We start from the raw sequence: 57671 nt of genomic DNA, 5'->3' as shown, positions 1-57671 counted from the left end.
CCGGCCCCGGCTACCGTACCCCCTAAAATTTCCCCGATATTGGCCCCTTGTCGGATGGTTTCGGTTCGACTAACCACTCTTGAGGTCGCATTGAAAGGATACCGTTGACCATCAACAATGATTTCACGGGCAAAGAATTGAGATCCACCTCGAACCGGTCGAATTTCGCCATTTACGTCACTACCAGCCGGAATTAAGACGTTGCGGTTACTATCACGGATGGTGGCTGCGGTTTGTAGGGTGATAGGTAAGGTTTCTTCCGGACTGACTAAAATTCTTTCCCCGTTTTGAAATTGCATCGGAATACGGGTTCCGGCGGGAATGGTAACGCTAGTATTACCATAATTCATACTAGGTGAAGAAGGTTGAGAGGGCCGCGGTAATAATTGGGCAGTTGCCGGTTTGAAGCTGAAAAATGGCGATAATGCGGTAATTCCCATTAATAAGGCGATCGCACTAGCCATTCCTGATTTACCATAGTTTAAGTTCAACATAATACACCCTCAATATTAGAAGTCACCAAGTCAGAAGTCAGAAGTCAGAAATTTTGTTAAGACAACACTGAATTCGTCCTTGATTTGATCATAGGACAGGATTTACTAGGATGTCAGTCCCATCTTTTTAAATAAAGTTCCTTGATGAAGTGGAAAAAAAGGGAAGTTAGCAAAATCGATTCTTTTAGCTAACTATAAATTAGTAACCAAACACCTTGAGACTGTTGTACCGTTAACTTCAAGGACTATTTGAGTTAAGATAGCAAAGAATAGTGTTAATGAGAGTAATATTAATGAGTCATTCTGTTTTAACTAATATTCTCGAACAATTAGACTCTCTTAGTTTAGATGAAAAAGAAATTTTATCTAAGCATTTAGCCTCTTTAAAAGATGAAAATCAAGCACTTAGTTATCTTAGCAAGTTAAAGATGATTCAGTCTAAAAAAACAGATATTCTAGAAGTTTCTAAAAATTATGGTACATCAAATTTTCGTTACTTTATAGGAGATAATCAGGTAATTTTTATTGTAGATTTAGCTAAGAATAGAAGTTTATTAGATTTAGGAGGTTTATTGGAAAATTTGCGGGAATTATTAGGTCTTGATGTGGTTGTATTTACTGAAAAGATGATCAAAGAACAGTATCGAGAGTTGATTTTTAATAATACAGTGAAGTTATGAGAGAGGATAAAATACGCTTACAAGATATTCTCGATGCTATTGAACAAATAGAAACATATATAAAAGAAGGAAAAGAAACTTTTTATCATAGTAAACTGCTACAAAGTGGTGTCTTATACCAGTTGATTATTATTGGAGAAGCAGCTGGAGATATTGATATCTCTTTTAGAAATCAATATCCTAATATACCTTGGAAAAAGATCATTGGAATGCGAAGTATTTTAGCCCATCAATATTTTAGAATAGATTTAGATGTAGTTTGGTCAACTGTTAGTGAACATTTGCCTTCTTTAAAGAAAACAGTCCAAGAAATGTTAGGTGACTTATCCTAATTACTGGTTTAATCTTTATAATTTATCTTATTAATTAATAACAACTTTTGGCTTGAGAAGGTAATGATTATCAGTCAAAACTATTTGACTCATTCCTAAGAATTCTCCTGCTTTATTATACACTTGAATTACATCTGAAGAAGTCACTTTATTGACAGAATCGATAACAATTTTTTGACCCTGACACCAGCGTTTACCTTCTTCTACAGAAAGAGTAATTTGAGGTAAATGGTTAAGAAATAATTCGGGTTTAAGTAAGGAGAAAGTTCCTTGTTGAGTTTGTTTTTCTAAGTCTTCTAATGTCATCGTTTCTGATAGTATCATGCCACAACTTTTAGTTCTGGTTAACCCAGCTAAGGTTCCCCCCACTCCCAATTTTTCCCCCATATCTCTGGCGATCGCCCGAATATAAGTCCCTGGTCCACATTCAATATTCACCACTAATTCGGGAAATTCCCCTGCTTCCCAGTCTAAAAGGTCTATTTTGTCAACCCTAACGGTTCTTACAGGAACTTCCACCGTTTCCCCTTTCCTCGCTAACTCATACAACCGTTTCCCATCTCGTTGAATGGCACTATACATAGGAGGAATTTGTGCAATTTCCCCTAAAAACTGGCTGAATAACGGTGTAATTTGCTCTATACTTAAATTAGGAACCGGTTGACGTTTTATTACCTCTCCTTCAAGATCATCCGTTGTGGTTTGGACACCAAAGCGAATTATGGCTTGATACGCCTTATTTTCAGGCAAAAAGGGCAATAAACGAGTGGCTTTACCCACTGCGATCGGTAAAACCCCCGTGGCGGCTGGATCAAGAGTTCCTCCATGTCCTACCTTTTTCATCTTTAAGCATCGTCTGACTTTAGCAACGCAGTCATGAGACGTAAACCCGGATGGTTTATTCAATGCAATAAATCCAAACATAGACTAACTTATAAGTGATAACTGACCAAGGTTTTGCTATCATAAAACTTAAAGAATAGTAAAGTTTTATTAAGAACCTTGACTGCTAACTTGAAACCTTATCATAAAACCACTTTAGCCCATCAATGGCACGCCTTGGATATTGTTTGGCAAGGAGATGAAGACGTTGTTAAGCGTGGACTTCCCCATGATATGCTATCCCCTGCGTGGCAAATATTATTACTCGGTGATGGTTCTCCTACCCGTCATTTACAATTGTTAACCACTGAAAAAACAGAAGTCGATCTCATTGATATGTCTCCCATTGGGGACGAAGATGATGGGGCCCCCCCTCAAATAGAAATCGTTCCCGAACCCCGTTTAAGACGACAGGTATGGTTAAGAACAGCATCCGGACAACGATTAGCTTATGCAACCTCTTGGTGGGATGCGAACCATGTGGATGAGTATCTACAAAACCGTTCTTTGCCTATTTGGGAAAGTTTATCACGGTTACATACAGAATTATATCGGGATATTCAAGGGATTTATTATGGTCATTCTCCTGCATTAGAAGAAGCCTTTCAAGAAAAAGGTCCCTTTTGGGGTAGACATTATTTATTTTGGCACGATCGCAAACCATTAACTTTAATTTATGAAGTCTTTTCTCCCTATTTAAGTAAATATTTAGGCCCGATATCACTACAAAAACAACAATATTAAAGCTAATGGGATAAGAAGGAATCAGGAAAAATCCTGACTCCTGTACAGACGTTGCAGGCAACGTCTCTACTCCTTCTTTAAGCTACCCCCAAATAATCACGCTTACCCACTTCTACCCCACAATGGCGGAGAATATCATAAGCTGTGGTGACGTGGAAATAAACATTAGGTAGGACAAAATACAACAAAAATGATTGTCCATCAAAGGTTAAAGTTTCTGAGCCAACGGGTAGTTCAATTGTTTTCTTTTCTGTGCCGTCTATTTGTTCTGGGGTTAAGGTTTCTAAATAAGCAACTGTGTCTTTTAGTCGGGTAATGAGTTCGGGAAAAGTTGTTTCCTTATCTTCCATTGCTGGTGCTTCAACTCCAGCAAGTCTGGCGGCGCCCCGTCTCGCGATATCTGAGGCTATCTGTACTTGTTTAGAGAGGGGAAACATATCAGGATAAAGACGAAACCCTATCAACACTTGAGGCTCAATTTTTTTCGCTTCAGCATAGGCTGCCCCTTTTTCTAAAATCCCCACTAAACTATTTAAACTGCGGATCATGGGTGGAATGGCCGCTTGATACATTGAAAGTGTCATTGTTTGCTCTAAGCTCAATGATTTCTAGTGTACAATTTCTAGGAACAAAGCTCAGAAAAATGAGTAAAATAAATTGATTTAGGGAGTGATTAAAGGAATGATGTCAAAATTATTAGGATTAACTACAGTGAGCTTTATTAGTGTTTCTAGTAGTATGATAATAACGTCAGGGGTGAATGCCCAACAAGCTTTATATTTAGCGTATCCTCCCAAAAATCATCAAACCACGGCTGACCAAATTTTCTTAATTGGAACCGCTTCCCCTCAAGGAAATGTTACTGTAAACGGACAAACCATACAGCGCAGTAATCAGGGACATTTTGCCCCATCTTTTCCTTTGAAATTAGGGGTTAATCGCTTCGTTTTACGTCATAATAATAAAACCATTAATGTCACTGTTACTCGCAATTCTGTTACTCCGAATATTCCTCAAGGGGGTGGGTTTGCTGATAATTCTTTAAGTCCTAATCAATCCATTTCTGTATTGCCTAATACCCCCGTTTGTTTTAGTGCGATCGCTTCTCCAAATGCCCAAGTTTCTGTTAACATTGCTAATCAAACTATTCCCTTATTACCCCAACCTGATTTAGTCGAATTGCCTGCGAATTCTGCTATTTTAACGGATTCTAATGAACCAATTATTAAATCAATTACTTCTTATCAAGGCTGTAAAAAATTTAATACAATTGGTAACTTGGGAAAGCCTAATTTTCAATTACAATTAAAGAATAAAACCATTGCCCAAAGAGGAGAAGGAACTGTTGATATTCTTAATCCAAATCAATTAAAAATTGTTGAAATTGTTAGCGATGCTGGTGTTGCTAGAACGGGACCAAGTACCAATCATTCCCGTTTAACTCCTCTACCGAAAGGAACTATTGTATCAGTTATTGGTCAAGAAGGGGAATGGTTACACCTTGATTATGGTGCCTGGATCAAAGAAAATGAAACAACAATCATCCCTAATTTATCTTCTGCAAAAGCAACCATTAGAAGCGCAAAGTTTGAAAAAAATAATGAAGAAACTAAAGTGATTTTTCCTCTGACGTTACCGGTTCCTGTTTCTATTAATCAAATGGGCAATAAAGTGACATTAACCCTATATAATACCACCGCAGAAACCGATACCATACGTTTAGAATATGATCCCTTGATTAAAAGTTTTTATTGGCAGCAAGTTAGCCCAGATAAAATTGAATATTACTTTGAATTAAATCCAGACCAACAATGGGGATATGACCTAAACTATGAAGGGACAAATTTAGTTTTTACTCTACGTCATCCTCCAAAGATTGAAAGTCAAAATAGTCAGCCTTTGAACAATATTAAAATTCTTTTAGATCCCGGTCATGGGGGTGATGAATGGGGAGCAAAAGGACCGAATGGGTATCCTGAAAAATCCGTTAATTTAGTGGTTTCTCAGTTATTAAAACAAGAATTGTTAAAGCGTGGGGCAACGGTTTATATGACCAGAGAAACAGATAAAGATGTTTCTTTACAAGACCGAGTTACGATGATTAATAAGATAAAACCTGACATAGCCTTATCCATTCATTATAACGCTTTACCTGATAATGGAGACGCTATTAATACCGCAGGAATTGGGATGTTTTGGTATCATCCCCAAGCAGAAGATTTATCAAAATTTTTGCATGATTATTTAGTCGAAAAAGCGAACCGTCCCTCCTATGGAGTCTTCTGGAATAACTTAGCTTTAACTCGTCCCCATACAAGTCCTTCGGTATTATTAGAATTAGGGTTTATGATTAATCCAACAGAATTTGAATGGATAACAAATGCACAACAACAAAAAAATTTAGCCACCATTTTAGCTAATGGAATCACAGAATGGTTTAGTCAAATTCAATGATTATTATTATAAAAAACTTATGTAGGGGCGTAATAATATTCTTGTAGGGGCTTAATATTATTAAGCCCCTACCTATAACTGGGTTAAATTTAGTAAAGTTGATATACTAAAGATAGACTTACTGCTTACCTAATCCTTAAAACATGAATAGAGTTGATTATCTTCGTATTAGTCTCATTGATCGCTGTAACTTTCGCTGTCAATATTGTATGCCAGAAGGGGCAGAATTAGACTATATTTTACGTCAAGAGTTACTCACTCATGAAGAAATTATCACCCTACTAAAAGAAGTATTTATCCCTCTAGGTTTTTCTAAATTTCGCTTAACAGGAGGAGAACCTTTATTACGGCCGGGTATCGTTGATTTAGTTCAAGATATTGCTGCATTACCAGCAACAGAAGACCTATCTATGACAACCAATGGCTTTTTATTATCGTCTTTAGCTGAAGACTTATATAAAGCCGGATTAAAGCGTATTAATATAAGTTTAGATTCCTTAAATCCAGACACCTTTCAAACAATTATTGGACATAAAAAAGCCAATATGTGGCAACAAACCTGGTTAGGGATTCAAACAGCGTATCAAGTGGGTTTTAATCCCTTAAAATTGAATGTGGTTGTAATTCCTGGGGTTAATGAATCCGAAATTGAAGCCTTAGCAGAACTGAGTATTAATAAAAATTGGCACATTCGTTTTATTGAATTTATGCCCATTGGAAACCCTAAATTATTTAGCACTCGCGCTTGGGTTCCTTCTGAAGAAATTAGAGAAAAAATAAGACAAAAATGGGGGTTAATGGAAAGTAATATTAAAGGCAATGGTCCGGCGGATGTATTTAAAATTCCGGGGGCAAAAGGGACTCTCGGTTTTATTAGTCAAATGTCAGAATGTTTCTGCGATCGCTGTAATAGAATGCGTCTATCGGCCGATGGTTGGTTACGGCCTTGTTTACTCAATGAAACCGGACAAATTGACTTAAAAACCTTATTAAGAACTGGCGTTAAAACAACAGATATTAAAGAAAAAGTTGCTCACTTATTAGCCATTAAACCAGACATCAATTATAAACAAAGAGACTCAGGCAATGACACAGGAATTTATCAACGTACCATGTCACAAATTGGAGGATAAAATAACAAAGTAGTTTAAAATAAAAGAGTGGATTTCGACGATAACTTAAAGAAAAAAGATCATGACACAACCCTTAATTTCTCATGCTTTAGGGCTACATATGCACCAGCCACCGGGGAATCTTAAACTATTAATTGATCATCATGAATCAGACGCAGAATTAATTATACGGTGTTACGAAAGAGCAGTGAGATATGCTCAGCAATTTAAAGATGTAGGGAACATTCACGTCGGTTTTTCAGGAATTTTATTAGAACAGTTTCTTGATCCTGAAATGATTGACCGTTATCGAAAATTTATCGATATTCCGGCCATGTTAGAGAGTTATCGCAACGCTCAAAACGTAGAATTAATCGGCATGGGATATTATCATCCTGTTTTTCCTCTCATTCCTCAAGAAGACTGGAAAGAGCATTTAATTCGGGGTCGTCAGATCATTGAAGAGGTCTTTGGCCGCGCCCCGAAAGGGTTTTGGCCCCCTGAAATGGCCTTTTGTATGGAAATGATTCCTGCGATCGCAGATGCAGGGTATGAATATGTGATCGTTGATGGGGTCCATGTGCAACCGGATAACGACGGTCCAGTGGACATTTATCAGCCCTACAAAGCCACCTATGAAGGCTCAACCATCACCGTTATTCCCCGTGAACGAGATGTGTCTAACGCCCAAGAAAGTGGGATGGATGCCATCTGGTTTACCCAAGAAGTACAACATAAAGTTAAAAGTTCCCCCAACCCCGAACAACCGCGCTTAGTTACCACCTGGTCCGATGGAGAAAACGGGGGATGGTTCCGCCAAATGTCCGAAGAATCTGCGTTTTACGGTCATTTTTGGAGTCCCTTAATCAACAAAATTAAGAATGGAGAGGTTCCTATCCGTTCCGTTTCCCTATCTGAATATATTAAGGAACATCCCCCCACAGAGTCTGCTTTTGTGCGGACTGGCGCCTGGAATGTGGGGACAACCTCTGGCTTTGATTTTAGTCAATGGGCAGGATCTGAGCAACAAAAAGAAGGGGCCGAAGCCATTCGTCAAGTTAGTCAACGGTATTGGCAGTTATTAGAGTCAGAAGAACAATTATCCGAAGAAGACAAAAAAACCCTTAAAGAGGCTAGGGAATTGATTTTAGAAGGAGAAACCAGTTGTTTTCTATTTTGGGGGGATGACTGGGTTCCTAAACTTTATGAAAGAACAGAACCTGCATTCAATCTTCTTAATCAATTACAAGAATCATCCGGTGGTAATATTTGAAGTGTCCATTCACTCAGAAGATTGAAAGATGACTCAAGAACAAGGACAAAGCCGAGATTTTCACGGCCGTCGCCAAAAAGCTCAAGACGTGCGTAAATGCACCGCTCAAGCAGCTTTTAGCGCCTTTCAAACCGAAGAACCTGAAACCAACGGGGATCGAAAACGTTTCGAGAATACCTCTCTTGAGGTTAATAAATGTAACATGGATTTGTTCGGGTTTGCTTCATTTACCAAAACCTTAAAACACAATGACATTGGTTTAGTTGAACGTGATTCTTTCGCGTCCCTTTTAAGGGCGATCGCTCAAGGGACTCAACAAGAATTTGAAAAGGTTATTTTAGGGGGCCAAAAACGCTTACTGGTTAACCCTCTCAATGCCTACTCGTTCCAACTCATTGGCGATGACTCCCAAGGGGCCCGGATGGCAGCAGCCCCGGCCTTCGGCAGTCGTAATATTGCGGTTGATATGGTAGAACGCTACTGGATGGCCTTATGTCGGGACGTGCGCTTTGATCAATATGAAAAAAGCCCATTAATTCAAGAAGCTTGCGACGATCTCAATCAGATCGGGTTTGCCGATGAGTTTGGCTTTGAAGTCACCCCAAAAACCATTTTCCGTGGCCCTTATGAAGGATGCAATGTCGGTCCCCATGTTTCTCAATTTTTACTGAAAGACTTTAATTTCGGTAATCAACCCATCCGTCAACTGTCTCTCTACCCCAGGGAAGGACTGGATTATATGACTGATTTTGATAGTTGGAAATTAGTCAATAATGGAGATATTAATCCCACTGGTTTCGATATTCTCGACGGAACACGCTACCTTACCACCTTACGGGATGCCGGTCAGTGGGTTCATATAGATTTTCCCCATCAATCGAGTCTTTGGGCAACGATTATCTTATTAGGAGAAATGGCTATGACATCTAAAGCTATTCCCTATTCTCAATCCCCTCGAGACGAGAAGCCGATTACAAAGTCTGTCCCCTTTGGTAGTCTCGGTGGACCCGATATCACGGTCAATAGTGCCTTAGCCGCCGTGTATGGGCTGAAACACGCCTGGTTCCAAAAGTGGTGTGTCCATCTGCGTTTACGTCCAGAAGTGTATGCACAACGCTTAGAGTTGTTCCGACGGGGTATTTTAGGTCAGCCTTTTGATACTACCTTTAATCAATTATTTGACAAGGGGGCAGAGGTTTTCCAGAAAACTCAGGTACTCGATCGCATCTGTGAACACAACGCCCTACAAAATATCAAGTTTTCCAGGGGAGACAAAGAGGGGACTTGGTTATTACCCATGGCCTTTCCTGAAGGATCGCCGGCACACCCTGCCTATCCAGGGGGACACTCGGCATTTATCGCCGCCGGTGCCACCATCGCTAAAGCCTTTTTTAAAGATGATCCCATTGCTAGTCCTGTGGTTCCTACGGCCGATGGTCAAGGGTTGACTGCCTATACAGGAGGCGACACTTTAACGGTTCACGGGGAACTCAATAAGCTCATTGCTAATGTCACCCTTTTCCGAGATGGTGCCGGGATGCACTGGCGCACCGATGGCACCACCTCTGGATGTCCAGGAACCAGTGTGGCCACCGGTGGTAACCTCTTAGGAGAAAAGATGGCCATCAGTATGTTACGAGACATTAAAGAGACTTATCGTGAAGAGGTAGGGACTTTTTGTTTTAAAGGCATTACTGGAGAGATGAGAGAGATTTAACTCACATTTTCTTCCCTGTTTCCTAACCGTCCCCTTCGGGCAACGTTACGACAAAGAATCAAGACAACGGGGGTCTAATAATGTGGATTTTTCGGGATCTCTGGGAAACCAAAAAGCGGTTTTTTTACACACTTCTACTAACATTAACATCACCGGAACTTCAATTAAAACCCCCACCACTGTTGCCAACGCTGCCCCCGAATTTAACCCAAATAACATGACAGCAGTGGCGATCGCAACTTCAAAATGATTACTGGCACCAATTAAGGCCGCTGGGGCTGCATCTTCATAAGTTAAATTAAGTTTTAATCCCGCAACATAGGCAATTAAAAAGATAAAGTTGGTTTGGATAAATAAGGGAACGGCTATTAAGAGAATGTGCAGAGGATTATTAACGATTAATTCTCCTTTGAAAGCAAATAATAAGACTAAGGTGACTAATAAAGCACCCACCGAAATAGGACTAAGATAATGTAAAAATTTTCTTTCAAACCATTCTCGACCTTTGTGTTTAAATATCCAATAACGGCTATAGATTCCCACTGCTAAAGGTAAGCCAACATAAATTAAAACAGACAAAACAATGGTTTGCCAAGGCACGACTAAATTATTAGCAGAAAGTAGCCATTTTCCTAATGGTGCATAGAGAAATAACATGGCTAACGAGTTAACCGCAACCATGACTAAAGTATGACCTTGATTACTATAGGAAAGATAGCCCCACATCAGTACCATAGCGGTACAAGGGGCAATTCCTAATAAAATACAACCGGCAATATAAGAATTAGCTAAGGTGGTTTCTGAACCGCGAATGATCTCCGTCGCGCTCAAAAGGGGAGCAAATAAATAACCTAAAAAAAATTGAGCAAACACTACCATTGTAAAGGGTTTAATTAACCAGTTAATCACCAAGGTTAAAATAACCGGTTTCGGGGTTTTTGCAGCTTGAACCGCTTGGGAAAAATCAATTTTGACCATGATGGGATACATCATGAAAAATAAGCAAATGGCAATGGGAATGGAGACATTATAGAGACTCATCGCGTCTAATGTCTCGGCAATATTTGGAAAGGTTCTGCCTAAGACAATACCGATAATAATACAAATAAATACCCACAGGGTGAGGTATTTTTCAAAAATATTGAGACTTCCCCCTGCTTTGACAGCGTTGGGGTTGATGCGATTGGTCATTTTACATATCAAAAAAACTTGATATATAAACAATACATCAAAAAAACTTGATATGTCAAGCTTCAAAAATTACGAAGTCAAGACTGAATTTTGTTGCTATTTGTTACTAACTGTTAACTGACCACCGATAACTGGTCACTGCTAACTGCTAACTGTTCACTGTATTATCGAGTTTTGAGATTATAGGACAAATAAGCCATCCGTTTAACTTCTCGACGGCCACGGGCAACCGAGTCTAAAATTAAGCCACAGGTAAAACTTAAGAAGGCCAACAACATAATAGAAGCAGCTAGAATGGCTGTGGGGAATCTAGGCACTAATCCTATGTTTAAATAAGTCATAAAGATTGGCAACCCGAAACCTAAAGAAAGTAGGGCTAAGAAGACAGAAATAAGACCAAAAAATAGAAAAGGACGCACTTCTTTGAACAGTAAAACTGCCGTTCCTAGCACTCGCCAACCATCGGTAAAAGTTTTCAGTTTACTTTCCGACCCCGGAGGACGAGAACCATAGAGAATATACTCTTCAGCGAAAGGAATTTTAAGTTCTAGGGTATGTACGGTTAATTCTGTTTCGATTTCAAAGCCACTGGAAATGGCAGGAAAAGACTTAACAAAACGACGAGAAAAGATGCGATAACCTGAGAGCATATCTTTGAGTTGTGCGCCAAATAAGAACTTGACCACCCCTGTTAAAAAAAGATTACCACTGCGATGGCCTAAACGATAAGCTTGTTTATCATGGGCTGCAGAACGACGGGCCCCGACAACCATATCTAGATTCTCGTTTAAGAGTTTATCGACTAAGTGGCCGATGGCATCAACTTCATAGGTATTATCCCCATCCACTAAGATGTAAATATCTGCATCAATATCAGCAAACATCCGTCGCACTACGTTACCTTTGCCCGGTTGGGGTTCGTAGCGCACAATAGCCCCTGCATTTTTGGCTTGGGCTACGGTGTCATCCGTAGAACGGTTATCATAAACATAAATGTCAGCCTCAGGTAATTTCTTTTGAAACTGTTGAACGACCTGAGCAATGGTTAATCCTTCATTGCGACAGGGTATTAACACCGCCAAGCGATAACGAGTCCGATTGATGGTTGAAGATGCGGGTTGATGGTCTAACATTTTTATATAAAAAAATCTTATGTTTATTTTGACTTTTGGGGTGGTTTAAAGTTCCGTTTTAAGGTTTCCACTAACTCAACTTCATTAGGACGCATTTTAGCCCATTTTTCTCTATCGGCGCGAATCTTAATTAAATGTTTATCAATGTTTTCTGGGGTCATTAAAACGCCGAAATCTTGGGGAACTTGGTCAACCTCATGGGATAAAATGCGATTTAGGACAAAATCGCCGATTTTAGGAGTATAGTGAGAGTTATCAACATAGTTACTCATAACTGGTTGAATGGGTTCAGTTGTTATGGAATTATAGCCAGAAAAATCCCAAACGGGGGTAACTTCTACCATTTTTCGTTTCCATTGTTCGTAAGTATCCCATCTATCGGTAACTCGTAAAGTTTCCCATTGGGTTGCGTGGGCTGGAGAAATAAAGACAATTAAATTAATGTTATGCTGACGACAAAATTCAACAATTTTTTTGAAATCATTTAAGCGAGCCTCAGATAATTTATATTGAGGATGAAAACCAAAATATTGTTGAATGGTATTTCTAAATCTCCAGGGTGCATTACCGTCGTTGGGGTCATGATAAGGGTAAGGGAAAAAACCATTATCTCCATAAGTTAAAGCTTTCTGATTTTCTGTTTCTGTTAAATTTTCTGTGATGGTGTTTTTACTGGCAATAATAGCATCTTGAGAAAAAAGCGTATTAATTAAGTCTGTGGGGATAATATGGGTTTTGCTTAAACGTTTTTCGACAAAAGAGTCTTGCAGTTTATAATAATCATTAAACATATAATGATCAAGTCCCATAATAACCGTTTTTAAGTTAGGTTGATTAACATAAGTATGCTCTAGATATCGTAAAATTTCATAGGTATTAGACCCATCAATGCCTAAATTATAAGGGTTCATCTCTTTCGGTAAAGCTGGATGATTTGGGTTTAATCCTTGTTTAACTCTCGAAGAACCAATGAGAATAATTTCGGGTTTAATGTTAATAACATCAATAGTTTTATAGAGTCGATCTTGCTCTATTTTTTCTGGTTTTCTCAACTTCAAATCAACAGGATTATTATGACGAAAAATATCATAGGGGTCAATCAAAAAATTGCCTAAACTGATTCCAGTAATACCTAATAATAAAGTTCCAAAAAATAAGTAATTAAAAGAAGTGGCTTTCTGCACATGATTAGTTAGTTTTGATTTTTTTTTATGAAAAGTTATTTCTCGATTGAAGTTAAGCATAGTTGTAAATTGGATTAAAATTGAAAATACAGAAATTCAGAAACACGATTTAAGGATAATAAACAATAGGTTGCTAATATACCCAAAACAAAAGCCCAAGGTAGTTTAAATTGTATTTTGTGAGCAATTTCTTGACTATTGGGTAATTTTAACGCTCCTACTGTTAATATAAATAAAACCACAAAACTTAAGAACTTACTATTATAAAAACTCGGTAAATAAGTAAACTTATCCCAAGACTCAAGTTGAAATCCAAACATAGTTAAAAAGCCTATTTTACCTCGGACTGTTCCTGGTAAAACAATGCCTTTCATTCCTATCATAGCCTGAATCATTTCCATAGCATCGGATAAACTTTGAGCGCGAAACATTACCCAACCAACAATAACAGCTAAAAAAGTTATCATCCAACCTAACCATGAAGGAAGAGAAATATTTAATTTTCGCCAACCATGATTAATGGATAAATATAAACCATGTAACCCTCCCCAAATAACAAATGTCCACCCGGCACCGTGCCATAACCCTCCTAATAACATGGTCATAATTAGATTAGCATATCGTCGAATTTCACCGCGACGACTTCCCCCCAACGGAATATATAAATAGTCCCTTAAAAAGTTAGATAAGGTAATGTGCCAACGTCGCCAAAAATCACTAATTGATGTCGCTTTATAAGGAGAATTAAAGTTAATCGGTAAGACAATATTAAACATATAACCTAACCCAATGGCCATATCAGAATAACCCGAAAAATCAAAATATAATTGTAAAGTGTAACTAATTGCACCTACCCAAGCATCAATAAAAGTTAAAGAGCTTGTATTATTAAATATAGTGGCCACCCAAGGGGATAACGTATCAGCGATAATGACTTTTTTAGAGAGTCCAAGGGTAAAGAAGATTAACCCTAACGAAAAGGTTTTAGAAGAGAAAACTTTATTTTTTAAAGAACGCAGTTGTGGTATTAATTCATCATGGCGAAGAATAGGTCCTGCAATTAATTGAGGAAAGAATAGAATAAATAAACCATAAGTAGGTAAATTATAATTTTCTTTTTTTAACTCTCCCCGATAAGCATCAACTAAATAAGCAATTTGAGTAAAGGTATAAAAAGAAATTCCTAAAGGAAGAATCAAACCTTCTATTCTAAAGTTGCTAGAAAATAGAGCATTAAGAGAACTGAGAAAAAAGTTAGCATACTTATAATAAATAATGACACTTAAATTTAAGATAGTTCCTAAAATCAAGAGCAACTTTGACCGTTGACTAAACTGTTTTGAATTCGATATTTCTGTTCCTATGCTATAATTAATGGCAATAGAAAGAATAATCAAAATAATGTATTGAATGGTTTGTCCTTGTCCAGCAGGGGAAAAAATATTCCAGTAAGAATAGAAAAATAAAGAACTAACCAAAAGCCAAACTGTAGCACCTTTAGTCAAGCGAAACTTACTTAACCCCCAAAAACCTAATAAGGTTAAAGGTAAAAACCCTAAAATGAAAATTGTAGAATTAAATAACATCTGGATAAACTTCTTTTAAAATAACTATCAATTAACTAAAAACTTTATCATAAAAATCCCGACAAAGATATATAATACTCTCAAGTCAAATGAGAATAGGCTTAATAACTCTCTGTTATTCTATCTTAAAGCCTTATCAAAGTGTTTTTGGTTAAATCTTAAGATTCTAGAGGTTTATCGTGTCTCCATGAGCCAATATAATACCACACAGTTAGTTTTCGTTGTATGGTCATAAAATAGCAGTGCTAATTTAGGGTATTTACAAAAATCAATCAGTTAACACTTTTAAATAATAATATCTTATGATATTTTATTGTAGATCTATGTTTTATTATCGAGTTTCTAATCAGTCTATTTTATTTTTGAGTTTTTAAGATGACAAAATCAACGACTATTGATGCTAAAACAATAAAAGTTATAGGATTTATCTTGATAGTTTTAGCGATAAGTTTTGCTTTTTTTACAAGAGTAATAGCTGTTTTTCAGTATGTAACTTTTGATATTGGACCTGATCCCGATCAGATAAGAGATAGTTTTTTGATCATGGAAATATGGAAGGGGAAATTTCCTACCCTTGGACCTGTATCTTCCATTGGAGGACATCATATTTTACCCCTTTATTATTATCTTTTTTTTCCCTTTACTATACTTGGTGCTGCCCCTGTTTTTCAAGCTTTTCCCAATGCTTTATTTTCTTTTTTATCAATTCCTCTTTTTATCTATTTAATTTATCAACTATTAGATAGAACCAAAAGGTCATTAAGACTTTTTTTGAGTGGACTAGCTGGTTTTTGGTATAGTTTATTTTTTGGAGATATTTTTATTAGTAATTTTCAATGGAATCCGAGTTCAATTCCCTTTTTCTTCCTATTATTAACGGCTCTCTATCAGCTAGAAATGAAAAATAAATATTCTTTTTTATCACAAGTTACTTTATGGATATTTTCAGGGATTGTTTTAGCTATTTTAGTTAGTTTGCACTCTTCCACTTTATTTATTATTCCCTTGGTGTTTATTATTGCTATTGCTGTTTTCATTTATCGAGGGATTAAGAAAAAACAATATCTATTTATAACTTTACCTTTTATTAGTATTATGTCAGCTATTATCAGCTTAACACCGTACTGGATCGGTGAATTTGGACGCAATTTTCGTAATACAAAAGCTATTATTAAAACAGTGCTTAAGTCTAGTTCTCAATCTGATAGCTCTTTTTTAATCAAGTTATTTAATAAATTTAGTCAGTTAATTTTAAACTATTTGACTTTAGGTCAACAACATTATTTATGGGATGATTCTCGGTTATCTTTATTCATTTCAATTATCTTCTTATCCATAGTGACTTATTTAGGGTTTGTCAAGTTTAAAGGAAACCCGTATATTTGGTTGTTTTGGGTGTCAACTTGGTTAATCTTTCTTCTAGCTGCTGCTAATATTGATCCTAAAGAAACCGTTCCTTACTATAAGTCACTTATATCCTTTGCACCAATTGTTTTAACTGTTATTACCCTTGCTCATTTAGATTATTCTTCTCGTTATCAGAAAGTATTAGTCATTTTTATTGGCATATTTATTATGATTTCCTGTTTACAAAATATACGCTATGATTACCGCTTTATGCTAAGTAAATATAGTGAAAATGCTTTAATGAGTACAGAAGATGTAACCAAGATTCTTGAGGAATTACCCCCTAATTCAACCATTTGTGACCCAACAATACAAAGAAAACGAAAAAAGAATAATCAATATAATTATATAGATACTTACGTTACTAACAAAGGAATTTCGGTAACAGAAACTTGTCAAACGAGTCACTATATTATTCATCCTAAAAGAATTATGCTAATCGAGAGTAATTTTCTGAATAATAGTAGCTATACAGAACCGTATTTTTTCAAAAACGACCCACCAAAAGCCCTTAATTTATTTCCTACTTTTGAAATTTCTGAGAATGACACAATTGATAGACCTTCGGAGTTATTTCTAGAAACAAACACAGCTTATGTTTATCGTATCATTAACAATTAATAATTGCTAAATTCAGCGTCTGCGTCGTCGAACAATACGGGCTTTTCCTTTTGTTGGAGTACGATAACTTGAATATCCCCCCAACTCTTCGCTAACCTGTTTAAAAATATCACGGCGTAGATAAGGATACTCTCCTATCCATAAATTGTGTTGAGGAAAATAAACATCTGTAATCTTATCAATACGGCTTAATTCTGGGGTTTTTGACAAAATCAACATTTCTGCTATTTGTCCTGGTTTAATGACTCGATAAAGGCGGTTTATAGGGGCTTTTGTGATGGCAGTAAACCCTTCTTCGTCTCCCACTTCGATATTAATTTGTCGTTCTCTATTTTCAATGACTACCAACTCCCCCCATTTATTCACCGTTTGTTCTTCTCCGACTAATTCTTCGGTGATAAACACATCTAAGACTTGTCCTTGCCAAAACCCACAATAAGGATAACGACGGTATTTCCCATTGCGAACACTGGCCCATAAAACAGGACCCCACAGCCAATATAATCCGGCAATGATATCAAAAATCAGTTTAATGGTTTCGCCACCAGACCCGGCTAATTTTCCTAATAACCAAGTGATGACCAAAGCAATTAATGAAATAAACAAACGCTGCAATAAATCTCGCCATTTACCCCAATAAAAAGAATATTGGTTTCCTGTGGCAATGGGGGGAATAATTTCTTCTAATGCGTCACGAGTTAAGGGAACTAACATAGTTTAACGGTTAAATCAGCTTATAAACCTAATTACCATGAAAGCACAAATTTAGTAATCAACGTCTAACGGCATCTAATATAATAGGTGTGTTCTACATTAATGCTCAAGATGATAAGGTTGACTTTTATCCACTAAATTCCCCCATCCAGACGTATCCACAAAGATTTCTAACATCCTAATTATTATTCAGATAAAGACTTTCCTAAATAAACATCATGGTTTTCTGTCCAGTCGGGAAGCTCACTATTAAACGCCCCTATAAACTCCTCTCCGGGGTCATCTTCTGTATTCTTAATCATAGTTTATAAATATTCAATCATTAATTCTTCTGGCTTTTTTCCCATTTGATTTGCCTTTTCTAATAGAGGAGAATATAAATGATCAGGAATCTTTAAAGTAACAGAATGAGTCATATTTAATTACCATTATTATTCAATGGCTTCAAGGGACTAATCAAATTTTAGTTCATTATGAATAAATAATGGTTGTATGGGACAATGCTGATCTGGTAGGTTGGGTAGAGGAACGAAACCCAACATAATTAATTATTCTAAATTTCAAACTAACAAGATAGTTTATTCTTGAGGATAACGTTGCCATAAATCTGTTATTCTGTGTAAACTGAAATGATTGCCTTCTCCTAAGATAAGATGATTAATCAGTGGAATACGAATGAGTTGCATTCCTTTTAATAATTGTTCCGTTAAATCTAAATCTTGTTGTGAAAGTTCAGGAACTAGCATTTTAATAGGGAGTAACGAAGCGATCGCATTAATTATACACGCTTAAATGTGACCAACACCTAAGAGCATCTAAGATTAAGCCAGGTTGTCTATTTTATCTGCTTGACCTAGAATATTGAGGTTTGATTTCCTAGGATAACCCAAAACAGAAAAATTAACATTAAACTCATCCCTCCAATTAAATGCTCAAATTGTTCAGCGATACGGGGTAGTTTAATTACCATTCGTTGAACTATTAAAATATAAATAAACCAGCCTAAAAAGATTGTAAGTAAAGGTTTGATAATATTAGTCAAAGTATAGGCTTGATAGTAAACACCATTGGCAATTAATAAGCCACCTAATAATACACTGATGGCTGGAAAAAATCCAGATTTTGCTTTACTTCCTCCGCTTTTTTCGTGGGGTAAAAAGATAAACTTAGCGAAGGTGGTGGCTGTCCCTAGGGCAGCAATATTCATTCCAATGACTTGCCAAGGTAGTAAATTTTTCATGGTCAAAACTTTTGCCCCGAACCCTGATAATAAAGGAAATCCCGAAATTGAAAAACTGGCCATAACCAAAGGTATCCAAATAGCAGTTTTCATCGGTTGATCTTTTAATACTTTGAGGTTACGACTTGGTAAAATTCCTGCCATCAAAAATAAAGATGACTTAACTAAACCATGAGTTAAAGCATAAAATCCACCCACTTCTGGGGCTGCCAAAATAAAGCCTAATTGGGAAACAGTAGAAAAAGCTAACGTCCGTTTTGTGTCTTGTTCAAAAATAGCATAACTCACCCCTAATAATGCCGTTCCTACTCCAAAAATACGAATAATCGGATCAACTTCAGGAACCATTAACGTACAACGAACTAAGGGGTAAATTGCCGCTTTAACCACAACCCCTGATAACATAGCAGAAACAGGACTATCCGACTCAGAATGGGTCAAAGGTAACCATAACCCTGAAACAAAAATACCGCCTTTTGCTAACAGTCCTAAAAAAATAAGGGCAACTGCTTCTGGCGGTGATCCTCTTAACCCTTCAAAGCCAAAAGAATGATGTGCCTTATAGACTAAAACTGTGCCTACCAGATAAAATAACATGGCCACATTACTGACAAAGAGATAACGTAACCCTACCCATATTGAGCGATCGCTTCTTGGATAAGTAATGAGTAAAAAGGCAGCAATACTAATAACTTCTAAAGCTACATATAAACTGATAAAATCAGCACAAATAAAAGCAGCATTAACACTGCCATGTAAAATAATAACCTGGGTATAAAAAAAGTTAGTTTTATCACTCTGCCAGCAATAAAGAATAACTCCCAAGGTAACTAAGGCATTCGTTAAAACAAAAAAACCACTTAAGTTATCAATTAATAAAATTACCCCGAAATTATCTAGTAATTGTAAATCTAACGGTAACGATAAACTGAATATTTTTAAGCTGTACCCTAGGGAAATAATAGCAACTCCTAAAGCAAGATAACGACAGATTGAGGGCAATAAATAAATACTAAACCCAATAAACAAGGGTAAAGCTATCCAGATAATGGTTAAAGCATTCATTGTGGGGTGAGGGTTCAACTATTTTGATTGATTTTAAGCCGATTAACTTGAAAAAGCTCTTCAAATAAAAGTTTTGCAGAAGCTTATGATCAGGTTGATCTGTTGTCTTTATCGATACTGGTATAATTCCTGACAATCTCAATCAGAAAAGCAAATTAAGATTATCTAGTATTGCTCCTAGTATAGCCTAAAATCAATCCTAAATTAAATACCATTTACGTATGTATATGATAGAGAAACTCTTATCATTCTTGAGTGATCCATACAAAGGGAACTCCAAGAATTAGTACGATCGCTGATCTGGTAGGTTGGGTAGAGGAACGAAACCCAACATAATTAATTATTCTAAATTTCAGACTAACAAGTTGGTTCATTCTTGAGGATAACGTTGCCATAAATCTGTTATCCTATGCAAACTGCAATGATTGCCTTCTCCTAAGATAAGATGATCAATCAGAGGAATACGAATAAGTTGCATCCCCTTTAATAATTGTTCTGTTAAATCTAAATCTTCTTGTGAGGGTTCAACATTGCCAGACGGATGATTATGCGCCACAATTAAAGCGTTTGCCCCTTGTTTGAGGGTTTCTCGGAAAATTTCAGCCGGATCAACCAGGGTTTCTGTAGCGGTTCCAATGGTGATCACTTTTGTTCCTAAGAGTCGGTATTTACTGTCTAAAAAAACAGCAGCAAAATGCTCTCGTCTTTCCCACATTAAGTCATGACTCAAGGCAGCAACCGCAGCTTCTGGACTATCAATGGTCACTCGTTCGAGGGGACGCACTTGAAAGGTTCGTTTTCCTAATTCTACTGCAGCAATAATGGTTGTCGCTTTCGCCGGTCCAATACCATCAATGGTCATCAGTTCGTTAGGACTAATATCCCGTAAAAGATCGAGGGGATCACGACGATGTTTGCTTAATTCTTGTAGAATATGATGGCCTAACCCCACAGCAGAGAGTTTACCTTTTCCTTGTCCTGTTCCCAGTAAAATGGCTAAGAGTTCAGCAGTCGCCAGATTTTTTGCCCCTACGGCCATTAAACGCTCACGGGGTCGCTCACTCGAAGGAATATCGGCAATTCTTAAATGATAGGTCATCTTCAGTTAAAAAGGAGCAATACATTATCCTCATATTCTCCTGTTTTAACTGATTTTTAGGCCAATGCCTGTGATCTTGTTTCTATGCGTGACATTCACACCCATGATGAGAACATCCTGCACCGTTGGGATGGCCATTAGCACAAGCATCACCGCAATAATATTTGCCTTCTTTTTGCACAGCATCGCTAATAGAAACAATACAATTACAAGAAGGACAAGCACATTTCATTTGAGTGACAGTGGCTGATGTCATGATTGATGCTCCAATAACATTCTATACTTTCATTAAACCTCGTTATTGGGTTCAAACCAAGCAATTGAGACGAATTTTAATATCTAATTTTTTGTCGAAATTAATACAGCCCAAATCCGATCATTATGCTATTTATAGACATTAGCGTAGAACAGACAAATACATATCGGGAAGATTTATCTTTTTTGCTACTATATTCAAAATTTTGAACACATGGGAACTGGTGAGAGGGTTTCCTAATCGATCAGTAAACAACAAGTCTGATTGGTTAGGGTCATATCCATTAAGATATACGGTTAAATAGGGTCTTAATCTGGTAATAATTGGAACTTTTTTCTTCTTTTGTAAGTTTGAGTCCTCAATCATAATTATTTCACCAGTAATGTCTTCTTTTTGTAAAGATAAAATATCCTCTATTCTAGAAGTCGTAAAGTAAGCTAAAGCGACAATGGTTCGATATTGAAGGGGTAAAACCTGTAAAAATTCTTCTAAGAGAGAAATTTTGGGTTTCCACAGTTGAGGAGTCAGCAGGGTATTAAACATAATAAAAGGGTGAGGGTGCAACGAAAATATGAAAATATTATTAATATACTTATATCTTAACAAGGATTGTCTGGAATGCAAGACATTTTTTATATAACATATTAAATGATGATTTGAGAGATTATTGAGAAAAATGATTACTTAATGCGATCCATTGATTAAGATCCAAGTTTTCAGCCCGTACTTTTTCATTTAGGTCAATTTCTGTTAAAAATTCTGTCAAAAGATCCTGATTAATTAAACTTTTTAGGTTATTGCGTAACATTTTACGACGACTGGAAAACCCCAGATTAATTAAGGTTTCTAAATGTTTAGGATTTATGGCAGAATTAAGTAAAGAACGAGGACGAAACGTAATGACAGCAGAGTCTACTTTTGGGGGAGGATAAAAGGCTTTTTTCGACACATCACAAATATAATTACAGTCGGCTAAATATTGCATTTTAATGGATAATGCACCATAATTTTTACTACCAGGAGCAGCAACAATTCTTTGAGCCACTTCTTTTTGAATTAATAAAACAATGAGATCATAAGAAGGATTTTTAGGAGAAGCAATGCTACCCAATAGTTTATCTAAAATGGGACTGGTAATATTATATGGAATGTTAGCAACGACTTTATTGATGGGTAAAAACTTAGGAAAATCTTTGGCTTCTCTGGCAATATCTAATTTTAAAATATCCCCTTGCAACAGTAAAAAATTATCTTCATTTCCTAAACTTTTGACTAATTTTTTACAAAGATCCCAATCTAATTCTACTGCAATAAGGGACTGAACTAACGGTAAGAGACGACGGGTTAAAATACCGGTTCCGGGACCAATTTCTAAGAGGCGATCGCTGTTTTTGAGGTTGGCAGCCTGTATAATTTGTTCTAGTGCCGTTTCACTGCGTAACCAATGTTGAGCAAACCGTTTACGGGGTTGGGGCATAATTAATACTATGTTGAAATAACTCTTTTTTTATGACATCACCTGATACTGAGAAACTCCATTTTACCACAAAATTAGCCTATGGGGCTGGTGATTTTGGTCCGGCGATCGCTGCTAATATTTTAGTCTTTTATTTATTATTTTTCTTCACCAATGTGGCTGGTTTACCGCCGGGTTTAGCAGGCAGTATTTTAATGATTGGTAAAATTTCTGACGCTATTAATGACCCAATTGTTGGAGTCTTAAGTGATAAAACTCGCACTCGTTGGGGTCGTCGTCTTCCTTGGATTTTAGGGGGAATGATTCCCTTTGCTCTCTTTTATTCTTTACAATGGATTATCCCATCATTTAGTGATGATTTAACAGCCAATCGCTGGGGTTTATTTGCTTATTATGTCATTATTGGAATCCTTTTTAACATTGCTTATACAACAGTCAATTTACCTTATACGGCATTAACTCCCGAATTAACCCAAGATTATAATGAAAGAACTAGCCTCAATAGTTTTCGTTTTTCTTTTTCCATTGGCGGCAGTATTTTATCATTAATTCTCTATATTTTAGCTTCTATTGCTTATCCTGATGATCCTCAAACACGATTCTTTATTTTAGGATTAAGTTGTTCTATTTTAGGCATTATTGCCCTACTTTGGTGTACTTTGAGGATTCAAGAAAAGGGCAGAGAACCTATTTTAAATTTAAGCCAAAAGAAACAAGTAGGGACTGTTTTAATTGGGGTCAGTATCTTAGGAATAATTTATGCAATTTTCAGACTGATTCCTGCTACTTCAACCTTTCTAGGAGGCAGTGGAAATATAGATTATATTAGCTTCTTTTCTATTTTATCGAGTTTATTATTATTGGGATTTGGTTGTAGTTTACTCTTGGCAAAAGTTGAAGATCATTTAGTTAATCAAGAAGCGCAACAAACTAGACAAGATAATCAAGAACAAACCAATCTTTCTTTTTTCCAACAATTAAAAATTGTCTTTAATAACCGTCCCTTTTTATTTGTAATTGGCATTTATTTATGTTCTTGGTTAGCAGTTCAATTAACGGCATCTATATTAGTTTATTTTGTGGTTAGTTATATGAACTTAGGGGAAGATACATCGGGGTTAGTGGCCTTAGCTGTGCAAGGAACTGCATTAATTATGTTATTTTTATGGCAAGCTGTCTGTCAGAAATTAGATAAAAAAATTGTCTATTTTATGGGTACATTAATTTGGATTATTGCTCAAATTGGACTCTTTTTATTACAACCGGGACAAGTAACATTAATGTTTATTTTAGCCATTATGGCCGGGTTTGGGGTATCCGTTGCTTATCTCATTCCTTGGTCAATGGTTCCCGATGTTATAGAATTAGATGAATTAGAAACCGGACAACGTAGAGAAGGGGTATTTTATGCCTTTATGGTACTCTTACAAAAGTTTGGGTTAGCGTTAGGATTATTCTTGGTGGGTGTGGTGTTAGAAGCTGCTGGTTTCGTTGAACAAATTCCAGGTGAACCCATTCCCACCCAACCCGAAACCGCCTTATTTGCCATTAGAATTGCGGTGGCTCCCTTACCGGCTATTATTTTAATGGTAGGGTTAATTTTGGCTTATTTTTATCCCATTACCCGTGAAGTTCATAGCGAAATTCGTTTGAAATTGAAGGAAAAACATCAAGGGGAAAGGGAACAGTTATAAGATAGTTTTAAGGTGGGCATTGCCCACCCTACTATTTAAGCACTAATCACACTACCTAAAGCCCGTCCCATGTTTGCAGGGTTCATTGCATCCATAGCTGCAGTGGGTTCGTAACCGCAATGTACCATACAATCGGCACATTTAGGATTACCACTAGCGCGGCCGTAGTTTTCCCATTGGGTTTCTTCCATCAACTCGTTAAAGCTTTGATAATGACCTTCATTGAGAAGATAACAGGGTTTTTGCCAGCCTAACACACTATAACTGGGACTTCCCCAGGGGGTACATTCATAATCTTTTTCCCCTAAGAGAAAATCTAAAAAGAGAGGATTATGGTTAAAATTCCATTTTTTCTTGCCTAACTTCCAAGGCATTAAAATTTCTCGGAATAACTTCTTCGTTTGTTCCCGTTTTAAGAAATTCTCTTGATTGGGGGCCCATTCATAACTGTATCCAGGGGAAATCATCATGCCATCGGTTCCCAAAGTTTCGAGGAAATCGAAAAATTCTTGCATTTCTTTGGGATCTGCCCCTTCAAACACAGTAGTATTGGTGGTAACTCGGAACCCTTTCGCCTTAGCTGCTTTAATACCTGCGATCGCCTTATCAAATACCCCTTTGCGATCGACACATTTATCATGATGTTCCCGTAACCCATCTAAATGCACACTGAAGCAAAAATAAGGGGAGGGTTCAAACTTATGTAAACTCTTTTCTAAAAGAATGGCATTGGTACAAAGATAAACAAATTTTTTCCGTTGGACCAACCCTTTAACAATTTCATCAATTTGAGGATGGAGTAAGGGTTCACCCCCAGGAATAGACACCACCGGCGCGCCACATTCTTCAACGGCGTTAAAACATTCTTCGGGGGTGAGGTTACGGGCTAAAATGTCAGTAGGATGTTGGATTTTTCCGCATCCAGAACAGGCTAAATTACAACGAAATAGAGGTTCTAACATCAATACCAACGGAAAGCGTTGACGACCCTTTAACCGTTGGCTGACGATATATGTACCCACAGTTAGGGCTTGTTTTAGTTGAACGGCCATAGACTTCCTCTTCTCACACCTATAATAATTTCTGGTTATTATAGTCTTTCTTTTTAGTGGCTTGGGGGAATTTAAAAATATTTTTGTTTGTTTTGGGGAGACAGGAGTCACCGAGTCACCGAGTCACCGAGTCAAGAGTCACCGAGTCAAGAGTCACCGAGTCACCGAGTCAAGAGTCAGGAGAGAGGAGACAGAATAAAATAAAAGACATCTAACAATCGAATCTACTAAAAGTTTAACTTATGAATGAACCGATTACCGTACCTTACGACTTAGCAGATATCCTAAAAGAACTTAAACAGGATATCAAAGACGTAAACACCAAACTAGATAAGCAGTCAGAGAAACTAAACACCATTGAGGTGAAACTGGCAAAGATTGAGACAGAAATCACAGGAATGGATAAACGATTAGAGAGGGTAGAAAACACCCAAGACACCCTAGTTAAAGAAGTATCAGACCTCAAGGGTTTTCGTTCTTTAATCCTCCCTTTAGTCGTCGGTGGTATTAGTGCCGTTATCGGGGGAATCGTTACGGCGGTGTTTAGATTACCTTCTTTATTATTGAAACCGTAACGAGTCTCTTGACAGCTGGCAGCAATTAATAATTAACAATTAATAATTATTAATTATTTGGTGAATATTATCCAAACCGTCCACTTACATATTTTTTGGTCATTTTTTCTTGAGGGTTATTAAAAATCTCCTCAGTTTTATCGTATTCCACTAAATAGCCGTAACGGTTGCCTTTTTCTGACTCTTCGGCATTAAAAAAAGCAGTATAGTCAGCCACTCTAGTGGCTTGTTGCATATTATGGGTGACAATGATGATGGTATATTTTTCTTTGAGGTCTTGGATCAACGATTCAATGGTAGACGTAGAAATGGGATCGAGAGACGATGCCGGTTCATCCATGAGAATAATATCTGGTTTGAGGGCAACGGCGCGAGCAATACAAAGGCGTTGTTTTTGTCCCCCGGATAAGGATAAGCCATTACTGTCGAGTTTATCTTTAACCTCATCCCATAACCCCACTTGTTTAAGCGATCGCTCCACCAGTTCATCCATATCATTTTCTATGCCATTAATCCTGGCACCATAGGCAATATTTTCGTAAATAGACTTAGGAAAAGGGTTAGGTTTTTGGAATACCATGCCAATATGACGACGTACTTCTACGGGGTCAATTTTGGAACCATAAAGATTTTTGTCTCGATAAATTACTTTCCCTTTCACTCGACAAGTATCGATCAGATCATTAAGACGATTCAAACAACGAATTAAGGTACTTTTTCCACAACCAGATGGACCGATTAAGGCTGTAATTTGTTTACGGGGAAAGTCCATCGAAACATTGTCTAAGGCTAAAAAATCACCATAGTAAACGCTTAAATTTTCTGTATGTAAAACACTATCAAAGGATTGATTTTGTTGAGAATTATTTTGTAAAGAATGGGCAGAAGACATAATTAAATTCCGTTAGATTGGACAATGTTCAATAAACTAAGTTCAAATTCAGTGGTCAGCTATTTAAAATATAGAATTGATTGTGCATTCTTAATTCTGCATTCTACATTCTTAATTCTGTTCACCGTTGTTTTCCCGTCACTAAACGAGAAATAACACTGGTAATTAAAACCAAAGAAACTAACACTAAAGAAGCAGCCCAAGCAAGTTCTCTTTGATTATCATAAGGAACTGTGGCAAAGTTATAAATTAGCACTGATAAAGAAGGAACAGGACTAAATAAACCTTTAGGCCAAAATTGAGAATAAAGAACCGTAAAGATTAACGGGGCTGTTTCTCCAGCGGCACGAGCAACGGCTAAGGTTGTCCCAGTTAAAATGCCAGGTAAAGCGGTCGGCAAAACAATATATAAAACTGTGTGAAAGTTAGATGCACCAACCCCTACAGAAGCCCATCGAACTTCTTTATCCACTAATTGTAAGGCTTCGTCAGTGGTTCTTACGACAATAGGTAACATCAGAATAGCTAAGGCAAAACCCCCGGCGATCGCTGAATAAGAATCCATCGTAACTACTAACACCCCGTAGGCAAAAATCCCCATAATAATCGAAGGAACCCCACTTAAAATATTGGCTGCAAATCGAATCCAACGACCCCATCTTTGATCACTAAATTCTGATAAATAAATACCTCCTAAAATACCGGTGGGAATGCTCATCACCGCAGCAATAGCCACTAACATTAAAGTTCCTATAATTGCGTGGCCAATACCTCCGCCGCTTTGTAAAGGAGGGGGCGGTAATTCGGTAAATAAAGACCAATTAAGACGACTGACTCCTTTGAAAAAAACGTAAACAATAACTAAGGCTAAAGGAAGCAAAGCAATACCTAAAAAAGTAAAAGCTAGACCCGTTAATAGGCTACCCATCCAGTTACGGGTTTTAGTAGCTGTGTATTCTAAATTGACGGAATCAGAAGAATAAGTTTGTGAGTTATTCATGATAATTGAATCTAGTATTTTTTAACTTTACTAATAATAAATTCTGCTAAAATATTGACAATTAAAGTAATGGCAAATAAAACTAATCCTGCATACAATAAAGCGGATTTTTGGAGGTCAGCCGCTTCTGAGAATTGGTTAGCCATTAAAGACGCAATGGTACTGGCCGGGGCAAGCAAAGAAACGTCTAAATTATTACTATTACCGATGACTAAAGTAACGGCCATGGTTTCTCCTAACGCGCGGCCTAAAGCCAACATAATGCCCCCAACAATGCCCGAAAAAGCTGCCGGAATCAATACGCTAAACATAGTCTGCCAACGGGTTGCCCCTACGCCATAGGACCCGGATCGCAATTCAGGGGGGACTGCCGCTAAAGAGTCTCTGGCAATGGTGGTTAAAATGGGCAGAATCATAATGGATAAAATGATTCCGGCTGGTAACATTCCCGGACCGATATAACTGGTACTAAATAAAGGAATCCAACCCAAAGTATTATGTAACCAACTACCAATAGGTTTTAAGAACGGAATTAATACATAAATTCCCCATAACCCATAAACAACACTAGGAATAGCGGCTAAAAGTTCCACTAAGAAAACAAGGCTACGACGAATTGATAAGGGTAAAAAGTTTTCACTCAAAATAATGGCACTGGCCAAGCCAATGGGAACCGCAATTAATAGGGCAATGAAAGAACTAACTACGGTTCCGTAAACCGCCGGTAAAATGCCATAATTTTGTTCAGGCGGATTCCAACTGGTTGAGGTTAAAAATCCTAAGCCAAATTCTGCGATCGCTGGTTTTGCTTGTAGTGCGACTTGAATGGCTATCCAAACTAAAATAGCAATCACACTAAAAGCAAATAGATAAGTTAATCCCTTGAAAATACGATCTATTGTTTTTTCTGTCTGCGATCGCGCTTTATTTTGATTGTTTTTTTCTAGACTGAGTTGAGTCATATTTAAATGAAATGAGTTCAATGATTTTGATTTTTTAACTTGCTTTTTACTCGAATTTAACTTAGTTTTAACCTCAATTTATTCTATAAAAATCACTACTTTAGACTATAGAAAAAACCTGATTATTATTGTGTGACTAAAGATAGATATATTACTAAGACTAAAGATAGATATATGAGTTTTTCTAAAAGATTTTACTGAGAAGAAAACAATAGAAAATCATCAATGGTAAACCAATTAATCTTGACTTGAATTTGCTGATAGGATTTGATGAATAAATAATGTGTATTATATTTGTATTTTTAATATAGAGTTTCCACCTCTGGGATTAAAAAAGTCAACAATTACACAAAATAAAAGACAAATCCTTGATCCTCCCAGAATTTTGGGGCAAATATGTCAAAATGGGTCACTGATCACTGGTAACTGATAACTGATTAGTGGTCAGCAAAGGAAAAAAGTTTTAGACTAAGTTTAGTTAAGTAAAGCTATGATAGGATGATTGCCTTAATAGGGTCATAATCCTAAACAACAAAGCTAAAAGTCGTAGTAGTGGTTAACGGTTACTTTTCGGTAAAATTTAACCCAGTGTCGACGACATCTAAGGTGTGAGGAAAGTTGTGTCAGTCAAAAAAACCCATCCCAAAAATCATAGTCAACAGAAATCTTCTGTGAAGAAAAAGTCTAAAGGTCTAAATTGGTTGTTCATTAGTTTAGGACTGACTGCGGTTTCTCTGACATCGGCGGCGGCGGGCGCTTTTATTGCTATTTCTTTGTCGGCAACTCCTCTTAAGCAAAGTGCTTTGACTCCCGAACAAGAAGAAGTCTTTAGTCAAGATGAAGCCATTTCCTATAAAAGTTTAAGGCTTCCCGAATTAAGTCGTCCTGTCAATGTATTGGTGTTAGGAACGAAAGTTTTAACCTCGGAACTAGACGAAAAACCCACCGAAGATTTAGGGTATCACGCCTTAGTTAACTCCTTTAAGGGTTTGTCGGATACGATGGTTTTGGTTAGGTTTGATCCCCTCAGCAATAAACTTAGTCTCCTCTCCATTCCCAGAGATACCCAAACCACTATCAATTATGAACTGAGAAAAATTAATGAAGCCAACTATTATGGAGGCCCATCTTTAGCAGCCGAAACCGTCAGCGAATTATTAGGGGGTGTTCCGGTTGATCGCTATGTACGAGTTAATGTTCAAGGGGTTGAAAAGGTCATTGATGCTTTGGGAGGGGTTAATGTCTATGTTCCCAAAGATATGAAATACACCGATCATAGTCAACATCTTTATATTGACCTCAAAGAAGGCGAACAACATTTAGATGGATCTCAAGCGGTTTCTTTTTTACGGTTTCGCTACGATCGCTACGGGGATATTGGCCGGGTACAACGACAACAAATGTTTATGCGGGCCTTGGTAGAACAGGCATTAAAACCCCAAACCTTATTAAGAATGCCCGAAATTTTATCGATTATTAGTTCTTATATTGATACTAACTTAACCGTTGAGGAATTAGTGGCTTTATCCGGGTTTGCCTCTCAAACCAAACGGTCTAACGTGCAATTGTTAATGCTACCTGGACGCTTTAGCGGAGATGGGAAACACGAAGTTAGTTATTGGCTACCCAATTCCTATCAAATTAAAAATATGGTAGCGGAATATTTTGATCACGGTCAACCCAGTTTCCAAGTCGAACCCACTCAGCCAACCAATCTCAAAATAGCGATTCAAGATAGCACCGACGATCCCGAAGCCGTACGACGTATGGTAAATTATTTACGGGAGGCAGGTTATCGTCGTATCTTTGTTAGTGATGAATGGCCCCAAACCCTAGAAACCACTCGTATTGTTGCCCAAAATGGTGATGATCTCGGGGCTGCTACCCTACGGGCTGATTTAGGACTGGGTGAGGTATTAGTCGAAAGTACAGGCAATTTAGCCTCTGATATTACCATTGTCTTAGGTCAAGATTGGCAAAATTATTTTCCAGAACCCTCCGTTCCCTTTCAAGAAACAAGATCCTTAACGACTCAAAATTAATGGAACCCAACACAATATTAGACTGGATTTTAGGCAGTGTCGCTATCCTCATTTTACTGGCAGGAATGGTCATGTTATTGGGCGGTGTGTCCGGAATGAACAAAAAATAAGAGATAATAAAACATAGAATCGCTCATAGATATTTAATGAACCCTGATGCCCTGCAAGAACTCCTAAACGCCATTGCCACAGGAGACATAAGCCCTGATACCGCCCTCGAAACCCTCAAACACCTCAATTTTGAACCAGTGGCGGACTTTGCTAAAGTTGACCATCATCGCCATTTAAGAACAGGGTTTCCTGAAGTGATTTGGGGACCGGGGAAAACCCCAGAACAAATTAGACAAATTATGATCACCATGGCCCGCCATTCCCCTGTGGTGATGGCCACTCGTATCGAACCTGCGATCGCAGAACAACTTGAAGCGGAAATCCCCTCGTTAGTTTACTATCCCATGGCCCGTATTTGCGTTCTACAAACCGGTTCACCCCCGTTTCAAGGCTCAGGGGTCATCTCTATCCTCACCGCAGGGACAGCAGATTTACCAGTGGCCGAAGAAGCCGCTATTACCGCGCAATTCTCTGGTTTTCAAACTCAACGCCTCTGGGATGTGGGGGTTGCCGGCATCCATCGCTTACTGAGTCACCGAGATTTATTGAGTCAAGCGGATGTCCTTATTGTCGTAGCCGGTATGGAAGGGGCGTTACCCAGTGTGGTGGCCGGTATGGTAGATTGTCCTGTCATCGGTGTCCCCACCAGTGTGGGTTACGGAACCAGCTTCGGAGGGGTAGCACCTTTATTAACCATGTTAAATTCCTGTGCAACGGGTATCGGTGTGGTTAATATTGATAACGGTTTTGGGGCGGCCATTTTAGCCGGGCAAATTATCCGCACTGCTAGGCGGATTAGTTCTCGTTGAACAGGGTGTAGGGTGTAGGGTGTGGGGCGTGGGGAAGCAGAGGAGCAGGGAGCGCCGGAGCAGGGAAGCATAGGGAGAAAAATATTAATTGTCTTCCCACACTTCTCACACACACTTACGTTTGCCACCCCCTCTAACTCCTCCTTTGGTTAGGGGGAGAGCCCTTGCCACCCCCTCTAACTCCCCCTTTGGTTAGGGGGAGAACCCTTGCCTATTACCTAAAGTTAAGAAAAGGTAAAAAGTTGCTCAGCAACAATTCCTACGTTCAAAGTTATTATAGAATACTATTGAGAATAGTTATTATTAGCTTCAGAACAATAATGAATCTATGGGGCTAACTATCCTCAAGCCTCTGAAAAAATAGTGAGTTTAAGACTGTGGATATTGCTATTTGAACTTAATTAAACAACATTGACCTTGTTTAATTCGAGTTTTCTTTGTCGAACAATTGATTGCTAAACATTGCTTTTCCCGATCTTGAGAAAAACCTTGGTAATTTGACCTCATTAAACTCAGTTAATGAAAGAGATTATTGATTAAGACTGTGTCAATTTTTGAGAATAGACCATGAAATTATTAAACCTTAAACCAGGACACACAGGAATTATCCGTACCCTCAATATTGATGATCCTGGGTTATCCCGTCGCCTCGAAGCCATGGGGTTCACCGCCGGACAAGAAGTCAAACTACTACGTAAAGCCTGGTGGAATGGCCCCCTTCATGTGCGAGTAGGGATGACCACAGAAGTAGCCATGCGACGGCATGAAGCCGAAGGCATCGAAATAGAACCCAATGTCAACTAATTGATCAAGGAGAAACCAATCAATGACCCATTGTCATAGTCCGGGGGGAGCCACCCTATCCCCCGAAACAACCACCAAGCGCGTCAGCGTGATGGGTATGCCCAATGTAGGGAAATCGACCCTATTTAACCAAATTACCGGAGCCACCGCTTTTGTGGGTAACTGGCCAGGGGTAACGGTGGACTTATTAGAAGCAACGGTTGAACTGGACGGGGAAACCGTTGAGTTTGTGGACTTACCAGGAATTTACGATCTAGAAGGCTACTCGGAAGATGAACGAGTGGTACAAGGTTTTTTTGAACGCTTTCCCGTTAACCTTGTCTTAGTGGTGCTTAATGCCGGACAGATCGATCGCCAGATTCGATTGGCCCTACAGGTGAAAGCCTTAGGCATACCCGGAATGCTGGTTCTCAACATGGCAGACGAAGCGCAACATTTCAACATCAAGATCGATGCTGAGAAACTCGAAGAAAAGCTAGGGATGCCCGTGGCCTTAGTGAGTGCCAAATATAACCGAGGCCTTGTTCAAGCAAAACATAAGATTAGTCACGTCTTAAGCCAAAGTCAAAGGGTTACCTCTCCCCAAGACTTGACATTGAAAATAGAAGCCCATGAACAAATTCCCCCCTCGGCCATCGCAGAGGTGTTAGAAGAAACCGTTGAGATGCCCTCTCAAATGTATCGAACCTTTACCCAACGCCTCGATAGTTTATTATTGCATCCTATTATCGGTTTACCCATCTTTTTCCTGAGCATTTACCTCATGTTTCAGTTTGTCTGGGAGGTGGGACTACCGTCTCAAGATGTTGCTGATGCTTTCACCACATGGTTTCAAACAATAGCCATTGACCCCTTAACCGCAGGATTGCCCGATTTTTTACGAGGGTTTATCGTTGACGGACTTTATGGGGGGTTAGCCACTGTTATTTCCTTTGTTCCGTTGGTGGTGGTGTTTTTCTTCATGATGGCCATTATCGAAGACAGTGGTTACTTTTCCCGTGCTGCCTATATGATGGACTCGATCATGTACCGTTTGGGGTTGGATGGTCGCAGTTTTGTCCTCTTAATTATGGGCTTTGGTTGTAATATTCCGGCGGTTATGGGTGCTAGGGTAATGCGATCGCGGTCTTTGCGTTTTTTAACCATTTTAATCATGCCCTTTGCCCTGTGTTCGGCGCGGTTAACGGTGTTTGTTTTTATCATTGATGCTTTATTTGATCGCACCTGGGGGCCCTTGGTGTTATTGTCTCTTTATATCATCAGCTTTTTAGTGGCATTCGCCACGGGCTTTTTAATGAAGGGACAGTTTGCTAGTAAAGAACCCTTTGTGATCGAGTTGCCCCCCTATCGCTTCCCCACCCTCAAACAAATTTGGTTAAGAGGTTGGGGTGAGTTAAGAGTCTTTCTGCGTCGGGCCACCGGGTTTATTACGGCCGGGGTTGTGGGAGTGTGGTTAATGTCGAATTTACCCCAAGGGACGGCCAACCCCATTGGAAGTGCAGGGTTAACCTTAGCCATCGGGGTTCCTTTAGTGTTTGGTATGGTGACAGGGGGCAACGCGGTTAAAGCGTTTCTTCAACAGGCCGGCGTTTGGATCGTTGTTGGGGTGTTGGCGGTGTTGTTGTTAACCAATTTACCGGGGACTGGCGATGAAAGTTATGCCGTACGGTTAGGGGAGTTTTTTGCTCCGGTTCTTGATCCCATCGGTATTCCTGAAGAGTTGACCATTGCTTTGATTTTCGGCTTTATTGCCAAAGAAATTGTGGTGGGATCGTTAGCAACTATTTACAGTTTATCTGATCCGAGTGCCATTCAAGCCACCATTGCTCAAACCATTTCACCCATTCAAGCTTATAGTTTCATGTTGTTTTGTTTGCTCTATAGTCCTTGTGTGGCTACTTTAGCCACCATTCGCAGTGAAGCCAAAAATGTCAGTTTTACCTTTTTCTCTGTGGTTTATGGCTTGGTTTTGGCTTGGGTGGTGAGTTTCATTTTCTATCAAGGGGCTAACTTGATCGCTAATCTTTAATTTTTGATCAATAACGGGGGTAAGTTACGGCTACCCCCATCAGTGAGTATTAAGCAACGGTTAGGGACTGTCCTTCAACGGGGTAACCAGACGCTTTCCAAGCTTTTAAGCCACCCACTAACTCCGCAACGTTCTGATATCCAGCAAGGCGAAGTTTGCTAACGGCTAAGGCTGTTTCTTTTTCGGTTGCGCCATAGACATAAATGTCACGAATCAGTTCAAAGTTATTTAAGGCTCTAGGGACTAACTCATCCATCGGCAGAGAAACAGCCCCAGTAATATGACTGTGATTAAAGGCTTCTCTGTCCCTAACATCAATAATGGTTAAGGCCGGTTCGCCCCAGTCAAGGCGTTTTTTTAGATCGGATACTTCTGATTTACTCTTAAGGGGTTCTGGAATGGTAATCATAAAGACTCGTGTGTGAAGTTGCTACCTTTGTAATGTAACAGAATATTAACAGTTTGTAAATTTTTATGATGAAAGCTTGACAATCAACTCTAACGCACTTCGACTGTAAAATACAGTTCTTTTGCCTGTTGGCAACCCCCCCTGCCCCTACCCCCCCTGCCCCTACCCCCCCTGCCCCCCTTCTAAAGGGGGGTGTGGGGGGTGTGGGGGGTGTGGGATTATCGAAGGTGCAACCTCTTAGTTGACATTTAAGAAAAAATCTGTAACAATAGATACAGAAAGAGAAATAAATCGTTCATCCTTTCCAGAAGATATTCATAAACCATGGAAGGACGGAAGTAAGGATTTTTCCTGAAGGAACGCGCCTACCGATCTCAACGATGACAACTATTCGGAGGCAACTAGGATGCAACTTACTTATCGTGGTGTTAGCTATAATTATAATCCCGTAAACGTAGAACTCCCTTCTACTTCAAGCCAAGAACATGATTGGCGGTTTCGTAATCACCATCATTCAGTGACGCTTCAACCCAACGCTAATTTAACTTGGCGAGGTGTCAAGTATAATAACAACCCAACTTCTGACAATGGGATTAAAGAGAAGTCACGTCAGTTGATCTTGCGTCATCAGCAAAAACAAATTGATCGCGCAGACTCGATGTCGTTACGTTTAGCTGAAGAAGTGGGCTTAGCATAAACCAAATTAAGTCATACGGGGAAGTCTCTAAACTTCCCCGTTAATTTTTTAAGTGGAAGTTGAAGGCAACTGCTTAACCACATTTTTGGGTTTTTTCGTGACTTTTTTGGCAGACTTTAAAGGATAGCCTTTAAAATCAGTTAAGGCAGCACTAGCACGTTTAACAACCTGGCTATTACTGTCTTTTTGAGCGACTTTCAGAAACGGAATGACCACGGGAGATTTAACCTTGCTTAAAGCTTCCACCGCAGCTAAACGCACCGAAAGCACAGGATCACGGGTTAAACGTCCTAGAGCAAGAATAGCCTGACGCATCTTAGCGTTAAGGTTATTCGTTCTCATTAATCTTCCTAACGCTTTAGTCGCCGTAACCCGAATTGAAGCATCGGAATGGGTTAAATAATTAAGAATCGGGGGGATATAATTTGAAGAGTTGGAGTCTCCCCAATCTTTAATGGTTTGGGCTAAAGATTTAGACTCGTTTTGAGAGTTAATAGTTGGAGTGGGGGGTAATAAAGAAGAGGTATAGGGTTTAGAGGTTTGAGACGGTTGAGAGGGTTGAACTTGAGTTTGAGAAGGGTTGATCTCACTGGATAATTCTGATGGTCTAGAGACTGGAGTTGGAGACGACAAAGTCTGGCCAGATGACTCAGAAGGCTTATTTTTTAGGGGGGTTTGCTGGTCTTTTTTTCGTTTAACTAAGAGTGAATAAACACTGATTATCACTAATAAGAAAAATAAGGTGAGTAGAAAATCATTCATCAGAAAAATTTAAGCAGGACAACATACAAATTAACAAGGATTTTTATTGTAACCTATTTGAGGGCAAACTTCCTTGATATAACTGGAATTTCTGGCCATGATATTCCACCATTTTGCTCCATTGAGGGATGGTTTTTAAAGGGTGATTAATTATTGGGCAACGATACAATTTTCTCTCGGCTACTTTTTGGAGAAAAAATGCGATAATTTTTAACAATTTTAACAGCACATATGAATTGTTTTTCTTCAATTATTTGATTATTTATAATCAGTTAAGTCTTTTTTCGTTTCATAGATTTTATTCCTATTTGTAGGGTGGGCAAAACCGACATTAATATTACTATTTTATCAACTTAAGGTTAATTTTGCCCACCAAAGCTATGTAATTTTAGGGTGGGCAATACTTAGATTAATATTTCTATTTTTCATTTAGTTAAATAATTGCCCACCCTACTAATGCTAAATTTGCAATGACTATCAAAGGTAGGTTGGGTTGAGGAACAAAACCCAACAAAAATGATGGGTTACAAGACATTTTGAGAGTCTAACCACAATATAACTGATCTCTGTCTAACCCACCCTACAATTATCTTCTCTTTGTTGTTTTAATAAGCATCGTTAATAGTTAAAGCCTGTTTTGATTAATTATTGAAAATTTTTGCTAACTTTACAGTTCGTAATATGTAGGAATCTTTCTCAATAGTTGACGAATTTACTGGCTTTGGGGTATATTTGTAACGATGAAACTCTACAGCACGTATGTCGAGTTAAGGGTTTGACCTCCATTAACCCCAATACTTCGTTATATTTTTGAAAAAATGATGACAGTTTAGACAGTTTTCGTCTTTTTTATACCTCGGTTTTGAGCATATGTACTAAATCATGTAAACTTTGTAAAGTGCTGCTCTTGACAAACACCACAGTATATGGGTTATATAAGTGGGCTGTTATGGGATTCAAAAAAAGGTAGGATATTAACAAGGTTTGAAACCATTCGGCCATGACAGACAAAAACCATTGGCGTACCCTAGAACGTTTCATCGAAATTAATACCCCTTGGCTCACTATTATTGGGGAAAAATTAGAAGATGAACGTCAACACATATTAGACTATTGGCGAGTGGAAAAAGCTGATTCTCTGATTATTCTGACGATTCAAAATAATCAAATTATCTTACCCAATTTTTCCTATCGTCCGGGGGTTCAAAAAGCAACCCTTGATTTTCCTGGAGGCAGATTAAATCAGGGTTTAAGTCATGAAATAGTAGCCTCTCAAATCTTAGAGCGAGAATTAGGAATATCATCATCAGATATTGTGAGTCTAACAGCCCTTAATCAAGTGGGTTGGCCAATTAATAGTTCTTTTTCTAACCAAAAACTTTACGGTTTTGTAGCAGAAATATCTCCTTATCCTATGATTAATGTTGAACGGGTAGCAAAGACTTATTCTACAACCTCAGAAGGAATTAATCACTTATTGAAGGATTTAACTTGTCTTCAATGTCGTGCTGTCTTATGGGAATGGTTAGCCCAGAGATAAATAGAGCATGATTTTTTTTAGGTTATAGTTAAGACTTGATTTTGCAAAGCAACTAACTCTTTAATCCCCATTTCTGCTAAATCTAAGATATCATTAAGTTGGGAACGGGTAAAACTATTTTCTTCGGCTGTTCCTTGTACTTCAATTAAGTCTAAATTTCCCGTCATAACCACATTAAAATCAATATCTGCTTGAGAATCTTCTGGATAATTCAAGTCTAAAAAGGCCTCTCCTTCGATAAGTCCCACTGATATCGCTGCCACGGGAAAGCGTAAAGGAGACTTGATTAATTCCCCTTGTTTGATCAAGTTATGGATAGCTAAAGCTAAGGCCACATATCCCCCTGTAATAGAAGTTGTGCGGGTTCCTGCATCCGCTTGTAAGACATCACAATCAATGGTAATGCTTCTTTCTCCTAACTGTTGTAAATCGATGCAAGATCGTAAACTTCTACCGACTAATCTTTGTATTTCTTGAGTTCTTCCTGATAGTTTTAAAAGTTCTCTTCGTTGACGTTCTTGAGTTGCACCAGGTAACATTCTGTATTCTGCTGTCAACCATCCTTGGCCACTTCCTAGGAGAAAACGGGGAACTCTGTCTTCAATACTGGCCGTACAAAGCACTTTTGTTTCACCACAGTGGGCTAACACAGAACCGGCAGAAAAACGAGTATAATTGAGTTCAAAATTAACGGGACGAAGTTGGTTCGGTTGACGGCCATCAGGACGTTGCCAAGACATAATTTATGATCAACATTTGTTTTTTGCTTTTGCATCTTACCATGAATGATGACAAAAGTAAGAAAGTCTAATTAAATAGATTAAACTTGTGGGGTGGGCAATGCCAATAAAATATAAACCTAAGACAGAAACTATTTTAGACATTGCCCACCTTACCCTTATCGATAATCTCCTACTTAGTATTCAAGAATGTAAAATCAAGAAGGCTAAACTTCCTATTCCTGAGGCTGAAAATAGAATGGTTTTATAGGGTATTTTAGTTAAATTCAAACTGAGTAACAGTAAGAAATAAACATCCATAAAAACTCGTGAATAATCTAGGTAATACCCTAAAATCGTCATACTACTAAAAGCAAACATTACACTATAAAAACTGTTGCCTATTTGCATTAATAAATTAGTTTGACGGTGTTTAACATACAAGATGAAAATCGCTACAAAACTGAATAGCAAAATGAAGAACATATAAGCTTCAAATAAGTTGCTTCCGTTTAATCCTCCTGTTACAATACTAATTAGTTTATTGATAATTCCCAGAAAGGGAAAACCAAAATTATCTTTAACTCTCACTTTTCCAGGTAACTCTAAGAAACTAATGTAAACCGTCCATAAAATGGGGGGAATTAACCCGTATAATAAATATTTAATTTGTTTAAATCTTTTTTGTATTAAACTGGTTAAAAATAAAGCAAACCAAACTATTAATAAGGTTTCTCTGGTTAAGCAACCGAGACTAATAAATAAAGCCGTTAACTTATATTTTTCATAACGATAACAATAAAACGAAGCGATTAAAAAGACACTACTAAATAAATCAGCCGTTCCCAAAGATAACACCATCCAAACTCCAGGAATACAGAGGGTAAAAAGAGCTTGAAACTTTGAGAGGTTATCCGATTTAAAATATAAACTTGTAATAGTAACAATCAGGACAATCGATAGAGCATTTATTGCTACCATAATATAAGGGATTAAACTTCTATTACCCAATGCTAAAAGATAACTAACTAAAGGATATAAAATACGACGATAACGATAAATAGGATGATCTAAACTATTAATCGTTTCAGGATTTTGTAAAAATGGATCAAGGGCTAACGTTAAAAATTGTTGACCATCATAACCAATTTCTCCTTGATAAATTAACGTATTTTCAGCATTTAAAAAAGGAGAAAGGGGTAAAATAGAACCAATGCGAAAAAAACCCGTAATATTACCATTGAATTTGAAAAAATAAAAATATAAAGTTACCCAAAATACCAATAATATAGCAATAATTATGTTGAGTAAATGGATAGAAACTGGAGATTGATGAGGTTGAGGAAGTTTCTGAGACATTTTCAAGAAAAAATAAGTATAATAGTTTGAGCAATTTGAAATAAAATCATTAAACCAAATTGACTGTCAATGGTTATAATTGTTCCCAAATGTTGAGTATTGAAGCCAAGTAACAGTAATATTTAAAAATCTTTAGATAGGGGTTTAGTGAAAAAATAATTATTATGGGTTGAAGAAATTTATTAATCGCTATTTATGGAAAATATAGCTTTAAATCAGGGTAATAAAAGTGCTATGATAACCAACATAGTTTAAAATAAAAAATGACCATCATTTAAATAAGGAGAATAACCTTGCCACACACCATTGTAACCGAAACCTGTGAAGGAGTAGCCGACTGTGTAGACGCTTGTCCTGTGGCTTGTATTCATGAAGGACCCGGGAAAAATGTCAAAGGCACAGACTGGTATTGGATCGATTTTGCCACTTGTATTGATTGTGGAATTTGCTTACAAGTTTGTCCCGTTGAAGGGGCTATTGTACCAGAAGAAAGACCCGAGTTACAAAAGACTCCATCTTAAGAGAATAACCATGAATTTGAAAGTAAGTAAAATGGGGTAACAACAATTGAAACAATGGAAAATATCTTAGAAGTTAAGGATGTTTATGCCGGCTATGTAAAAGATTTAAACATTTTACAAGGCATCAACTTTCGCATTGCTTTAGGAGAATTAGTAACGGTGATTGGCCCCAATGGTGCCGGAAAATCCACCTTAGTCAAAACCATTTTCGGACTACTAAAAACCAATCAAGGTCAAATCATTTTTAAAGGAAAAAATATCACAGGATTAAAATCCGATCAAATCGTGAAATTAGGAATGTGTTATGTGCCTCAAATACAAAATGTATTTGCTACCCTAACCATAGAAGAAAACCTAGAAATGGGTGCTTTTATCACTCATGGCTCATTAAAACAACAAAAAGATAAAATTTACACCATGTTTCCCCGACTGGCTGAACGTCGCCGTCAAAAAGCAGGAACCCTATCCGGAGGAGAAAGACAAATGTTAGCCATGGGACGGGCCTTAATGCTAGATCCCGACGTTTTATTACTAGATGAACCCTCGGCCGCCCTCTCCCCTATCCTAGTCAATAGCGTCTTTGAACAGATTAAAGCCATCAATCAAACGGGAAAAGCCATCGTATTAGTAGAACAAAACGCCAAAAAAGCCCTCATGATGGCTGATCGCGGTTACGTTTTAGAAAATGGCCGCGATCGCTTTGAAGGCACAGGAGAAGACCTACTCAACGATCCCAAAGTCGGACAACTCTATTTAGGGGCCGCCCATGAGGACGGAGAATTGTAGGAGAAAGTTCTCCAGGAGACTACAATTTCAAAAATACAAGGTAAGCTAGATAAGGAAAGGATTAACAACAGTCGAACCCCAGGTTAGAAGCAAGTTTCTTTCTTAAGTTTAAGTGGAGAAAGAATGTAAATTCTGGCTTAGCGACTCTAACAAAGTGATCAAACTCCATGCTGCGAATCATTACCCAGTCAGCTGAGATAAACACAGAATTGCAAAGAATCCGCGATCGCCCTTATCGAGACGAGATTCAAGCAAAAGAAGTTGCTGTGGGAGAAATTCTCGAAAGAATTAAACACCAAGGGGATCAAGGACTCTTTGAACCCTTTGACAGCCTCACCACCCCCACCTATCTCAAAGTGAGTGGTTCGGACTTAGACGCAGCCTATCAAAAGATTCCCAAAGAACTTCTCGATGCCATCCAAACCGTCAGTCAAAAATTAGAAAGCTTCTATAAACAACAACTGCCCAAACCCTGGGTTAAATTTGAAGATGATGAGGTCGTCGTCGGCAAACGATACACTCCCGTCAAACGGGCCGGTATTTATGTGGCCTGGGATCAAGCATCCCCCATGAGTCGGGTATTGATGCAAACCCTACCGGCAAAAATAGCCAAAGTTCCCGAAATTATCCTCGTCACTCCCCCCGATGAAACGGGCCAAGTCCCCCCCGATATTTTAGTGGCCGCCCAAGTGAGTGGGGTGAACCAAATTTATCGCATGGGAGGGGCAAAAGCCATTGCTGCTTTAGCCTACGGAACCGAAACCATTCCTCAAGTAGACGTGATCACAGGAACCGGTGGATTAGACGTTATCTTAGCGAAACGCATGGTTCACGGGACCGTTACCATTGATACCCCAGTCGATGCCTCAGAATTGTTCATTATTGCCGACGCAACGGCCAAAGCCAGCCACATTGCTGCCGACTTATTAGCCCAAGTTGAACAGGACCCCAGTAGTGCCGTCATCGTTCTGACAACGGATGTAAGTTTGGCACAAAACCTTCAAACCAAAGTACAAGAAAAATTACAAGATAACGTCCACGGTATTTTATGCGAAAAAGCGATCGCCCACTATAGCTTAATCATAGTCGTTGACTCCCTCGAACAAGCCATTAACCTCACCAATCAATTTGCCCCTCATTATCTGATGTTAGCCCTAGCCGAACCCTGGGATATCGTCGAGAAAATTCGCGCCGTCGGTAGCCTTTTCCTGGGACATCATACCCCCAAAGCCATTGGGGACTATTTAGGGACTGGAGGGGTCATTTTGCCCCCCTCTGGATTAATTCGTTACGCCTCTTCTGTCCGAGTCGAAACCTTCTTAAAACCGTCCCATCTCATCGAATATTCTCCCACGGCCCTGAAAAAATTAGCCAATGCCTTAGAAATTTTAGCCCTAGCAGAGGGGTTACCCGGAACCGCCGATGCCATGAATTTACGGTTAATGGAAGGGGAAGATTATCAGTAGGGGTAGGTAGTTAGCACAAATAATTAACTTTATACGAGAGATTTCGATACAATTAAAAAACTTTGTTATCCTTGATACTAATTAAGCTCTCTCAAGAGCTGAAAGCAAGTGTCTATGAGTCAACGTCCTCCTAAAGCTGAGCATCGTCGAGACCATTTTACCTGTTTACCCTATGGAGTGGGTCATGATCATGAAGGGGTCTGTCTGGAGGTGCAATTAGGGCCGTATCGGATTTTGCTTGATTGTGGCTTAAGGGACCTTACTCCCTTACTCAATCAAAGTCAACCCCCAGCCGATGCCGTCTTCTGCAGTCACGCCCATAGTGATCATGCTAGAGGATTAAAAGCACTCCATGAAGCCTTTCCTACTTTACCCATTTATGCCAGTCACGTTACTAAACAACTACTCCCCCTAAACTGGCCCGAAAAACATCCCCCCAAAACCGCTAACTTTTGTCAGGGGTTATTCTGGGAAAAACCCTTTGAGTTGTTTGATGATTTGACAGTGCAGTTATTTCGGGCTGGTCATTTACCGGGGGCGGCCTCTATCTTCTTAACCTATCGCACCGTTGAACGTGATTATAAATTACTCTACACCGGCGACTTTTCTCTATCGAATCTCCAACTGGTTGAAGGATTATCGGTCGAGGCCTTACGGGGCCTATCCCCTGATATTTTAATCATCGAAGGCACTTATGGCACCATGCGCCATCCCCATCGCCGTCAGCAAGAAAAAGAGTTGATGCAGCGTATTCATGAGTGTTTAACCCACGGCTATAGTGTGGTGTTACCGGTGCCAACCTTGGGGTTGGGACAAGAAATTTTGAAATTATTACGGTCTCATCATCAGTTTACTGGACGAGACTTAGATATCTGGGTCGATGGGGAAGTGGCGAATGCTTGCGATCGCTATTTAGATTTACTGCCAGAATTTCCCATCTCAGTGCAAAATTTTGCCAAACATCAACCCCTATTTTGGGATGAACGAATCTGTCCCCGTTTACGTCGTTTAACCCCTCAACAACGGGGCAAAATTGGACAAACCCCTTGCATTGTCTTAACCGATGATATCCCAACCCTTTACGACGAAGGTTATCTACTCTCAGGGTTATGGGTGATGTTATTTCCGGCTTTACCCTACGAAGGACAAACCCTCGAATCACCAGATATTGTTAAATTGATGGAAAAAGTCTCAGTCCATACGGAGTCTTATGTATTGGCTGAACATAGTGATGGCCGTAACACCACTCAGTTAATTCATAATTTACGACCCCAACATATTATTTTTGTTCATGGGTCCCCTATCAATTTAACGGATTTAACCAGTTTAGAAGAGTTACAAAACCGTTATCAACTTCATCTTCCTTCCACCGGAAAATTAGTCGAACTACCCATCGGCGATAAGTTTATTCAACCGGCGGCCCCGTCTCCTGGGGTTTATGAGGGAGAATTAAATGAATTAGACAGAAATATTACCATTACGTTGCCCCACGGCATTATTGATGATCCCCACTGGCGTTATTTTGCTGATACGGGACTGGTAGAAGCGCGTTGGCAAGGAGATGAGTTAGTCTTGCGCGGTATTCCGCAACGGGAACTCCTCAATCAAAGCAATGCCGAAAAAGTGATCAATGATTTAGATTGTTGTTTAACTTGTCGCCATTATCGGGGTCAACGGTGTTGGAATTCTCAATCTCCTCTTTATGGGTTTAAAGTTACACCAGAGGGATATTGTCCTGTGTTTGAACCCCTTCCCAAAGAAGAAGATAAGTAATTTACCATGTTTATGATAGGATATTTGGTGATCCATAATATAAAAGAGTTCCGAAGGTAGATAACCATATGGAAACAGTATTCCTTTTAGCAAAATTACCCGAAGCTTATCAAATTTTCGATCCTCTGGTCGACGTATTACCAGTTATTCCTGTGTTTTTCTTGGCTTTAGCCTTCGTTTGGCAAGCTGCTGTCGGTTTTAAGTAAACTTATATCTTGCACCTTCGATTACACCCCCCACACCCCCCACACCCCCCACACCCCCCACACCCCCCACACCCCCCACACCCCCCACACCCCCCTTTATAAGGGGGGCAGGGGGGGTAAGGGGCAGGGGGGGTAAGGGGCAGGGGGGGTAAGGGGCAGGGGGGTAAGGGGCAGGGGGGTAGGCAAGAGGCAAGAGCGGTGAGACCCGCGCCTTCGCATCTGCGCAAGGGAACGCTCACCAAGACAGGCAAAAGTATCTTATTTTAAGGCTAACTGCTTGAACATTGACTGTCTTCTTTTTAGCTATTAAGTTATTTTGTAAGGCGTGCAAGATGTCAGTAAAGCCTAACAGGGAAAACCTTGATCATACCCTCGATTAATGGATCATCATCCATCGATTGAGGGTTTTAATGGCCGTGTCAGAAAAATCACTAAAGACCCCATCCACCCCTAAGTCAAAAAATGGTTGATATTCTAAGTTAGGATCGCCGTTATAATTGGTCGCTAAGTAAATATTTTCATTACGAAAGGTAAAAGGATGCACTAATAAACCCACATCATGAGCATCATGAATAAGTGAAGTGGGAGGCAGTAAAATTTTATTAGTTTCATCAACAGACATAATCATTCGTTTCCACGGGCCGATGGCATCAGCATAAGTCGCAATGTTAGTTAATCCTGTAGCAGTTCGCAAGTCTCCATAGGTGCGAGAATCACCCTTAACCACAAAATCATAAGGTTGCGTTTCGATTAACGTGCCGTCTTTTTCAATACCGGCTGCATTCAACAGTTGAACTAAGGGAACATCAATGAGACTGCGGAGTTTTTGTAAGTTACTCACTTCAAACGATTGGATAAAAAGGCGATCGCGATCGCAAAATTGATTATCTTTTAACAGTTTAACTAAGGGTTCTTCTAAGGATAACCCAACCGAATCATGATAACTCGGATGTTTAGTTTCGGGGTAAATACCAACTTTTTGGCCGGTATTGGTTTCCACTTGTTTAACTAAATCAATGATGTCTTGAAACGTCGGAATCTCAAATAAACCATTAAACGATTGATCTCGAAACTCCAGACGTTGAACTGCTTTTAATGTTTTAATTTCGGCTAAGGTAAAATCATCAGCAAACCAACCCGTTTCTTGTTTACCATCAATGATTTTTGTTGTATAGCGAGAGGCAAACTCTGAGCGATCGCTTATATTAGTCGTATCTGTAATATTAACTTCATGACGAGCAATTAACACCCCATCTTTAGTCGAAACCAAGTCCGGTTCAATAAAGTCGGCCCCCATTTCAATGGCTAACTGATACCCTTCTATAGTATGCTCAGGACGATAACCACTCGCACCCCGATGAGCGATAATAATTGGTTTTTGACTCATATCTTGCACCTGCGTCATAAGGTATTGATTAGGGTGGGGGGATTTATGTTAATCTCCAGAAACTTGATGATTAACGATCGCAATATTCCATTCTCCGAGTTGAGTGGTTTGAAAAGCGACTTGAGACCCATCCCCGGTAATGGTGGGTTGTCGAACCGAACCCCTAACATTAGCTGAGAGTAACGTAGAACGTTGATTATTGCGGTCATAGACCATAATATCGGGTTTCCCTCGTTCGGTGGAAACATAGACTAAATAACGCCCATCAAAGCTTAACGCCGGTTGATCTTGACTCGAGTCTCTCCGATTGAGATTAGGCAACGAAACAAGACGCTTCTGTTCTAAATCAAACAGATAAATATCTCGATGACCTTGACGTTCCGACGCAAAGGCTAAATAACGACCATCTCCGCTATAGGTGGGATATTCTTCGGGGGACTTCGTATTAAGTCCCCCGGTGGGTATTTCTGGAGTCGTTAACAGGGGATGACGACAGCTAGTAAGAAGCATTCCCATCAATAATATAGGAATTAGAAACAGACGAAACTGCATTATTTTCATATCTTGCATCTTCGATCACATTAGCTAGTTTAGAGAGGGAACAGGGAATAGGGAATAGGCAATAGGGTCTATTTTAATAGTAACTGCTTAAAAAAACTGTAGGGTGTATTAGCGCAACGTAATACAGCAAAAAGCAAGTTTTCGGTGCATTACGGCATAAAAAAAGTATGATAACCACCCCAAAAATATAGTTTGCCTAATGCACCCTACTTAATATTTTGTTTAAGAATAGTCTCTAACTCAGAGTAAGAACCGATTTTATATTGTTCTTGTTGGATTAATTGATTGAGTTTTCTGATACGTTTTTTTGAAGCGGGATGAGTAGAGAAAAAGTCCCAATTTAACGCTTTTTTCTGATCAAGATGCTTAAAAAAATCTGTTGCACCTGCTACATGACCATAGGTTTTATTTAATAACCTTAAACCATATTCATCCGCTTGATATTCTTGGGAACGAGAATAGTGAGTATTGCTGATAGTTTCGGTCAGGGTTCCAATGCTATTGGATAAAAAGCTATTATCCCCGGCAAAGGTTGCGATCGCTATTTGAAGAATTAATGCTTTCCCTAAACCACGAAGATGATCCCGATGAGAAAAATGACCTAATTCATGACCCAAAATCATCATTAATTCATTCTCTGAGTTAACCTTTTCTACTAACCCTTGAAATACCCCGATTACATCTCCAGGAAGCGCAAAAGCATTGACAGTATTTTCGGGTATATAAATAACTCGATAATCTCTTTTGGCTAAGGATTCATCATCAATTTGTAATTCTAAACGATCTAAAAGCTGATTTAAAGCTTTTTGTTGAGGAGAATCTTCTGCTTTTTCTTCATAAATAGGAACCACAATCGAGCCTAGTTTTTGTTCCCAACTAACAGGAATATAGGTAATTCCCCAATCAACTAAAAATGAGATCAACTGAATAATAAGGATAATAATAATTAGAAAAATTCCTAATATGATGAAGAGTTGACGAAAATTTGGGGGAGGATTGCGATCGCTCATAATAAAGTAATACTAAGTCCAATTATCGAGAGAATAGGGTCTAAAACCTGGCTTTTTAAAGCGAAACGTTTTTGAGGCGAGGCTTAAATCCTTTTCTCAAAAACAACTTCTGTTCGATAGAGCCGGAGCGAAGCGAGGAACTTCTGACTTCTGTTGAGTTATATGAGACAGTATTGATTGAAATAGGGCGAGGTTATGACAAGACAGTAGAGGGGTTACTTTCTGCTCTTAATGATAAATCTATGTTGGTGAGAAGGAGTTCAGCAGAGGCATTAGGAAACATAGGGGGTGAATTGGCAGTAGAGGGGTTACTTTCTGCTCTTAATGATGAATATCGTTATGTGAGAATCAGTGCAGCAGAGGCATTAGGAAACATCGGCAGTGAATTGGCAGTAGAGAGGTTAAAATAGAGAAGAAGTAAATAATTATTTTTATGGAAATTAAACGCTTACCTGCCTTATCTGATAATTACATTTTCCTCTTACATGATGCCGATAATAACACGGCCGCAGTGGTTGATCCGGCGGTGGCCCAACCAGTGTTAAATTGCCTCGATCAATTAGGAGCAAAATTAGTCGCTATTTTCAACACTCATCACCATGCTGATCATGTAGGAGGCAATGAAAAACTAATGGAAAAATACCCCGATCTTTGTGTCTATGGAAGCAAAGAAGATCAAGGTAGAATTCCAGGACAACAAGTCTTTTTAGAAGAAGGGGACACAGTAGAATTTGCCGGCAAAATAGGGAAAGTGTACTTTGTTCCGGGGCATACTCGTGGACATATTGCTTATTATTTTCCTCCTAATGATTCAGAAGAAATAGGCGACTTATTTTGTGGTGATACTATCTTTGCTGGAGGCTGTGGCCGCTTATTTGAAGGGACCCCCAGTCAAATGGTTCAATCCATAGGTAAACTGAGAAACTTACCGGATCATACTCGTATTTGGTGCGCCCACGAATATACCTTAAATAACCTTAAATTTGCGGTTACGGTTGATAAAGATAATCATGATTTACAAACCCGTTATCAAGAGGTGATTAAAGCCCGTGAAAATGAGCAGCCCACTGTTCCCTCTTTATTAGGAGAAGAAAAGAAAACCAATCCTTTTTTAAGATGGGATCAACCGGCTTTGCAAATGGTGACAGGGATGAATGATCCGGCCAGAGTGTTTGGTAAAATTAGGGGAATGAAAGATAATTTCTGATTCAATATGGAAGCCCCCAATTTCAACATTAAAGAAAAAATATCTTATTATTTAGATGATTTTAATAGCCCCATTGGAGTGACAGTTAATCTGACAATTTTGGGGCTTATTTTATTGTCTTCAGGGATCTTTGTCATTGAAACTTACCCTTTGCCTGAGTCGAGTTTAAGGTTATTAGCCCAATTAGATGATGTCATTTTATACTTATTTACTTTTGAATATTTAATCCGTTTTTGGTGTGCAAAATCAAAACTAAAATTTATTTTTAGTCTTTTTTCTTTTATTGATTTACTATCTATTTTACCTTTATTTATTGGGTTTGTTGATATTCGTTTTATTCGGATTCTTCGCTGGTTTCGGATTCTTAGACTTTTAAGATTGATTAAATTTGAAACATCTTTATTTAGAGTCAAATCTGAAGATGGTGTTGTTTTAGTTAGAATATTTTTAATTTTATTTTCCTTGATTTTTATTTATTCTGGAGCGATTTATCAAGTTGAACATTATAGTAATCCAGAAGTATTTAAGACCTTTTTTGATGCGTTATATTTTTCCGTTGTCACCATGACAACCGTCGGGTTTGGTGATGTGATTCCCCTGTCAGAAGCAGGACGAATTTTAACAGTAATGATGATTTTTTCAGGAATTCTTTTAATCCCTTGGCAACTCGGAATCTTAACCCAAAAATTTTTACAAAGTAGTCAACAAGGTAATCAAACTTGTTCCCATTGTGGCTTAAAATTTCATGATCGAGATGCTAACTTCTGTAAAATTTGTGGAACTAAGTTATAATTATGCGTAGGGGCTTAATATTATTAAGCCCCTATAATATTAAGCACATTTAGGAGTAAGTTATGGTAAAAAGAATATGATCTCTCAGATAAACTAACCTTAGTCAAAAGAAATAATCAGGAATTTTATCAAGTTTTCCAAGTTATCAAAAATATTAAACAATTCTTACTCTAGTTTATGATCTAAACCCAGTATGATATGATTCAACAGGAATATAAATGCTAGAGAAAATTAATAAATGCACAAAATACCCGTTACCGTGATTACCGGCTTTTTAGGCGCAGGAAAAACCACATTAGTTCGTCATCTTTTACAAAATAATGATAACCGACGCATTGCTGTATTAGTGAATGAATTTGGAGAAGTGGGAATTGATGGAGAATTACTTAAAGATTGTCAAATTTGTGAAGAAGATAATAACCCCAACGAGAATATTATAGAACTCAATAATGGTTGTCTTTGTTGCACCGTTCAAGAAGAATTTTATCCCACCATGCAGCAACTTCTAGAACGACGAGACTCCCTCGATTGTCTGTTAATAGAAACCTCCGGTTTAGCCCTACCTAAACCCCTTGTGCAAGCCTTTCGTTGGCCCGATATTCGTAACAGTGCCACCGTTGATGGTGTCATCACAGTAGTCGATTGTCAAGCTTTGGCTTTCGGCACCTTAGTGGGAGATTTAGACGCATTAGAGGCACAAAGACAAGCCGATCCTAACCTCGAACATGAAACCCCCATCGAAGAATTATTTGAGGATCAATTAGCCTGTGCAGACTTAGTCTTACTCACCAAAACGGACTTAGTTAATGCAACAGAATTAAACAAAATTAAAGCCTGGTTAGGCCAAGAATTACGCCCTGGTGTGAAAGTGGTTTCTTGTCATCAAGGTCAAATTAATCCCGATATTTTACTCGGATTTAATGCAGCCGTAGAAGACAATTTAGAAACCCGTCCCTCTCATCACGATCACGAAGCAGAACATGATCACGACGATGAGATTAACTCAGTACAAATTACCTTAGAACAAGGTTACGATCCCAAACAATTAGTCAAAACGTTAACTAAATTAGTACAAGAAAACGAAATTTATCGCATTAAAGGGTTTGTTCATGTGCCTAACAAACCCATGCGGTTAGTGTTGCAAGGAGTGGGCGATCGCTTCGATTCTTTTTACGATCGCCTCTGGCGTGACAATGAAGCCAAACAAACCCGTTTAGTGTTCATCGGTAGAGAATTAAAGCAACAAACCATAGAACAACAATTAGTAGACGTGAATAGAGCTTGTAATTTGACCTAAAATGTGTTAAATCATGTGCAGTATCTCACAATGGAGATTTCGTACTTTAGCTTGTAACATACGAGGTAGTCTAAAAAAATCAGGTATATTGAGTATAAATACTCGTTATTACTTGATAAGTATAGCGATCGCAAAATAGACAAAATACACAACTTTAATTCTAACAATTGTACTATGTTAAGTTTGGCCTCAAATTTTAAAAAATACAAGAAATTTGTTCAACTTGTAAACAAAAAATTAATTAGATTATCCTATCGTTTTGGTCAAAAGCAATCCTTAAGATGGTGGTATATTTATGGTAATTCCCGTTCTGGAACATCTTATATTACTCGATTGATTGGCAATCAATCAAAATTATCAATTTCAGATTGGGGACTAGGATACATATTAAACGATAGCTTTGACAAGGTTCAAGGAATTGATCGAGATCGTTTACTAAAAGACATAGCTAATAATATTTTAGATCATGCTAATTTAAGTTTAGGAAATGAATTGGATTTAGTTTTAAAACAAGCTCACGCAACTTATCCCGATTATCGACTTCTAGTAAAAATGTTTGGTGAACCAGAAAGAAAAATTTTTTGTTTTCGAGAACCTAGTGGATTTATGGCATCATCAAAAAAAAAATTTCCCGATCAAACAATAGAAAATTTACAAGACCGATATCTACGTGATTTCCAAGTCTATGAACGAGTCAAAGGAGATATTATTGAATATAATAAAAGTTTAACTATAGATGATTATCTAAGATTTTTACAACCGCTTAAATTTGATAATAAATCCATTGAAAAATTCTTTTATAAAGGAAAGTCAAACCCAGAAGATGCAACTCAAGAAATGTGGTTGGCTTACCGTCGTTTTAAAGAGGTTCATAAGGATAATTTATACACATCCTAAAAGCTGATACTAATTGTGTTTTATTGCATGATTAGGGATTTCATTTTAATCAGTCTTGTATTTATTTTTTTGAGTGTATTATTTTTCTTACTGGGAGTATAGTTACAGTTTTTTCCTAATACTCCCTTCAAGAATTTTTTAGAGGCTTTAATTACTCAAAATTAACCTCGCTAAACCCACCCCAGGATAATAATGGTCTAAAATCTGTTGATAATCGTAACCCTTTCTCGCTAACTCATAAGCCCCTATTTGACTCATTCCTCGTCCCTTGTGGGCCCGGGCTACAATTTCATCAGTGGCAGCATAGAGAGACTCTACCACACCCCCTTGATGGCTTAAAATTTGTCCCTTAGTGCTTCTTACCGCATGATGACCGGTATTGTATTCACTGTTTAAGCCCTTATACACCTGCCACCGTTGGGTGTTCCCCAAATCGTACCAAGCACTGGCCGGGCGGATCATGTGAACTAACGCATAGGAACGGGCTGCGATCGCTTGGGCTTTCAACGCTTCCGTCGGTGCATTGGCGTGCATTTCACTCCCCACCACACTGTATAAATACTGCTCAAAATTAACATGATTGACCACTAATAGACTGTTGCCTTGAGACACCAGTAAAATTTTGCCCCGATACCAGCGATCGCCCACATAGATGAGACTCCCTTCAGTGGGTTGCACCCAAACCACCCCCGGCAAAGATTGTCCCCCTAAGGATAAAGAACCCCCATTGGGTGTAACATTCCACCCTTGGGAACCAGAGAGGGTTTTTAGCTGTTGATTATGGCGATCGCTTACTATCCCTTGTCCTGACACTCCGATGGTGGTGTTTGGAGCATCTCGTAAAATTGCCACCCGAATTTCTAGGGGAGGGGGTTGATAGTCCACTGGGGCAGGTGCTAATGCCTTGGGAGAGGAAGGGGGAGAAGGAGAGGGGGGGGAAGAGGGGGGTGACGGTGGGGAACTAACCGACTCCTCAAGGTCTGATTTTATGCTCTTCTCTGGAGAATCTTGAGTTTTAATCTCTGGTTTCTTCTGAGACGGTTGTTTTAAATAGGGTTTTTCCACCTCTGATCCTTGTCGAGGCGAACGGCTGTTCTCTGGTATCCCAGAGGGGTCTAATTGACTTAGAGGAGGTAAAGGAGTTGTCTGGGGTTCGGTTTCCATCAAAGGCCCAGACGGTTGCCACCGAGTGATAATCAAGGGAACCGTCACCGCACACACCAAAGGAACCCCCCACAGTTGGGGACGATTGACCAACCAGTTTTTTAACAACTTTTTCCCTGTGGTAAACACATTAGTCATATTAATATGAAATAGGGATGAAATTAATTCAGTCCGTCTAGCTCTGATTGTTATTATTCAAAAAAATTGTAGAATATTTTCTTGTTTTATGTCAACGAATTATCTTGAGACAATTAATATTATCTTGAAACCCAAAGCTTTAAACTCTCATCTTGTCTTAGATTTATTTGCAGGATGTGGTGGTTTATCTTTAGGATTTGAAGCACAAGGATTTGAGACTTATGGATTTGAAAAAGATCAAGATTGTTGTGATACTTATGACAACAACTTACAAGGAAGATGTGAGCTAAGAAAATTGAAAATTAACAGTGAATTACCCCCTACATCTGTCATCATCGGTGGACCTCCTTGCCAACCGTTTAGTGTTGGTGGAAAACAAAAAGGTTTAGCAGATTCAAGGGATGGGTTTCCTATTTTTGTCAATGCAATTAAACAAATTAATCCAGATATTTGGTTATTTGAAAATGTAAGGGGTTTACTGTATAAAAATAAATGGTATTTTGATCAGATAACGCAAGCCTTACAAGATTTAGGCTATATAATTGAATGGAAGTTATTAAATGCAGTTGATTTCGGAGTCCCTCAAAATAGAGTAAGATTAATTGTAGTGGGACATCGAGGAAAATTCCAATTTCCTAAAATTTCAAGTAAGAGAATTACAGCAGGAGAAGCATTAGGAGAATTAGCATTTCAAGTGTTATCTGATTCTAAATTTCTAACCCCTAGCATGGATAAGTATATTGCTAAATATGAGAAAGCATCTTGTTGTAAACATCCTCGTGATTTACATTTAGATAAACCAGCAAGGACTTTAACTTGTCGTAATTTAGCCGGTGCCACAGGAGATATGCACAGAATTAAACTTCCTGATGGTAGAAGAAGACGTTTATCAATTCGAGAAGCAGCGCGTTTACAAAGTTTTCCCGACTGGTTTAACTTCTCTGGAAGTGAAACCAGTTGTTATAATCAAATTGGTAATGCTGTCTCTCCATTATTAGCTTTTTATTTAGCAAAAAGTGTCCGTGATTATTTAGAATCTAGTTATCGTTTATCAGCAAAAGAACTTAAAAAATATACGCTTCCTAAACAATTATCTTTACCTTTATGAATCATAAGGACTATATTGCAAAATCAACTAAAAATACCGAAATTAAGTTATTGATTAATGAAGCATTGTTGATTCTTGATCAATTAGGCATTCCCTTAGAAAAACAAACAACTAGAAGATTAGAAAGATTAGGGATGGCTTTTTTAGCAGTTGCTAATATCAAAAATAGTCAAGACTGGAAAAATGTTCAAAAAACATCTCAAAATCATGGGTTAAGAACAAGAGAAATTATTAAATTTTGGAATACTTATTTTGATGAAAATATTTCAGAAAGTTCTTATGATGATATTCGTAGAAAAGATTTAAAATTATTAGTCCTATCAGAAATTGTGATAGCTAGTGCTGCTAACCCTAATGCTGCGCGTAATGATGGAACAAGAGCATTTGCATTAAATCCTAATTATGCTATTGCAATTGAAACTTTTGGAACTCACAAATGGGATTATGAACTTAATAAAATTTTAAAGCATACAAAAACTTTAAAAACTGAACTTTCTGAAAGTCGTTCTCTTGATTTAGTTCCTATTATTTTTCCATCTGGTAAAGTTTTAGAACTGAGTCCAGGAAAACATAATGAATTACAAAAAGCAATTGTTGAGTTATTTTTGCCTCGCTATGGTTACGGTGCAGAGGTTTTATACATAGGAGATACAGCCAATAAATTTTTACATTTAGATCAAGATAAATTGAACGAATTAAAATTTTTTGAAATTTCTCATGGTGAGTTACCTGATATTATTGCTTATTCACATACTAAAAACTGGTTATATCTCATAGAAGCAGTCCATAGTTCAGGAGTAATATCTCCAATTAGACTATTAAGCTTGAAAAGACTAACCGAAAATTGCCAAGCTGACTTAATTTTTGTGACTGCTTTTTTAGATAAAAAGACCTTTCGTAAGTTTGTCAGTGAAATTGCTTGGGAAACAGAAGTATGGATTGCAGAATCGCCTGATCATTTGATTCATTTTGATGGTGAAAAATTTTTAGGTTCTTATTAAGTCACAACTCCAAAATCAAACAAAAAATAATTAGTGAACAATAGACGGCACAATATTAACGACTTCTAAAAAAGCTGAAACCTTTACTATTTCCCTATTCCACTTCGACTAAGCTCAGTGTAAACCTATTCCCTATTCCCTATTCCCTGTCTCAATCAAATATAAGAAAATGTTACAGATCCCCCATCATCCCTAAGTAATTTTGCTACATTAAATAATTGATATCTCTGCGTCTGTTTCAATTATGGCTCTCATTGTCCAAAAATACGGGGGAACCTCCGTCGGGTCCGTCGAAAGAATTCAAACCGTTGCCCAACGCATTCAAAAAACGGTTCAACAGGGAAATACGGTGGTTGTGGTTGTTTCTGCCATGGGAAAAACCACCGACACCCTAGTGAGTTTAGCTCAAGAAATCACTGCTAACCCCTCCCGACGGGAAATGGATATGTTACTCTCCACAGGAGAACAAGTCACCATCGCCCTATTAACCATGGCCCTACAAGAAATAGGACAAGCTGCCATCTCCTTAACCGGGGCGCAAGTTGGCATTGTGACCGAAGCAGAATATAGTCGGGCCCGCATCCTCTCCATTAAACCCGATCGCATTAAACGCCATCTCGATAAGGCTGAAGTGGTCGTTGTCGCAGGGTTTCAAGGCATTAGTTCCAGGGAAAACCTAGAAATTACCACCCTGGGCCGGGGAGGGTCCGATACCTCCGCCGTCGCCTTAGCAGCCGCCCTAAAAGCCAGTTTTTGCGAGATATACACCGATGTTCCAGGGATTTTGACCACGGACCCCCGTCTCGTCCCCGAAGCCAGGTTAATGGACGAAATTACCTGCGATGAGATGCTAGAATTAGCCAGTCTAGGGGCGAAAGTATTGCACCCTCGGGCCGTGGAAATTGCCCGTAACTATGGGGTTCGCTTGGTAGTGCGATCGAGTTGGAGTGATGCGCCAGGAACTAGCGTTATTTCCCCCATTCCCAAACCGAGATCCCTAGAAGGGTTAGAAATTGCTAAAGCAGTAGATGCGGTAGAATTTGACGGAGAACAGGCGAAAATTGCCCTATTACGGGTTCCCGATCGCCCCGGTATTGCAGCCCGTTTATTCGGCGAAATTGCCCATCAACAGGTGGATGTAGACCTGATTATTCAATCGATCCACGAAGGCAATAGTAACGATATCGCCTTTACGGTGATCAAAAATGTATTAACCAAGGCCGAAGCGGTTGCAGAAGCGATCGCCCCTGCGTTACGTACTACCCCTTCCAACCCTACAGAAGCGGAGGTAATGGTAGAAACCGGCGTGGCGAAAATTTCCATCGCTGGTGCCGGAATGATTGGCCGGCCAGGGATCGCCGCCAAAATGTTTAAAACCCTTGCTGAGGCTAATATTAATATTGAGATGATTTCTACCTCAGAAGTTAAGGTAAGTTGTGTCGTAGCCAAAGAAGACGGCGATCGCGCCATTAAAGTGTTATGTGAAGCCTTTGAGGTAGAATTATCCCCGAACCCCGTGGCCTCCCAAGCAGTAGAGGTATCGCCGCCGGTGCGTGGGGTAGCCTTGGATCAAAAACAGGCTCAAATTGCTATTCGTCATGTTAAGGATAAACCAGGGATGGCGGCCAGTATTTTTGGAGTGTTAGCGGATAATAATATTAGTGTCGATACCATTATTCAGTCGCAACGGTGTCGTATTTTAAACGGAATGCCCACCCGTGACATTGCCTTTACCGTTTGTGAAGGAGACGCTAAAGCAGCCTGTCAGGTGTTAAATAGTCTATCCGATGGCTTTGATGAGGTGATTGTAGACGAAGATATTGCTAAAGTTAGTATTGTCGGCGCTGGTATGGTGGGACAACCTGGGGTAGCGGCCAAGTTTTTTGGTGCATTAGCTACCGAAAACATCAATATCAAAATGATTGCTACGTCTGAGATTAAAATTAGTTGTGTGGTTCCCAAAGAAGAAGGGGTTAAGGCCTTAAAAGCGGTTCATCAAGCGTTTGAGTTAGCCGGTATAGAAACCGTAGAAGTTCCTGCTTAAGTTGGGTGTATCCATATTCTAGTCAAGTTAAGTGTGGGGGGTGTGGGGAGTCTAATAATCTCCGAACCCCGAACCCTTTTTTCCACTTATTTCCACTTATAGGGAAAAATTAAAATAGCTAGATCCCTGAATTGACGGGCTTTTTGGGACTGACATCACCCCTTGTCACCTCATAAGATGAGGATAACAAGAGCAA

General features: G+C 38.6%; 55 protein-coding genes, 1 pseudogene and 1 riboswitch (1 of these 57 running past the window's edge). Of the genes and pseudogenes, 30 read left to right on the top strand and 26 right to left on the bottom strand.

The genetic code is table 11. From position 1 onward, the window contains the following. Nucleotides 1-494: the 5' portion of a hypothetical protein gene (locus tag C4E06_RS07595; RefSeq protein ID WP_107667525.1), read on the bottom strand. Its footprint begins 247 nt before the window's first position; 494 of the gene's 741 nt are visible here — the first part of the coding sequence; the start codon lies at nt 492-494; the stop codon falls past the left edge of the window. 293 nt (nt 495-787) lie between these two features. On the opposite strand from C4E06_RS07595, the gene C4E06_RS07590 reads away from it, so the two are divergent. Together C4E06_RS07590 and C4E06_RS07585 are read left to right on the top strand one after the other, a co-directional pair. After that, complete coding sequence (locus tag C4E06_RS07590) at nt 788-1174, top strand: hypothetical protein (RefSeq protein ID WP_198648400.1); 387 nt, start codon at nt 788-790, stop codon at nt 1172-1174. Continuing rightward, the gene (locus tag C4E06_RS07585) at nt 1171-1506 is read left to right on the top strand and encodes a DUF86 domain-containing protein (RefSeq protein WP_107667523.1); all 336 of its coding nucleotides are present in this window, start codon (nt 1171-1173) and stop codon (nt 1504-1506) included. The genes C4E06_RS07590 and C4E06_RS07585 overlap by 4 nt, the downstream gene beginning before the upstream one ends. Before the next feature lie 30 nt (nt 1507-1536). Here C4E06_RS07585 and truB read toward each other — a convergent pair whose 3' ends face one another. Further along, a complete protein-coding gene (truB, locus tag C4E06_RS07580; protein WP_107667522.1) occupies nt 1537-2430 on the bottom strand; it encodes a tRNA pseudouridine(55) synthase TruB in 894 nt (297 codons plus the stop codon). 78 nt (nt 2431-2508) lie between these two features. Here truB and C4E06_RS07575 point away from each other — a divergent pair, with 78 nt between their 5' ends. After that, nucleotides 2509-3132: a chorismate lyase gene (locus C4E06_RS07575; protein WP_107667521.1), complete on the top strand. Its 624-nt coding sequence runs from the start codon at nt 2509-2511 to the stop codon at nt 3130-3132. Nucleotides 3133-3209: 77 nt separating this feature from the next. On the opposite strand, the gene C4E06_RS07570 is transcribed toward C4E06_RS07575, so the two are convergent. After that, nucleotides 3210-3716, bottom strand: coding sequence for a DUF1993 family protein (locus C4E06_RS07570; protein WP_107667520.1), 507 nt, complete (start codon nt 3714-3716; stop codon nt 3210-3212). 100 nt (nt 3717-3816) lie between these two features. Here C4E06_RS07570 and C4E06_RS07565 point away from each other — a divergent pair, with 100 nt between their 5' ends. The 4 genes from C4E06_RS07565 to C4E06_RS07550 all read left to right on the top strand — a co-directional run bounded on the left by C4E06_RS07565 (nt 3817) and on the right by C4E06_RS07550 (nt 9688). After that, nucleotides 3817-5586: an N-acetylmuramoyl-L-alanine amidase gene (locus C4E06_RS07565; protein WP_107667519.1), complete on the top strand. Its 1770-nt coding sequence runs from the start codon at nt 3817-3819 to the stop codon at nt 5584-5586. A 143-nt stretch (nt 5587-5729) separates the two neighbouring features. Then, nucleotides 5730-6719 (top strand): GTP 3',8-cyclase MoaA, encoded by a 990-nt coding sequence (gene moaA, locus C4E06_RS07560; protein WP_107667518.1) that lies wholly within the window; start codon nt 5730-5732, stop codon nt 6717-6719. A 61-nt stretch (nt 6720-6780) separates the two neighbouring features. Further along, nucleotides 6781-7971 (top strand): glycoside hydrolase family 57, encoded by a 1191-nt coding sequence (locus tag C4E06_RS07555; protein WP_107667517.1) that lies wholly within the window; start codon nt 6781-6783, stop codon nt 7969-7971. Nucleotides 7972-7999: 28 nt separating this feature from the next. Continuing rightward, nucleotides 8000-9688: a phosphatidic acid phosphatase gene (locus tag C4E06_RS07550; RefSeq protein WP_107667516.1), complete on the top strand. Its 1689-nt coding sequence runs from the start codon at nt 8000-8002 to the stop codon at nt 9686-9688. Nucleotides 9689-9733: 45 nt separating this feature from the next. On the opposite strand, the gene arsB is transcribed toward C4E06_RS07550, so the two are convergent. The 4 genes from arsB to C4E06_RS07530 form a co-directional block, all read right to left on the bottom strand. Beyond that, complete coding sequence (gene arsB, locus C4E06_RS07545) at nt 9734-10879, bottom strand: ACR3 family arsenite efflux transporter (protein WP_107667515.1); 1146 nt, start codon at nt 10877-10879, stop codon at nt 9734-9736. 164 nt (nt 10880-11043) lie between these two features. Then, nucleotides 11044-12012 (bottom strand): glycosyltransferase family 2 protein, encoded by a 969-nt coding sequence (locus C4E06_RS07540; protein ID WP_107667514.1) that lies wholly within the window; start codon nt 12010-12012, stop codon nt 11044-11046. 23 nt (nt 12013-12035) lie between these two features. Beyond that, nucleotides 12036-13256: a hypothetical protein gene (locus tag C4E06_RS07535; protein ID WP_107667513.1), complete on the bottom strand. Its 1221-nt coding sequence runs from the start codon at nt 13254-13256 to the stop codon at nt 12036-12038. A gap of 14 nt (nt 13257-13270) precedes the next feature. Further along, complete coding sequence (locus C4E06_RS07530) at nt 13271-14782, bottom strand: MBOAT family protein (RefSeq protein WP_107667512.1); 1512 nt, start codon at nt 14780-14782, stop codon at nt 13271-13273. A gap of 543 nt (nt 14783-15325) precedes the next feature. On the opposite strand from C4E06_RS07530, the gene C4E06_RS07525 reads away from it, so the two are divergent. Beyond that, nucleotides 15326-16810 (top strand): hypothetical protein, encoded by a 1485-nt coding sequence (locus C4E06_RS07525; RefSeq protein WP_198648399.1) that lies wholly within the window; start codon nt 15326-15328, stop codon nt 16808-16810. Between the two features lie 12 nt (nt 16811-16822). On the opposite strand, the gene C4E06_RS07520 is transcribed toward C4E06_RS07525, so the two are convergent. From C4E06_RS07520 to rsmA, 7 genes and pseudogenes are all read right to left on the bottom strand, one after another. Next, nucleotides 16823-17524 carry a phosphate ABC transporter permease gene (locus tag C4E06_RS07520; RefSeq protein ID WP_107667510.1) on the bottom strand — a complete coding sequence of 234 codons (702 nt, stop codon included), beginning with the start codon at nt 17522-17524 and terminating at the stop codon, nt 16823-16825. A gap of 578 nt (nt 17525-18102) precedes the next feature. Continuing rightward, nucleotides 18103-18258: pseudogene (locus tag C4E06_RS07515) on the bottom strand (JAB domain-containing protein); the annotation flags it as partial. Between the two features lie 119 nt (nt 18259-18377). Next, entirely contained in the window at nt 18378-19829 is a 1452-nt protein-coding gene (locus tag C4E06_RS07510) for a cation:proton antiporter (protein WP_107667508.1), read from the bottom strand. A 370-nt stretch (nt 19830-20199) separates the two neighbouring features. Further along, on the bottom strand, nt 20200-20928 hold the full coding sequence (gene radC, locus C4E06_RS07505) for a DNA repair protein RadC (protein WP_107667507.1): 729 nt from the start codon (nt 20926-20928) through the stop codon (nt 20200-20202). An 82-nt stretch (nt 20929-21010) separates the two neighbouring features. Next, complete coding sequence (locus C4E06_RS07500) at nt 21011-21184, bottom strand: metallothionein (protein WP_107667506.1); 174 nt, start codon at nt 21182-21184, stop codon at nt 21011-21013. Nucleotides 21185-21325: 141 nt separating this feature from the next. Further along, nucleotides 21326-21727: a tyrosine-type recombinase/integrase gene (locus C4E06_RS07495; protein ID WP_107667528.1), complete on the bottom strand. Its 402-nt coding sequence runs from the start codon at nt 21725-21727 to the stop codon at nt 21326-21328. A 121-nt stretch (nt 21728-21848) separates the two neighbouring features. Beyond that, nucleotides 21849-22661 carry a 16S rRNA (adenine(1518)-N(6)/adenine(1519)-N(6))-dimethyltransferase RsmA gene (gene rsmA, locus C4E06_RS07490; RefSeq protein WP_107667505.1) on the bottom strand — a complete coding sequence of 271 codons (813 nt, stop codon included), beginning with the start codon at nt 22659-22661 and terminating at the stop codon, nt 21849-21851. A gap of 32 nt (nt 22662-22693) precedes the next feature. On the opposite strand from rsmA, the gene C4E06_RS07485 reads away from it, so the two are divergent. Beyond that, on the top strand, nt 22694-24355 hold the full coding sequence (locus C4E06_RS07485) for an MFS transporter (RefSeq protein ID WP_107667504.1): 1662 nt from the start codon (nt 22694-22696) through the stop codon (nt 24353-24355). Nucleotides 24356-24390: 35 nt separating this feature from the next. Here C4E06_RS07485 and hpnH read toward each other — a convergent pair whose 3' ends face one another. Continuing rightward, on the bottom strand, nt 24391-25407 hold the full coding sequence (gene hpnH, locus C4E06_RS07480; RefSeq protein WP_107667503.1) for an adenosyl-hopene transferase HpnH: 1017 nt from the start codon (nt 25405-25407) through the stop codon (nt 24391-24393). Between the two features lie 242 nt (nt 25408-25649). Here hpnH and C4E06_RS07475 point away from each other — a divergent pair, with 242 nt between their 5' ends. After that, complete coding sequence (locus C4E06_RS07475; protein ID WP_107667502.1) at nt 25650-25982, top strand: shikimate dehydrogenase; 333 nt, start codon at nt 25650-25652, stop codon at nt 25980-25982. A 67-nt stretch (nt 25983-26049) separates the two neighbouring features. Here C4E06_RS07475 and pstB read toward each other — a convergent pair whose 3' ends face one another. The 3 genes from pstB to pstC all read right to left on the bottom strand — a co-directional run bounded on the left by pstB (nt 26050) and on the right by pstC (nt 28836). After that, on the bottom strand, nt 26050-26874 hold the full coding sequence (pstB, locus tag C4E06_RS07470) for a phosphate ABC transporter ATP-binding protein PstB (RefSeq protein ID WP_107667501.1): 825 nt from the start codon (nt 26872-26874) through the stop codon (nt 26050-26052). 121 nt (nt 26875-26995) lie between these two features. Further along, nucleotides 26996-27874 (bottom strand): phosphate ABC transporter permease PstA, encoded by an 879-nt coding sequence (pstA, locus tag C4E06_RS07465; protein WP_107667500.1) that lies wholly within the window; start codon nt 27872-27874, stop codon nt 26996-26998. A gap of 11 nt (nt 27875-27885) precedes the next feature. Continuing rightward, nucleotides 27886-28836 carry a phosphate ABC transporter permease subunit PstC gene (pstC, locus tag C4E06_RS07460; protein WP_107667499.1) on the bottom strand — a complete coding sequence of 317 codons (951 nt, stop codon included), beginning with the start codon at nt 28834-28836 and terminating at the stop codon, nt 27886-27888. 620 nt (nt 28837-29456) lie between these two features. Between pstC and C4E06_RS07455 the strand changes: the two genes are divergently transcribed. The 5 genes from C4E06_RS07455 (at nt 29457) to C4E06_RS07435 (ending at nt 34631) form a co-directional block, all read left to right on the top strand. Next, nucleotides 29457-30878, top strand: coding sequence for an LCP family protein (locus tag C4E06_RS07455; RefSeq protein WP_107667498.1), 1422 nt, complete (start codon nt 29457-29459; stop codon nt 30876-30878). Further along, nucleotides 30878-30988, top strand: coding sequence for an NAD synthetase (locus C4E06_RS29490; RefSeq protein WP_107667497.1), 111 nt, complete (start codon nt 30878-30880; stop codon nt 30986-30988). Before C4E06_RS07455 ends, C4E06_RS29490 begins: the two co-directional genes overlap by 1 nt. Before the next feature lie 36 nt (nt 30989-31024). Further along, nucleotides 31025-31798: a nickel pincer cofactor biosynthesis protein LarB gene (larB, locus tag C4E06_RS07445; protein ID WP_107667496.1), complete on the top strand. Its 774-nt coding sequence runs from the start codon at nt 31025-31027 to the stop codon at nt 31796-31798. A 567-nt stretch (nt 31799-32365) separates the two neighbouring features. Continuing rightward, nucleotides 32366-32602 (top strand): FeoA family protein, encoded by a 237-nt coding sequence (locus C4E06_RS07440; protein WP_107667495.1) that lies wholly within the window; start codon nt 32366-32368, stop codon nt 32600-32602. 22 nt (nt 32603-32624) lie between these two features. Beyond that, on the top strand, nt 32625-34631 hold the full coding sequence (locus C4E06_RS07435; protein ID WP_107667494.1) for a ferrous iron transporter B: 2007 nt from the start codon (nt 32625-32627) through the stop codon (nt 34629-34631). Nucleotides 34632-34680: 49 nt separating this feature from the next. Here C4E06_RS07435 and C4E06_RS07430 read toward each other — a convergent pair whose 3' ends face one another. Further along, nucleotides 34681-35040, bottom strand: coding sequence for a rhodanese-like domain-containing protein (locus tag C4E06_RS07430; RefSeq protein ID WP_107667493.1), 360 nt, complete (start codon nt 35038-35040; stop codon nt 34681-34683). Nucleotides 35041-35330: 290 nt separating this feature from the next. Next, a riboswitch (Glutamine riboswitch) is annotated at nt 35331-35406 on the top strand. 40 nt (nt 35407-35446) lie between these two features. On the opposite strand from C4E06_RS07430, the gene C4E06_RS07425 reads away from it, so the two are divergent. Further along, on the top strand, nt 35447-35737 hold the full coding sequence (locus tag C4E06_RS07425) for a DUF4278 domain-containing protein (protein WP_107667492.1): 291 nt from the start codon (nt 35447-35449) through the stop codon (nt 35735-35737). A gap of 48 nt (nt 35738-35785) precedes the next feature. Here the strand turns inward: C4E06_RS07425 and C4E06_RS07420 are convergent, their stop codons facing one another. Continuing rightward, complete coding sequence (locus C4E06_RS07420; protein WP_107667491.1) at nt 35786-36499, bottom strand: HEAT repeat domain-containing protein; 714 nt, start codon at nt 36497-36499, stop codon at nt 35786-35788. Between the two features lie 1000 nt (nt 36500-37499). Here C4E06_RS07420 and C4E06_RS07415 point away from each other — a divergent pair. Then, the gene (locus C4E06_RS07415; RefSeq protein ID WP_107667490.1) at nt 37500-38039 is read left to right on the top strand and encodes an NUDIX hydrolase; all 540 of its coding nucleotides are present in this window, start codon (nt 37500-37502) and stop codon (nt 38037-38039) included. Between the two features lie 17 nt (nt 38040-38056). Here the strand turns inward: C4E06_RS07415 and rph are convergent, their stop codons facing one another. Further along, entirely contained in the window at nt 38057-38779 is a 723-nt protein-coding gene (rph, locus tag C4E06_RS07410; protein ID WP_107667489.1) for a ribonuclease PH, read from the bottom strand. A 183-nt stretch (nt 38780-38962) separates the two neighbouring features. After that, nucleotides 38963-40117, bottom strand: a complete 1155-nt coding sequence (locus C4E06_RS07405; RefSeq protein ID WP_107667488.1) for an AZOBR_p60025 family cell surface glycopolymer formation protein — start codon at nt 40115-40117, stop codon at nt 38963-38965. Between the two features lie 293 nt (nt 40118-40410). On the opposite strand from C4E06_RS07405, the gene C4E06_RS07400 reads away from it, so the two are divergent. The 5 genes from C4E06_RS07400 to C4E06_RS07380 all read left to right on the top strand — a co-directional run bounded on the left by C4E06_RS07400 (nt 40411) and on the right by C4E06_RS07380 (nt 44869). Further along, nucleotides 40411-40638 (top strand): ferredoxin family protein, encoded by a 228-nt coding sequence (locus C4E06_RS07400; RefSeq protein ID WP_107667487.1) that lies wholly within the window; start codon nt 40411-40413, stop codon nt 40636-40638. 54 nt (nt 40639-40692) lie between these two features. After that, the gene (locus C4E06_RS07395) at nt 40693-41424 is read left to right on the top strand and encodes an ABC transporter ATP-binding protein (RefSeq protein WP_107667486.1); all 732 of its coding nucleotides are present in this window, start codon (nt 40693-40695) and stop codon (nt 41422-41424) included. A gap of 167 nt (nt 41425-41591) precedes the next feature. Next, the gene (gene hisD / locus C4E06_RS07390) at nt 41592-42890 is read left to right on the top strand and encodes a histidinol dehydrogenase (RefSeq protein ID WP_107667485.1); all 1299 of its coding nucleotides are present in this window, start codon (nt 41592-41594) and stop codon (nt 42888-42890) included. A 114-nt stretch (nt 42891-43004) separates the two neighbouring features. After that, complete coding sequence (locus tag C4E06_RS07385; RefSeq protein WP_107667484.1) at nt 43005-44663, top strand: MBL fold metallo-hydrolase; 1659 nt, start codon at nt 43005-43007, stop codon at nt 44661-44663. Nucleotides 44664-44731: 68 nt separating this feature from the next. Continuing rightward, nucleotides 44732-44869, top strand: a complete 138-nt coding sequence (locus C4E06_RS07380) for a photosystem II reaction center protein K (protein ID WP_087591880.1) — start codon at nt 44732-44734, stop codon at nt 44867-44869. A gap of 376 nt (nt 44870-45245) precedes the next feature. Here C4E06_RS07380 and C4E06_RS07370 read toward each other — a convergent pair whose 3' ends face one another. The 3 genes from C4E06_RS07370 to C4E06_RS07360 all read right to left on the bottom strand — a co-directional run bounded on the left by C4E06_RS07370 (nt 45246) and on the right by C4E06_RS07360 (nt 47827). Further along, on the bottom strand, nt 45246-46256 hold the full coding sequence (locus tag C4E06_RS07370) for a glycerophosphodiester phosphodiesterase (RefSeq protein WP_232826184.1): 1011 nt from the start codon (nt 46254-46256) through the stop codon (nt 45246-45248). 48 nt (nt 46257-46304) lie between these two features. Continuing rightward, nucleotides 46305-46808 (bottom strand): PD40 domain-containing protein, encoded by a 504-nt coding sequence (locus tag C4E06_RS07365; RefSeq protein WP_198648398.1) that lies wholly within the window; start codon nt 46806-46808, stop codon nt 46305-46307. A gap of 215 nt (nt 46809-47023) precedes the next feature. Continuing rightward, a complete protein-coding gene (locus tag C4E06_RS07360) occupies nt 47024-47827 on the bottom strand; it encodes a M48 family metallopeptidase (RefSeq protein ID WP_107667481.1) in 804 nt (267 codons plus the stop codon). A gap of 173 nt (nt 47828-48000) precedes the next feature. On the opposite strand from C4E06_RS07360, the gene C4E06_RS07355 reads away from it, so the two are divergent. The 5 genes from C4E06_RS07355 (at nt 48001) to C4E06_RS07330 (ending at nt 52020) form a co-directional block, all read left to right on the top strand. Next, nucleotides 48001-48237, top strand: a complete 237-nt coding sequence (locus C4E06_RS07355; RefSeq protein WP_157951122.1) for a HEAT repeat domain-containing protein — start codon at nt 48001-48003, stop codon at nt 48235-48237. 23 nt (nt 48238-48260) lie between these two features. After that, nucleotides 48261-49034: a hydroxyacylglutathione hydrolase gene (gene gloB, locus C4E06_RS07350; RefSeq protein ID WP_107667479.1), complete on the top strand. Its 774-nt coding sequence runs from the start codon at nt 48261-48263 to the stop codon at nt 49032-49034. A gap of 6 nt (nt 49035-49040) precedes the next feature. After that, nucleotides 49041-49826: an ion transporter gene (locus tag C4E06_RS07345; protein ID WP_107667478.1), complete on the top strand. Its 786-nt coding sequence runs from the start codon at nt 49041-49043 to the stop codon at nt 49824-49826. A 238-nt stretch (nt 49827-50064) separates the two neighbouring features. Beyond that, the gene (gene cobW, locus C4E06_RS07335; RefSeq protein WP_107667477.1) at nt 50065-51123 is read left to right on the top strand and encodes a cobalamin biosynthesis protein CobW; all 1059 of its coding nucleotides are present in this window, start codon (nt 50065-50067) and stop codon (nt 51121-51123) included. A gap of 174 nt (nt 51124-51297) precedes the next feature. Beyond that, a complete protein-coding gene (locus tag C4E06_RS07330) occupies nt 51298-52020 on the top strand; it encodes a hypothetical protein (protein WP_107667476.1) in 723 nt (240 codons plus the stop codon). A gap of 147 nt (nt 52021-52167) precedes the next feature. Here the strand turns inward: C4E06_RS07330 and C4E06_RS07325 are convergent, their stop codons facing one another. Beyond that, complete coding sequence (locus C4E06_RS07325) at nt 52168-53322, bottom strand: SpoIID/LytB domain-containing protein (RefSeq protein ID WP_107667475.1); 1155 nt, start codon at nt 53320-53322, stop codon at nt 52168-52170. 88 nt (nt 53323-53410) lie between these two features. Between C4E06_RS07325 and C4E06_RS07320 the strand changes: the two genes are divergently transcribed. The 3 genes from C4E06_RS07320 to C4E06_RS07310 all read left to right on the top strand — a co-directional run bounded on the left by C4E06_RS07320 (nt 53411) and on the right by C4E06_RS07310 (nt 57475). Further along, entirely contained in the window at nt 53411-54430 is a 1020-nt protein-coding gene (locus C4E06_RS07320) for a DNA cytosine methyltransferase (RefSeq protein ID WP_107667474.1), read from the top strand. Next, complete coding sequence (locus C4E06_RS07315; RefSeq protein WP_107667473.1) at nt 54427-55431, top strand: BsuBI/PstI family type II restriction endonuclease; 1005 nt, start codon at nt 54427-54429, stop codon at nt 55429-55431. Before C4E06_RS07320 ends, C4E06_RS07315 begins: the two co-directional genes overlap by 4 nt. A 244-nt stretch (nt 55432-55675) precedes the next feature. After that, nucleotides 55676-57475 carry an aspartate kinase gene (locus C4E06_RS07310; RefSeq protein ID WP_107667472.1) on the top strand — a complete coding sequence of 600 codons (1800 nt, stop codon included), beginning with the start codon at nt 55676-55678 and terminating at the stop codon, nt 57473-57475. Nucleotides 57476-57671 lie beyond the last annotated feature (196 nt).

This window comes from Cyanothece sp. BG0011 (assembly GCF_003013815.1).
In the GTDB taxonomy this organism is placed as follows: Bacteria; Cyanobacteriota; Cyanobacteriia; order Cyanobacteriales; family Microcystaceae; genus Crocosphaera.
This window is presented reverse-complemented; position numbering and strand designations above follow the sequence as displayed.

Excerpts from the sequence above, each read along its gene's own strand:
- C4E06_RS07590 (WP_198648400.1), top strand. The coding sequence starts at position 788 with ATGAGTCATTCTGTTTTAACTAATATTCTCGAACAATTAGACTCTCTT.
- C4E06_RS07585 (WP_107667523.1), top strand. The coding sequence starts at position 1,171 with ATGAGAGAGGATAAAATACGCTTACAAGATATTCTCGATGCTATTGAA.
- truB (WP_107667522.1), bottom strand. The coding sequence starts at position 2,430 with ATGTTTGGATTTATTGCATTGAATAAACCATCCGGGTTTACGTCTCAT.
- C4E06_RS07570 (WP_107667520.1), bottom strand. The coding sequence starts at position 3,716 with ATGACACTTTCAATGTATCAAGCGGCCATTCCACCCATGATCCGCAGT.
- C4E06_RS07565 (WP_107667519.1), top strand. The coding sequence starts at position 3,817 with ATGTCAAAATTATTAGGATTAACTACAGTGAGCTTTATTAGTGTTTCT.
- moaA (WP_107667518.1), top strand. The coding sequence starts at position 5,730 with ATGAATAGAGTTGATTATCTTCGTATTAGTCTCATTGATCGCTGTAAC.
- C4E06_RS07555 (WP_107667517.1), top strand. The coding sequence starts at position 6,781 with ATGACACAACCCTTAATTTCTCATGCTTTAGGGCTACATATGCACCAG.
- C4E06_RS07550 (WP_107667516.1), top strand. The coding sequence starts at position 8,000 with ATGACTCAAGAACAAGGACAAAGCCGAGATTTTCACGGCCGTCGCCAA.
- arsB (WP_107667515.1), bottom strand. The coding sequence starts at position 10,879 with ATGACCAATCGCATCAACCCCAACGCTGTCAAAGCAGGGGGAAGTCTC.
- C4E06_RS07540 (WP_107667514.1), bottom strand. The coding sequence starts at position 12,012 with ATGTTAGACCATCAACCCGCATCTTCAACCATCAATCGGACTCGTTAT.
- C4E06_RS07535 (WP_107667513.1), bottom strand. The coding sequence starts at position 13,256 with ATGCTTAACTTCAATCGAGAAATAACTTTTCATAAAAAAAAATCAAAA.
- C4E06_RS07530 (WP_107667512.1), bottom strand. The coding sequence starts at position 14,782 with ATGTTATTTAATTCTACAATTTTCATTTTAGGGTTTTTACCTTTAACC.
- C4E06_RS07525 (WP_198648399.1), top strand. The coding sequence starts at position 15,326 with ATGGAAATATGGAAGGGGAAATTTCCTACCCTTGGACCTGTATCTTCC.
- C4E06_RS07520 (WP_107667510.1), bottom strand. The coding sequence starts at position 17,524 with ATGTTAGTTCCCTTAACTCGTGACGCATTAGAAGAAATTATTCCCCCC.
- C4E06_RS07510 (WP_107667508.1), bottom strand. The coding sequence starts at position 19,829 with ATGAATGCTTTAACCATTATCTGGATAGCTTTACCCTTGTTTATTGGG.
- radC (WP_107667507.1), bottom strand. The coding sequence starts at position 20,928 with ATGACCTATCATTTAAGAATTGCCGATATTCCTTCGAGTGAGCGACCC.
- C4E06_RS07500 (WP_107667506.1), bottom strand. The coding sequence starts at position 21,184 with ATGACATCAGCCACTGTCACTCAAATGAAATGTGCTTGTCCTTCTTGT.
- C4E06_RS07495 (WP_107667528.1), bottom strand. The coding sequence starts at position 21,727 with ATGTTTAATACCCTGCTGACTCCTCAACTGTGGAAACCCAAAATTTCT.
- rsmA (WP_107667505.1), bottom strand. The coding sequence starts at position 22,661 with ATGCCCCAACCCCGTAAACGGTTTGCTCAACATTGGTTACGCAGTGAA.
- C4E06_RS07485 (WP_107667504.1), top strand. The coding sequence starts at position 22,694 with ATGACATCACCTGATACTGAGAAACTCCATTTTACCACAAAATTAGCC.
- hpnH (WP_107667503.1), bottom strand. The coding sequence starts at position 25,407 with ATGGCCGTTCAACTAAAACAAGCCCTAACTGTGGGTACATATATCGTC.
- C4E06_RS07475 (WP_107667502.1), top strand. The coding sequence starts at position 25,650 with ATGAATGAACCGATTACCGTACCTTACGACTTAGCAGATATCCTAAAA.
- pstB (WP_107667501.1), bottom strand. The coding sequence starts at position 26,874 with ATGTCTTCTGCCCATTCTTTACAAAATAATTCTCAACAAAATCAATCC.
- pstA (WP_107667500.1), bottom strand. The coding sequence starts at position 27,874 with ATGAATAACTCACAAACTTATTCTTCTGATTCCGTCAATTTAGAATAC.
- pstC (WP_107667499.1), bottom strand. The coding sequence starts at position 28,836 with ATGACTCAACTCAGTCTAGAAAAAAACAATCAAAATAAAGCGCGATCG.
- C4E06_RS29490 (WP_107667497.1), top strand. The coding sequence starts at position 30,878 with ATGGAACCCAACACAATATTAGACTGGATTTTAGGCAGTGTCGCTATC.
- larB (WP_107667496.1), top strand. The coding sequence starts at position 31,025 with ATGAACCCTGATGCCCTGCAAGAACTCCTAAACGCCATTGCCACAGGA.
- C4E06_RS07440 (WP_107667495.1), top strand. The coding sequence starts at position 32,366 with ATGAAATTATTAAACCTTAAACCAGGACACACAGGAATTATCCGTACC.
- C4E06_RS07435 (WP_107667494.1), top strand. The coding sequence starts at position 32,625 with ATGACCCATTGTCATAGTCCGGGGGGAGCCACCCTATCCCCCGAAACA.
- C4E06_RS07430 (WP_107667493.1), bottom strand. The coding sequence starts at position 35,040 with ATGATTACCATTCCAGAACCCCTTAAGAGTAAATCAGAAGTATCCGAT.
- C4E06_RS07425 (WP_107667492.1), top strand. The coding sequence starts at position 35,447 with ATGCAACTTACTTATCGTGGTGTTAGCTATAATTATAATCCCGTAAAC.
- C4E06_RS07420 (WP_107667491.1), bottom strand. The coding sequence starts at position 36,499 with ATGAATGATTTTCTACTCACCTTATTTTTCTTATTAGTGATAATCAGT.
- C4E06_RS07415 (WP_107667490.1), top strand. The coding sequence starts at position 37,500 with ATGACAGACAAAAACCATTGGCGTACCCTAGAACGTTTCATCGAAATT.
- rph (WP_107667489.1), bottom strand. The coding sequence starts at position 38,779 with ATGTCTTGGCAACGTCCTGATGGCCGTCAACCGAACCAACTTCGTCCC.
- C4E06_RS07405 (WP_107667488.1), bottom strand. The coding sequence starts at position 40,117 with ATGTCTCAGAAACTTCCTCAACCTCATCAATCTCCAGTTTCTATCCAT.
- C4E06_RS07395 (WP_107667486.1), top strand. The coding sequence starts at position 40,693 with ATGGAAAATATCTTAGAAGTTAAGGATGTTTATGCCGGCTATGTAAAA.
- hisD (WP_107667485.1), top strand. The coding sequence starts at position 41,592 with ATGCTGCGAATCATTACCCAGTCAGCTGAGATAAACACAGAATTGCAA.
- C4E06_RS07385 (WP_107667484.1), top strand. The coding sequence starts at position 43,005 with ATGAGTCAACGTCCTCCTAAAGCTGAGCATCGTCGAGACCATTTTACC.
- C4E06_RS07380 (WP_087591880.1), top strand. The coding sequence starts at position 44,732 with ATGGAAACAGTATTCCTTTTAGCAAAATTACCCGAAGCTTATCAAATT.
- C4E06_RS07370 (WP_232826184.1), bottom strand. The coding sequence starts at position 46,256 with ATGAGTCAAAAACCAATTATTATCGCTCATCGGGGTGCGAGTGGTTAT.
- C4E06_RS07365 (WP_198648398.1), bottom strand. The coding sequence starts at position 46,808 with ATGCAGTTTCGTCTGTTTCTAATTCCTATATTATTGATGGGAATGCTT.
- C4E06_RS07360 (WP_107667481.1), bottom strand. The coding sequence starts at position 47,827 with ATGAGCGATCGCAATCCTCCCCCAAATTTTCGTCAACTCTTCATCATA.
- gloB (WP_107667479.1), top strand. The coding sequence starts at position 48,261 with ATGGAAATTAAACGCTTACCTGCCTTATCTGATAATTACATTTTCCTC.
- C4E06_RS07345 (WP_107667478.1), top strand. The coding sequence starts at position 49,041 with ATGGAAGCCCCCAATTTCAACATTAAAGAAAAAATATCTTATTATTTA.
- cobW (WP_107667477.1), top strand. The coding sequence starts at position 50,065 with ATGCACAAAATACCCGTTACCGTGATTACCGGCTTTTTAGGCGCAGGA.
- C4E06_RS07330 (WP_107667476.1), top strand. The coding sequence starts at position 51,298 with ATGTTAAGTTTGGCCTCAAATTTTAAAAAATACAAGAAATTTGTTCAA.
- C4E06_RS07325 (WP_107667475.1), bottom strand. The coding sequence starts at position 53,322 with ATGACTAATGTGTTTACCACAGGGAAAAAGTTGTTAAAAAACTGGTTG.
- C4E06_RS07320 (WP_107667474.1), top strand. The coding sequence starts at position 53,411 with ATGTCAACGAATTATCTTGAGACAATTAATATTATCTTGAAACCCAAA.
- C4E06_RS07315 (WP_107667473.1), top strand. The coding sequence starts at position 54,427 with ATGAATCATAAGGACTATATTGCAAAATCAACTAAAAATACCGAAATT.
- C4E06_RS07310 (WP_107667472.1), top strand. The coding sequence starts at position 55,676 with ATGGCTCTCATTGTCCAAAAATACGGGGGAACCTCCGTCGGGTCCGTC.